Consider the following 57,671-nt stretch of genomic DNA (forward strand, 5'->3'; position numbering starts at 1 on the left):
AATTCAGGAAACCCACCGGAAGTCCGGCGTGATACCGATCCGGTGGGCTTGAGAGTCTCCATGAAAAATCTGGGCTAGGAATCTGGCCCGAACATTCCCGTCAGGAACGCGCTATTGTGCCGATGGCGCCGCATAAAGAATTGCGTCGAGTCGAGGCCAAGACTCCTCAGCCCGAGCCACTAACCCGTCTCTTCAATGCATAAATAAAAAATAATGTCCCGCCGAAGGCTTTGCCTTCGGCGGGACATTATCAAAAAGTACTACATTGCGGGGCTTTAGCCGCCGAGCCCACCGAGAAGGCCGAGAATGATCTCCAAAAGAGTATTGACCAGATCCATGATTCCTCCAGAAAGTGCGATGTGAATAAAAGTCCACGTTATCAACGGGTGCTGATGTAAATAAAACTAACAGTGGACGAGTTTCCTGCGGTGAATATTCTCAATTATTACGAGTTTTATTCTTTGAATATCTAACTAACCTCAGGTAAACATCATAAATCAAATAAATTTCACCGTGTCAATAATACTTAAGTAGGAGCCCAAAAGACTCAGCTTCTCCCTGATCGATTCATGGAAGTGACTCTTGCGAACGTTCTAGTTAAGCCAGTTGATCCATTGGGTTAACAATAACTTTCATGTTCTTGCTCAGCCGATGGAACCTGGAATTCCAGTGAAGTTAAGTACCCAAACCTGCTCCGGCTACAGTTTCGTCATGAACGGGTGGCCTTCGGTGAAATGATCATCGCTCGACTCCATAAACTCGTTCTGATGCTGTGCATCTCGCTCGTCATTGACCATCGCTACGAGAACCTCTTCGTACGTCAACAGCGCATCGTGCCGAGTTTTACGTACGTCATTCCCAGTTCTGTGCACAAAACTGGGAATGACCCCGCCCTCAGCTCAACCGCCATATTTCTCCGCTGGAGAACTACGCCCCGACGCCGGCCCGCAATCCCGCGAAAATTCCCACCTACGGAGATTCCGCTTTCACCAGCCTTTGATCCCCCGCCCAGGCCGGTTAAATGCTTCGATAACAGCGCATTCCCAGCTGCTGCGCCTGTTTATTCTCGACGTGGACGGCTAAGCCGTTGCGGCGACGCTCGTCTCTCTGGCCCAGAGATAGGCACCACTTAGGGGATGAGTTGATCCACGCGATAGCGGTCGAACAGCGCCACGAAAGCATCAAATGTTCGACGATACCCGGTAAAGCCAGCCACCCTGCTCTTCCCCATGTCTGCCACCACTTCTATGTTTCGCCCTAGGTCACCGTCGGTGTGCCACCACGAAGCCATGCGACCCAGCTTTTGTTCCGCCAACCCGTGCTTCAGCGCCAACTCGCTCCACTGCCTTTCCCGGCCGCTCATGGCCTGCTCGAGAGGCCGAGGCGCCTGTTGGTAGCCTTCCCATTCAACTCCAAAGTGCGCGGCGAGCTTCGGCCACATCCAGCGCCACCGAAAGACATCGCCATTGACGATATTAAAGGCCTCATTGGCGGCGCCAGGGGTCGTCGAAGCCCAGAGCATATGCTCTGCAAGCAGACCGGCGTCTGTCATGTCAGTCAGCCCGTTCCATTGCATTTCTGAGCCCGGGAAGACGAACGGTTCTCCCGTTTCCTTGCACAGCGTTGCTTGCGTGGCGAGCGTGAGCCCCATATTCATTGCGTTTCCCACAGCATGCCCAATGACGGTGTGCGCGCGGTGCACGGACCAGGTGAATCCCTGCTCGGCGGCCGCGGCGAACAACTCGTCTTCTTGCGCGTAGTAGAAGTTCCGAACGGGCAGCCGCGGTTCTTCTTCATGGAACGGAGTATCCGGCATCTCGCCGGCGGCGTAGGCTTCGAAAGGACCAAGATAGTGCTTTAGCCCCGTCATCAGAGCCACATGGGCAACCGGCTTGTCCCGCAGCGCGGCCAAGAGAACGTGCAACATGCCTGCGTTGACAGCGATGTTCTCTTCCTCAGAGTCCTGCCGCGACCAAGCGGTGAAGAAGACGTGCGTCGGATGTTCAGGAGCGAGAACGGCCGCCACTGATTCAGCCGAAGTCAGGTCCGCGGAAAGCCAGCGCACTCCGTCGCGATCAGCCCCCGGCCTGCGGGACAAGGCAATAACTGGCCATCCTGCGGTGGCGAGGGTCTCCACAAGTGCAGATCCTGCGATGCCCGTCGCTCCAACCACGAGCGCTGTGCGTTGTTCACTCTGTACCGATTTGTCATTGATTGCCATACTGGTGCCAAGCTACGATGCAGGCTAGATATTCCCGGCTGTCCGCCCGGTCGCCTGCTCGGAGCAATCCAAAAGATTATTCATCCGCGCGCGCCCACCCTGAGCGACTCGCTTCTGAAGCTACGCCACTCCCCACCTCGGCATCTCAGACTCGAAAAATTGGCCTCAAAAACAGCTGAATTTCACGGTTCCTAGCTCCATACACACCACGACTTCCGGGCCGACCCAGATTGTTCGCCCTAGACTTCCCCTCCTACGCAACCAACTACGTCCTGAACTACGCGTTCAGGAAGCGGACGGTTCGTGCGGAGAACAGGGGAGCCTCGCCGCGCCGTTACACAACAGTTCACCGGCCCATCGCGCATCGCGATCCAGGACCGAAGCAAGAATCTCTGCATGCTCCTGTTCAATATCGCGTTTCACGTCACGGGCATCTGGTCCTGCGCAACGCCCATGGAGCTGGATCCGGACCGAGGCGTTTGTGTCGGGTCCGTCTGCAGCGGCACACCACGGCCACTCGCCCAATTTGTTGTGAAAATCTTGGTGTGAAGGATTCAACTCAGGTGTGTAATCATTCGGGTCTTCTGCCGAACTACGCGGGGAGCCATGCGGACAGTGGCGAATATTACGAGGAGCCGGTGCGCGTGATCATGAATGCCGGATTGCTCAGCGCCGATCCGGCAAGCGCCCGAATAGGCGCCTACTTTAATGCAGGTAAGTGCGCGCCACCTGATATGCGGTGCGCCGGATGAGCTCCAAAGCCTGCGATGAAAGCTCATCGAGATCGGCCGGGCCCTGTGCTATCGAATAGGCTGCGAGAATTCCCGACTCGGCGAGCAGCTCCTCGGCAAGGTCTACGGATCCGGCGATCACGATAATGTCTGCATCTCTGCGCGCAGCCTGCAGCACCCCGCTGACCACCTTGCCCTGCAGGGATTGCGAATCCAGGCGCCCCTCACCGGTAAAGACCAGCTGCGCGTCGGCAAGAATCTGGTGCGCGTTCAAAGCCTGCGCTACCAGTTCCCACCCGGGCACGAGCTCAACCTCGCAGTAAGATCCAAGGCAGAGCGCCAAGCCGCCGGCGGCTCCCATGCCGGGCTGCTCGCGCAGCTTTCGACCGGACGCGGTTTCCAAGGTGTCAGCGAGCCGAGCCAGTCCCGCATTCAGTGCTTCCACTTCCTGGGGCGAGGCGCCCTTTTGCGGTCCGAAAACCGCGGCGGCCCCGTTTTCTCCCAGCAACGGATTGGTGACATCGCAGGCGATCTGCCATTTGACTCGAGAAGCTCGCGAATCCAGACCGGAGATATCGATGCTCGCCAGGTCGTTCAGCGCACCACCGCCCGCAGCCAATTCTTTGCCCTGAGCATCGAGGAACTTCGCACCCAGAGCTGCGAGCAATCCAGCTCCGCCATCGGTGGTGGCCGAGCCACCAAGACAAAGAATGATTCGCTGCACTCCAAGCTCCAAGGCTTGAATGACAAGTGGGCCCAGCCCAAAAGTGGTGGCTTGAAGTGGTTGCCGCGGTACGTCACTGACCTGGGGCAATCCCGCGGCTTCCGCTGCCTCGATCACGGCGGTCGTTCCATCTGCAGACAACCCGAAACGCGAGTTGACGGTCCTGCCCAGCGCATCGGTTGTTTCAACGACCTTCGCTTCGGTTCCCCAAGCGTCGATCAACGCATCGAGGGTTCCCTCGCCGCCATCGGCAAAGGGAACGGCGGTGATCGATACCGTACGGGCCACAGAGGTAGCAGCCGCATTCACCCCTGCGGCGATCGCGTCCGCGACTTCGCTGGCCCGGGCGCTGCCTTTGAAGGAGTCCGGAACGATTGCCACATTTAGTGGTTGGGCCGCGGCTGGCGTGCGCTGTGTCATGGACTCAACATTAGGTGCTCTTGAATCCCGGGAATATAGGCAGGCATACATACTTTTGAGCACCAGCGAGCTGATTTATATGCATTACGCACCCTTGACGCGTAGCCGACTATTTACCGCCCTGCTGTTCGCGGTAGTCCTCGATTGACGCGTTGAACTTATGCAGAAGTTCTGCGAATTTGTTGACTTCTTCGGCCGGCCAATCCGAGGTAATGCGGTCGATTGCGCTGACCGAATGCTCGCGAACCTCCGTGAGCCGCTGCTGCCCCAGTTCGGTCAAGGCAAACTTTCGCGCAACACTGCCCGCCGGATCGAGGATTCGTTCGAGATAGCCGTCCCGCACAGCGGTGGTGGTTTGACGTTGCAGGGTCGAGGCGTCGAGGAGAAAAACCGTGCTCATTTCACCGATCGACATCGGCCCCTGGACTTCGATGCGGCTCATCAGCAGATAGACGCTGCGATCCAAGCCATCACCGCTTCGGCGCTGCGCGATGGTGTAGCGGCTGAGCAGCGTTTGCTCATACTCGATATCTGCTGTGCGGCGTTTCATGTACCTAATTCTCCACTTCTACTCATTCGATCATACCCGAACATGTATTATGAACATTTTATGTATCTTACACATTCACTCTGAGAGGCTCTCGTGTCCAAACCCACCTCTGCCGGGATTCCCGGCTCAGGTCTAGCAGTCGCCGTTCTCGCCTCCGCGGGCATCGCTTCGTCGATCACCCAGACCATGGTCACGCCGCTGATCCCACAGCTGCCCGGCATTTTTGATACCTCAGCCTCAAACACCGCGTGGATCATCACCGCCACGCTACTTGCAGCCGCGGTGGCAGTACCAATTTCCGGGCGCTTGGGCGACCTCTTTGGCAAACGGCGCATGCTGCTCATCCTGGCGCTGCCACTGATCCTCGGTTCCATCGTGTGCGCCATGGCCCCCACGGTGGAGGTCATGATCGTCGGCCGCGCACTGCAAGGCCTAGGCTCGGGCATGGTGCCACTGGGCATCGCCATGCTGCGTGACCTTGTCCCGAAGGAACGCCTGTCTTCGGCCATTGCCACGGTCAGCGCCACGCTGGGCGTCGGTGGCGCCATCGGCATGCCGATTTCCGCCGCCGTCATTGATTTCGCCAACTGGCGCGCCCTGTTCTACGGCAGCGCGGTAGTCACGCTGCTGGTAGTTGTCGCCATCTGGAAACTCATTCCTGCCCTGCCGGCCGGCGCCGCCGGACAGCGCTTCGACTGGCTGGGCGCCATTGGGCTGGGCATTGGCCTGATCTCGCTCATGCTTGCCGTCTCCAAGGGCTCCTCTTGGGGCTGGGCGGCACCGCTGACGCTGGGCCTGTTCGGAATGGCCGCCCTCACGCTGTTGATCTGGGGCATTTGGGAAACACGGACCAAGGATCCGCTGGTTGACCTGCGCACCGCTGTTATTCCGCGCGTGCTGCTGACAAATATCGCCTCGATTTTCGTCGGCTTCGGAATGTACGCCAGCATGCTGGTCATGCCACAGATCCTGCAGCTGCCGTCGCAGACCGGCTATGGCTTGGGCCAGTCGATTCTCGCAGCCGGCCTCTGGATGGCTCCAGGCGGCCTGATGATGTTGGTGCTCTCCCCTGTCGGCGGGCGGCTTTCCGACGCACGAGGCCCGAAGTTCACGCTGGTACTTGGCGTTTCGGTCATCGCCGTCGGCTACTGCCTGACCCTGCTCGGCATGGGTAGCGCGTGGAGCCTGATGCTCACCAGCCTCGTCATCAACGGTGGTGTGGCTCTGGCCTACGGCGCCATGCCGGCGATCATCATGGGCGCAGTCCCCCGCAGCGAAACGGCTGCGGCCAATGGCTTTAACACGCTGATGCGTTCGCTGGGCACGACCACCGGCGCCGCGGTCATCGGCCTGGTGCTGGCCCAGATGACCACCGATTTCGGCGGAGCTTCACTACCGTCAGAATCCGGATTCCGCGTGGCGCTGATACTTGGAGCTGGCATTTCCGTGGTCGCGGCAATCTTGGCGGCCTGCATTCCCAGCGCCGCGAAGAAGACCGCGATCGAAGTCGACGCGTCGCAGGAACTCAGCCTGAACAAGTAGTCACCCCGGCTCTTCGGAATTGCCGAGTTTATGCTCAGCTTTGACATAGAAACCCCGGGTAATGTCGTAGACACCTCCTTGAAGGTGCGAGTGATGATCGTAAGGCTCCCGTTGGATATTGCCCAATGGGAGCCTTTCACTTTAAAGTTTCTCGTCTTCCTTGCAAGTCCACGTTGTCAGTCGTGATACCTTGTTTGAGACCACACGGGTGCCCTCGCAGGGGCTGAGATCGGGCTAACGCCGTCCGCGACCGTTGAACCTGTCCGGGTAATGCCGGCGAAGGAAGTGAGTTTCCCACAGTGGAACAATTTGAACAGCACTCTGCCCACACCCTTGCCTACCGTGAGTCTGAGGGAATTTCGGTTCCTGTCACGCAGATCCAGCTGGCAGATGCCCCCAACGGCGAGCCGAACGAACCGCTGCAGGTGTACCGCACCAGCGGCCCGGGGAGCGACCCGACCACGGGGCTGAAACCATTTCGAGAGTCGTGGATTCGTGAGCGTGGAGATGTCGAGACCTATGCCGGGCGTGAGCGCAACTTGCACGATGATGGCAGATCCGCGGTCCGCCGCGGCACGGCGAGCGCCGAATGGGCCGGGCGCTCGGCACCACCGTTGCGTTCGGCACCCGGGACTCGGGTCACCCAGATGCACTACGCACGGCAAGGGGTCATCACCCCGGAAATGCGCTATGTGGCCCTGCGCGAAGAATGCGATGTCGAGCTGGTGCGCAGCGAGCTAGCGGCCGGCCGGGCAATCCTTCCGGTGAACATCAACCATCCGGAATCCGAACCGATGATCATCGGCAAGGCCTTCTTGGTAAAAATCAACGCGAACATCGGCAACTCGGCGGTGACCAGCTCGATCGCCGAGGAAGTCTCCAAACTCCAGTGGGCTACCAAATGGGGTGCCGACACGGTGATGGACCTTTCCACCGGCGACGATATCCACACCACCCGTGAATGGATCATCCGCAACTCGCCGGTTCCCATCGGCACCGTCCCGATCTACCAAGCACTAGAAAAGGTCAACGGCGAAGCGAACGAACTGACCTGGGAGATCTTCCGCGACACGGTCATCGAACAGTGCGAGCAGGGCGTGGACTACATGACCATTCATGCAGGTGTGCTGCTGCGCTACATCCCGCTGACCGCCAACCGGGTCACCGGAATGGTCTCCCGCGGCGGGTCGATTATGGCCGGTTGGTGCCTTGCGCATCATCAGGAGAATTTCCTTTACACCCACTTTGACGAACTCTGCGAGATTTTCTCTCGTTACGATGTCGCATTCTCCCTGGGCGACGGGCTGCGTCCAGGCTCCATTGCGGACGCGAATGATGCGGCCCAGTTCGCCGAGCTGGATACCTTGGCGGAGTTGACCAAGCGTGCCTGGAAATATGATGTTCAGGTGATGGTCGAAGGCCCCGGGCATATCCCTTTCCATCTGGTGCGCGAGAATGTGGAACGCCAGCAGGAGCTTTGCGACGGGGCGCCGTTTTACACGCTCGGCCCGCTGGTCACCGATATCGCTCCGGGATATGACCACATCACCAGCGCAATCGGCGCGACCGAAATCGCCCGCTATGGCACCGCGATGCTCTGCTACGTCACGCCCAAAGAGCACCTGGGCCTGCCCAACCGGGATGATGTGAAGACCGGGGTGATCACCTATAAGATTGCGGCGCACGCGGCGGATCTCGCCAAGGGCCACCCGGGCGCCACGGCGCGGGATGATGCGCTGAGCAAGGCGCGCTTCGAATTCCGCTGGAATGACCAGTTCTCCCTTTCACTGGACCCCGTTACGGCGCAGGAGTTCCACGACGAGACGTTGCCGGCGGAACCAGCGAAGACCGCGCACTTCTGCTCAATGTGTGGCCCGAAATTCTGCTCCATGCGGATCTCCCAAGACATTCGGGATGAATATGGATCCGCCGAGGCACAGGCTGCATTGGCCGGGATGGCTGAGAAAAGCCGGCAGTTCCTTGAAAGCGGTGGCAAGGTATATGTCGGGGAAGAGATACCTGTTGGACCCGGCACGCTCTAGAACCGGGAAACCCGAAGCGCAGCCAAAGTGCCTGCACAGAAAGCGCGCTTAGAGTTACAAGTACCTCATTGAAGGTGCGAGTGATGATCGTAAGGCTCCCGTTGGATTGTATCCAACGGGAGCTTTTCAATTTTGGCCGTTCAACCCACTGTGCGGCACGAGCCCGGCGGTTCCCACCCAAGGCCAGGACTCTGTCGACGAAATGATCGGCAAACTTTTCCGGTCGCTCCGGTGTCGATTGCCGAGCGGGCCGACAAGACCTTAGACTCAAAATTCCGCGCTTGCCCGAGAAGCTCCAATAGCCAACACCCAGATCATTTACTCGGTAGTTCTTTTTCTTTCGCCTCCAGATGGATCCTAGGTCCCGGCGCCAGGTAGTTCGACTGCAAGCTACCCGTTGCTTGAATACCGAGCCAAACCAAAGCTCCAGCATAGAGTCGTATCTTAGAGTGGAATTACCTCATTGAAGGTGCGAGTGATGATCGGGAGCATCCCGCCGGGCAACCGGCGGGATGCTCTTGTTAATCGGCAAGATAATCCTCGTCAGCGGGCCGATAGTTGATTGTCGGGTTATCTCGCGGAATTACTCAGCTCAAGCACAGAGTCGACTCTTAGTCTGGAGTTACCTCATTGAAGGTGCGAGTGATGATCGTTAGAATTCCCGCCGGCTTAGCCGGCGGGAATTCTTGGTTAAGCCGGGCGCCCTCGAGCGGCGAGGCATTTCGTAAGAAAACGGTGGTGGCAATTGGGCTCCGACCATGTCCCTCACGCCCACACCACGGTGCACACGAGCTTCCCGGGTTGAAAATCCCACACCGATCGCCAACAGAAATAAAACGTTGTCCACAGAGGCAGCGTAGTTCGGGGCATCCATCGGGGCCCTAATCGAAGATTGCGTTTGGGGCTGCTCGCCTCGGACATGTAGTACGCATCATGCACGCGGCGCTGGCTGAGGCTTCGGCAAATGAGATAATTTTGTCAGGTCCCCTCCGCATTTTCGATTCGGGGATGTCTAACTGAATGGAGCCCTTATGGCGACCGTGGCCACCGACCTGTCCCCGCTAGAGCGCCAATCCGTATGGCGCACGCTGAAGTCTCCGAGGCTTCTGAAGACCGAGCTGCTCGCCGGGCTTGTGGTCTCCCTAGCTTTGATTCCGGAGGTAATCGCCTTCTCGATCATTGCCGGTGTGGATCCCCGAATCGGTATTTTCGCCTCGTTCACGATGTCGATCGTGATCGCTTTTACCGGTGGCCGTCCTGCAATGATCTCCGCGGCCGCCGGCGCGGTGGCCCTCGTGGTTGCTCCCCTGGTGCGAAGCCATGGGGTGGACCATCTGTTCGCCGCGGTCATTCTGGCCGGAATCTTTCAGGTCGTCCTCGCCCTGCTAGGTGTGGCGAAGCTGATGCGCTTCATCCCCAGACAGGTGATGCTCGGCTTCGTCAACGCCTTGGCCATTCTGATTTTTCTCTCACAGATGCCCGAGCTAACGGCAGTGCCGTGGGTCGTCTACCCGCTGGTGCTGCTCGGTCTCGGCATAGTCTATTTCTTCCCTAAGATCACCAAGGCGGTTCCCGCCCCGCTGGTCGCGATCGTGGTGCTGACCCTGATCACCGTGTTCGCCAAGGTCACCGTGCCTACGGTGGGAGACAAGGGAGAGCTGCCCGATTCGCTGCCTTTCTTCATCATCCCGCAGGTTCCCTACACCATGGAGACCTTGAAGGTAATCGCGCCCTATGCGTTGGCAGTCGCATTCGTTGGCCTGCTGGAATCGCTGCTGACGGCCAAACTCGTAGATGACATCACCGACACCCCGTCAAGCAAGACCCGAGAATCATGGGGCCAGGGGACCGCCAATATCGTGACCGGATTCTTTGGCGGAATCTGTGGCTGCGCCATGATCGGCCAAACCATGATCGGGGTGAAGGCCTCCGGCGGGCGTACCCGCATATCCACCATGTTCGCCGGCGTATTCATGCTCTTGCTTGCAGTGCTCTTCGGCGACATCGTGGCGCAGATACCGATGGCGGCGCTCGTCGCGATCATGATTTTCGTGTCGTTCACGACGTTCAATTGGCACAGCATCCGCCCGAGCACGCTGAAGATGATGCCCAAGAGCGAAACTGCGGTCATGGTTGTCACCGTGGTCTTCACCGTGGCCACCAACAACCTGGCCATCGGTGTGGGCCTGGGCGTTCTCACCGCGGTGGTGCTCTTCGCCAACCGGGTGGCGCATTTCGTGACGGTCAAACGCAGCGTCACCGGGGTGGAAGACGGCCAAGCGGCCATCTACACCGTCGACGGCGAATTGTTCTTCGCTTCCTCCAACGACCTCTACACCCAGTTCGACTACGCCGGGGATCCGCAACGGATCATCATCGATATGTCCGCCTCCCATCTGTGGGACGCCTCCACGATCGCAGCGCTGGATTCCGTGACGGATAAATACGAGAAGTACGGCAAGCAGGTTCAGGTACTGGGCCTCAACGAGGCAAGCCTGAGAATGCGTGAGCGTTTGGGCGGGAAACTCGGCGGCTAAGGCGCAGCAGCGCCCGATTCAGTCGAGCCGATGATGCATGAAGACGCTGTGCGGGTCCTCGGCATAGGAACCGAACGCTTCGCAAACGGTGAACCCGGCCGAAGCATATAACTTGCGGGCAGGAATGAAATGATCGTGTGTTCCAGTCTCCAAATAGAGCTCGCTGATGCCGGTCGCACGGGCCTGCCCGATCAGACGTTCCAGCATCGCGCGGCCTAATCCCCTGCCGCGGTGCGCCGCTGCGGTGCGCATGCTTTTCAACTCGGCTCTCGACTTGTCCAGGTTCCGCAACGCCCCCAAGGCTACGATCTGGCCTCCGAGGTAGCCGGCAAATATCTTCATGTCATTTTCCCCGAGCTGTGTGCTGTTCAGCGCGTGCCGGCTTTCCGGCGGCGCGGTCGGGCTCAGCTCACGCAAGTGCTCAGCGATCGATAAATCCACGGCCGGATCGGCGGCGCTGACTTGCCTGAAGATGATTTCCATATTCATAGCCTTGCAACATCCGATGACAACCTGATTTCCCGGATGTGACCTGCCGAATAATTATTTGCGCGAAGGCAAGTGAGCCAACAAGTTCTGTTGCTCCCTATCCGACCCGCTGACATTGTCGGTAGTTGTCAGTATTCTTTTCACTACTACACACTGGCGCACCATATGAACATGGGACCCTCCGATGACCGATGTACCTCCGGATCGTGAACTAGACTCGATCGCGCCGAACCCAGGGGTTCCACGCGACGGGCAGCGATCCTTCATGCATATCCTCGTCAACACCGCCGTAGCAAACCTCACCACGAGCTACTTGTGGTTTGCGCTGACGTTCTGGGTCTACCTCGAAACCGAAAACGTGATGGCCACCGGAATCATCGGCGGTACCTTCATGCTGCTGATCGCGCTGTTCTCCATGGTGTTCGGAACCATCGTGGATAACCACAAGAAGAAATCGGTGTTCGTGTTCTCTGCGGTGTTCACCGCTCTCATGTTCACTTTGGCAGCGTTGATCTACCTGTGGTTGCCCACCGAAGCCATCCTGAATATCGGCGGTTGGCAATTCTGGTTGTTCTGCGGCGTCATCCTCATCGGCGCCGTGGTTGAGCAGATGCGTGGCATCGCCTTGTCGACCACCGTAACCCTGCTGATTCCCGTGGAACGCCACGCCAACGCCAATGGGCTGGTCGGTACGGTGCAGGGCATCGCATTCATCGTCACCAGCGTGTTCAGCGGGCTGTCCATTGGCCTGCTGGGCATGGGGTGGACGCTCACCCTGGCGTTGGTTCTGGTCGTGGTGACGCTCGTACATTTGCTGACGGTATCGCTGCCCGAGGAAGCACCCGAGGTGGAACCGGGGCATACCAAGCGAACCGACCTCAAACTCGGATTCACCACCGTTCTGGCTATCCCGGGCCTGTTCGCCCTGATCATTTTCTCCATGTTCAATAACTTCATCGGCGGGGTCTACATGGCGCTGATGGATCCCTATGGGCTGACCATCATGAGCGTAGAAGCCTGGGGCATCGTCTTTGGCCTGGCTTCGACGGGGTTCATCATAGGCGGCCTGCTCATCGCCAAGTTCGGCTTGGGCAAGAACCCGATTCGAACCCTATTGCTGGCCGTGGTGGTGATGGGCATGCTCGGTGCGCTCTTCACCATCCGAGAATGGACCTGGCTCTACATCGTGGGGATCTGGTTGTACATGATCCTGATCCCGGCGGTTGAAGCTTCCGAGCAGACCGTGATCCAGAAAGTCGTGCCCTTCCGGCGGCAGGGACGGGTCTTCGGGTTTGCGCAGATGATGGAGGCCGCGGCAGCGCCCATCACCGCATTTATGATCGCCCCGGTGGCCCAGTACCTGATCATTCCGTTCATGAAGACCGAAGAGGGCGATGCAAGCTTCGGTTGGCTCGTTGGCCAGGGCGATGCACGAGGTATCGCGCTCATCTTCCTCGGCGCGGGACTAATCATGGTGGTTGTGGCCTTGCTGGCCATGAGCAGCAAGCAATACCGCAAGCTCTCTCGAATTTTCCAAGCGCCCGAACCGGTGACCACGTGAGCACCGCGAAAACCCGACCTACCAACGCAAGCGTGGAGGACTTCATCCAGTCGGCCACCCCGATAAAACGACGCGAAGACGGCCAACTGCTCAACAGCATCTTTCGCGAGGTCACAGGGGCTGAACCGGTTCTGTGGGGGCCATCGATTGTTGGCTACGGGCAGTACACCTACGTCTCACCATCAAACTCCAGGAACACCGGAATCTGGCTCAAGACCGGTTTCTCTCCCCGCAAGGCGCAACTGTCCATCTACGGGTTGAAAGATCAGGAAGCTGGCGCACAACTGCTCCCCCGGCTAGGAAAATACACCGAGGGAGCAGGCTGTGTTTACGTGAAAAAGCTGGAGGATATCGACATGGAGATTCTGCGTCAGCTCATCAAAATTGCTTTCGCCAGAGCGGAGGATTCCCCGGAGTAGCCGGCAAGCCTATTCCGATTCTTCGATCAGGCTCTCCGCTTCGCTCAGGCCTGCAGAAATGACCGGTAGCAGTCGCTCGTCAACACCGTACTCTTCGCCCTTGACCTGAAGCAGTCCAAACGCTGCTAGCGAGGCCAGTGCCTCACGAGCTTCGGGAAGAACCGCGTCGAAGTTCTTCGGACCGCAATTGCGGCGTAGCCCTTCGAAGTCAGCCTCACGGCCGGTGACGGCGGTGACCAGCAGATTCCGCAGCACCAGGAAGAATGCTTCGTCGCGTTCGGTGAAGGCATCGTTGGGGATCAGGTGGCTTTGCACGCAGCCGACGCCCATCTCGAAGAGCAGCTGCGCGCTCTCGGATTCTTCGCCTTCGACAAAGTGCGCGAAGGCCTCTTCGTCGCGAACGATCTTGCCGCCGGAAGGGTCAACAACTGAGAGTATGGCCGCGTTCCAGACGTGGGCGAACACATCCGGGGCTGGCTCGTCGACCTTCACCGTCGCCGCGTCCACACCGACCGCGTTCATCACGCGAACCCGTGCCTCATTGTCGGCTTCGCTGAACGCGCTGATGTCCACGCCGTCTCCCAGAGCTTCGGAGAAGGCCTTGACCTTGGCGTACAGTTCAGTGCCGCGCAGCAGTGCGCACAGCTCCGCGTCTTCCTCGGCGAAACCCTTCAGCGCGTCGTCGAGCAGTTCACGTAGTTCGGTGAGGTTCTCTTCCCCGCCTTCCCAGGTTCCACGGGAGGTCAGGAAGGAGAAGTAGTCCAGCCAGGCGGTGAAGATTGGCTCGGCTTCGAGGCCCTCAGGCAGGTTCACCAAGAATTCGGCGAATACCTGTCCGAAGAGCTCTGGGTCGATATCTCGCAGATTGGAGCTGCGCGCCAGTTCGGCATATTCGGCGCCGACCGAGCGCACCACGCCCAGCTGGATCTCAGCGATCTGAGCGGCTTCCGCGGCGCCGAAGGCCGGCACGGTTTCGGTGACCCACGCGGCGTAGTCCTCGCGCATCGCATCTACCGAAATTTCTGCCTGGACTTTGAAGACGCTGCGGCCGCGCTGTGCTGCTTTTGCGGGGTTTCCTGCGCCCGAGTTCTTCTTGCCCTGCTTCTTTTTGCTGGCCATGAAATGTCCTTGGTTCTTGTGCGGATTCGTTTTGTTAAAGCCTACGGGCTGAGCCCGGCTCGCACTCATTCGCTCCGCATCCACCGGGGTGCGAATTATCTCGAACTTTGGCTCTCCACGAGTGAATTTCATCGATTGCGATCCCACTTTTTGCGCGTGAGGCAAATTCGGATGCCAGCATCGCGGAATCACCTTAGGCTGAAGGCATTACTTTCAATGATCGCTAAGCGGGGACTCAATGCACGAACACCACCACACCACAGCACCGGACGCGGTGGCCTTCTGGGAGAGCCACTACGGACAGTCCGAACGGATCTGGTCCGGGAACGTCAACAAAATGCTTGCCGAGATCGTGGCAGATCTTCCCTCGGGCAGGTCTCTGGACTTCGGTTGCGGAGAGGGTGCAGACACCATCTGGCTGGCGAACAAGGGATGGCAAGCAACCGGTGTCGATATTTCTGCGACCGCGGTTGAACGGGCACGCTCCGCGGCAAAGGAGCAGGGACTCAGCGAGAAAGACGCCAGCTTCATCGCGGAGGATCTCACCACCTGGGACAGCGAAGAGCGATTTGACCTGGTGACCCTGAGCTTTTTCCAAGCCCCCTTCGAAATTCCGCGGGCAGAAATCATGCAGAAGGCCGCCTCGCTCGTAGCCCCGGGCGGGCATTTGCTGGCGGTTTCGCACGCCGCGGCCCCCTCCTGGGCCTCCAACGAACAAATGGCTCAGCATCGATTCCCCACCCCGGATTCCGAGCTGGAATCGCTGAGCCTGGACTCGAATGCGTGGACAATCCTGCGAGCCGAAATTGTCGAACGCGAGGTCACCGATCCCGACGGCAAACCGGCGACCTTGGAAGATACTGTCGTATTTGTGCAGCGCGGCAACTAGGCACGGTCAACACACTCGCCGAAGGCAGCCGCCGAATTTGCGGCTGCCTTCGTTTGCGCCAGTTTTGTCTCACGGCGCATTAAAGTACAAGACCTAGCAAATGAAGAAGATCTTCGTTCACTAGGTCTTGGCACTATTCATGGGCAATGAACAGCGCTGATACGAGATGCCCACACGGATCTCATACCAAGTTTTTTGCCAGCCTGGGTTGGTAGCTCACCCAATCAACAGATTTTCGTACCAGCTCACGCACTTCCCCCGTGGTCCAGGGACGCGATTCCATGGCACGCAATTGCACCAGCACATTGCCCAGGGCCGTGCATTCGACCGGTCCGGCGATGACCGGGATTCCCGCACGATCGGCGGTACGCTGGCAGAGCAAACTGCCTTGCGAACCACCACCCACAAGGTGAATCGCGTCAGGCACAAACCCGCCAAGTGCTGCGGCCCTGAACGCCTGGGTGGCGAAGCTCTCGGCGAGGGACTCGATCACGATTCGAATGATCTCAGCTCGGGATTCCGGCTTCTTGCCACCTGCTTCGATGACCGCGTCGCTGATCCGTTCGGGCATTGCCCCCGGAGCCAGGAAGCTATCGGCCTGCGGGTCGATGAGCGTGCCAGGGACCCCCAGCTGTTCGGCCTGCGCCAAGAGCTGCTCCAGCTTCACGCTGTCGCTGCCGTCGGTTTCGGCCTGCTCATTCCATTCTCGTATTGCCTCGCTGAGCAGAAAAGTTCCGGTCACATTCTTCAGGAATCTGACGGTTCCGTCGAGGCCCAGCTCGTTGGTGAAACCCGCTTCCTGCGCACGTGGCTCAAGCACCGGCGACTGGAGCTCAACCCCCACCAATCCCCAGGTGCCGCACGAAATATAGGCCGAATGCGCGCTCGCCAACGGGGTGGCCGCCACGGCGCTTGCCGTGTCGTGCGAGGCGACAGCGAGCACCCTGACCTCAGCGTGGGCTCCGAACTCGCGAGCCAGCGATCCACGCAAGTTTCCGACCACTTCACCTGGGCGAATCAAGGGAGCTAGCAAGCTAGCGACTTGCAAATGCTCGCTCAGTTCCGCGTCCCACGTCCCGGAGTTCAGGTTCAACAGCCCGGTGGTGGAGACATTGGTCCACTCGCTGCGCGCCATTCCCGTCAACAAATAGTTGATGTAGTCCGGGACCAAGAGCAGCGTATCGGCTTGGGCCAGCCGGGATTCTTGCCGTTCGGCTTCCAGCTGATACACCGTATTAAAAGGCAGGAACTGCAAGCCGTTGCGGGCAAACAACTCCTTGCGGTCAAAGCTGGCTTCCAGCGCCGGGACGGCGAGCTCATTGCGCGGATCCCGGTAGTGGCGTATCTGCCCCAGACGTTGCCCATTTTTCAGCAGCGCATAGTCCACCGCCCACGAGTCCACGCCGATGGAAGCGATGTCGGGATGCTGGGCGAAGGCCATCGCCAACCCGTGGCGAATTTCTTCCCACAGCTGGTCGATGTCCCAGGCCAGCGCCCCGGTGTCCGCCCCGTCTCCCAGCGTGGACAGCGCAACCGCGCCGTTGGCGAAGCGATGCACCAGGCTGAGTTCGACCTTGCCGTCCACCAGACGGCCGAGCATCACTCGGCCGCTGGTGGCGCCCAGGTCGATCGCCGCAACCGGCGCGGTGCCCAAATTCGAACTCATCGCAGGAAGGCCGCCGCAACGCCCGAGTCAACCGGGATGTGCAGGCCGGTGGTGCGGGTCAGTTCCGGACCGGTGAGCACGTAGACGGCGTCGGCCACGTTTTCCGGGACCACTTCGCGCTTGAGGATGGTGCGGTTCGCGTAGAACTGGCCGAGGTCTTCCTCATTCACTCCGTAGGTGGCGGCGCGGTTGGCGCCCCAGCCCGAGGCGAAGATGCCCGAGCCGCGCACCACTCCATCGGGGTTGATACCGTTCACGCGGACCCCGTGTTCGCCCAGTTCCACGGCCAGCAGGCGCACCTGATGGGCCTGGTCGGCCTTGGTGGCCGAGTAGGCGATGTTGTTCGGGCCGGCGAAGACGGAGTTCTTGGAGGAGATGTAGATGATGTCTCCGCCCATGCGCTGGTCGATCAGCGCCTTGGCCGCCGCCTTGGAGACCAGGAAAGAGCCCTTGGCCATCACATCGTGCTGCAGGTCCCAGTCCGCTTCGGTGGTTTCCAGCAGCTTCTTGGACAGCGACAATCCGGCGTTGTTCACCACCAGGTCGATACCGCCGAAGGCGAGCACCGCGGCGTCCATGGCCGCCTGGACGGCGGCGCCATCGGCCACATTCGCGGCGACACCGACGGCCACATCGGCGTTGCCCAATTCCGCGGCCGCGGCCTGCGCCTTGGCCAAATCCAAATCGGCAATGACTACGCAGGCCCCCTCGGCGGCCAGCCGGGCCGCGATCGCCTTGCCGATGCCGGACGCGGCGCCGGTCACCAGGGCGATGCGCCCGGCGTGGCTCTTCGGCTGAGGCATGCGGGCCAACTTGGCTTCTTCCAGCGCCCAGTACTCGATGCGGAACTTCTCCGCGTCGGAGATCGGGGTGTAGGTTGACAGGGCCTCGGCGCCACGCATCACATTGATGGCATTCAGGTAGAACTCGCCGGCCACGCGAGCGGTCTGCTTGTTGGCACCATAGGAGAACATGCCAACGCCGGGGATCAGCACGATCAGCGGATCTGCACCGCGGATGGCTGGGGAGCTTTCATCCTTGTGGGCCTCGTAGTAGGCCTGGTAAGCGGCACGGTATTCCACGTGCAGGTCGCTCAGGCGGGCCAACTGCTCCTGAAGGGTAGCGGTGGCCGGAAGATCCAGCACCATTGGCTTGATCTTGGTGCGCAGGAAGTGGTCCGGGCAGGAAGTGCCCAGTGCGGCAAGTTCGGCTAGTTTTTCGCTCGCCAGGAAATCAAGGACTCGCTCATCGTCGGTGAAGTGGCCAATCATCGGCTTGTCCGTCGAGGCCAGACCGCGCAGGGTCGGGGCCAGGGCGGCGGCGCGTGCCCGGCGTTCGGCTTCCGGCAGTGCTTCGAATCCGGGCAGCTGGGCACCGAATGGCTGGGCCTTGCCGTGTTCGCGGATATAGTCCGCCGCGGTGTCGATGATCCACAGCGAGTTGGCTTCGCATTCCTCGGACGTCTCGCCCCATGCGGTGATGCCATGTCCGCCGAGAATGCAGCCGACTGCGTTCGGGTTTTCATCCTTGATTGCGGCAATGTCCAGTCCCAGCTGGAAGCCCGGGCGGCGCCAATCAACCCAGAGCACCTTGTCACCGAAGATTTGCGCGGTCAGCTCCTTGCCATCCTTAGCGGTGGCGATGGCGATGCCGGAATCCGGGTGCAGATGATCCACATGGGGCGCATCCACCAGGCCGTGCATGGCGGTATCGATAGAGGGTGCGGCTCCGCCCTTGCCGTGCAGGCAGTAGTCAAAAGCCGCCACCATCTCATCTTCGCGGTCCACGCCCGGGTAGACCTTGGCCAACGAGCGCATCCGGTCCAGCCGCAGGGTCGACAGGCCCTTCTCGGTCAGTGTGCCCAGGTCTCCGCCGGATCCCTTGACCCAGAGCAGCTCAACCTGTTCTCCGGAGACCGGGTCGGACGCGAAGCCCTTGGCCGAGGTGTTGCCTCCGGCATAGTTGGTGTTCTTCTTGTCCGCACCGAGGCGGTTTGAACGGGTAATGAGCTGTTCTGCGGTGCTGATGGTCATGGTTTCTCTCGACATGTCTGTGTTCAATCCTTGAGTCGTATTAGGCGTTGATCTTGGTGCCGTAGCGCTGGGCTTCGATTTCTTCGAGGGACTTGCCGCGGGTTTCCGGCGCCCAGATGGTGCCGATCAGCAGGGCAACTACCAGCAGGCCGATGATCAGCAGGCCGAGCTTTTCCAGCCCGATGCCGGAAAGCAGGACCGGGAAAACCAGGGATAGCAAGCCGACCAGGACGCGGGCGAGCATGAACAGCACGCCCTGGGCGCTGGCGCGGTATTTGGTGGCGAAGAGTTCCGCGGTCCATAGGCCGTAGAAGGCTTGGGCTCCCAAACCGGCGGAAATGCCCCAGGCGCAGGCGAAGAACAGCAGCGAGAAGGCTCCCGGAGGGGCGAAGATCAGCACAACCCAGGCGGCAACGCCCAGGGCGGCTCCGCCAAAGTACAGCCAGCGGCGCGAGACGCGGTCCCCGTACTTCATGAAGCCGAAGTAGGTGGCGGCCGCGGTGAGCACCCAGACCAGAACCTGCAGCAGGTTCTGCTGCGTGGCCGATTCGACGCCGGCCGCCGCGTACACGCGTGGCTGGAAGATGCCGGCCTGGCCGGCCACGGTATTCCACAATCCATACACCCCGAGCAGGAAGAACAGCGCCGACCAGTTCTTGCGTTCGGCCAGCAACCCCTTGACGCCGGAAAAGAAGGAGATCTTGGCTCCGGAGGCGATTTCTTCGGCGCGCTGCTGCTTCCAACGGGTGGATTCGGGAAGCCCGCGGCGCACCCACCAGGTGATGGCGGCGACGATGAACAGGTGGAAGAAGATCAGCCGGGACCCATTCACTCCTAGTGGTGCAACCATGATGGCCAGGGCAAAGCCGACCGCCGGTCCGAAGGACCAGGCCAGCTGCGCGGTTCCCACGTGGGCTGCGCGCGACTCCTGCGGAGCCTCCTCGGCAATGTACGTCCAGGAAGCCGGAACTCCGGCGCCCACCGCGATGCCCATGAGGATCACACCGATAATCAGCAGCACGGTGCTGGCGGCGAAGGTAATCATCAGCGCGCCGATCATGAAGACGATCAGGTCGTAGGTGTAGATGAATTTGCGGCCCAGCCGGTCGCACAATGGGCCGCCGATCAGCGCACCTACCGCGGCACCGAAAGCGTTGGCGGAGATCGCCGCGATGACCCCGACCATGCCGTCATCAAATCCGAAGGCACCCTGCCAGAGGGTCAGGCTGGTGGCCAAGGCAATAATTGCCCCGGCTTCGATGTAATTGCTCATGGCCACGGCAATGGTGGCTTTCCAGCCGCTGATGCCGCGCTTTTTCGTCAGTGCCGTAGTCATCAGGCACCCCACCCGGCCTGCACGCCGCCGGCGCGTTCGGCTTCGATGCGGCTCTGGTAATCCGAGGCGCGGAAGGCCTCCATCGGGTCGCCCGGCAGGCCACGCGATTCACGCCAGCTGGCGAGTTCGCTGCGAATATCGGTGTAGAAGGAGTTCATGAAGATGTCGTTGGCGGCCAGCACATCGCCGGAGAGCTGCGCCTCGGTCAGCGCAACCCGGTCGATGAGCAACGCCCGAGCGGTCATTTCCTGCACATTCAGTACGCTGCGGATCTGGCCCAGGATCTTGTTTTCCACGTTGTGGCACTGATCGAGCATGAAGGTGATCGGGGTATCGACATCCAGCCCGCCGCCGCGGGCCACCTCGGCCATGATGCGGAAGAGCTGGTAGGGGTCGGCGGAGCCGACGATCAGGTCATCATCTGCGTAGAAGCGCGAGTTGAAGTCGAAGGAGCCGAGCTTGCCCAGGCGCAGCAGCTGCATCACGATGAACTCGATATTGGTGCCCGGGGCGTGGTGTCCGGTGTCCAGGCAGACCAACGCCCGCTCGCCGAGCGCGGCGACCTGGGCGTAGGAGGTGCCCCAGTCCGGAACATCGGTGTGATAGAAGGAGGGCTCGAAGAACTTGTACTCAAGCACCAGGCGCTGCTCGCCGGTCAGCCGCGCGTAGATTTCGGACAGCGAATCCGAAAGCCGGTCCTGGCGGCCGCGCATATCTGCCTGCCCCGGGTAGTTCGAGCCTTCGGCCAGCCAGATTTTCAGGTCTTGGGAGCCGGTGGCGTCCATGACGTCTACGCACTCGATATGGTGGTCGATGGCCTTGCGGCGGACTTTCGGATCTTCGTGGGTCAGCGCGCCGAACTTGTATTCGTCGTCCTGGAAGGTGTTGGAGTTGATGGTTCCCAGTTCCACCCCGAGCCCGTTCGCGTGGGCGCGTAGCGAGCCGAAGTCCGCCACCTTATCCCACGGAATGTGCAGGGCCACGGCCGGAGCCAGTCCGGTCAGGCGGTTGACCTGCGCGGCATCGGCGATCTTCTCATAGGCATCGCGTGGGGTGCCCGGGGTGCCGAACACTTTAAAGCGGGTGCCGGAGTTGCCGTAGGCCCAGGAAGGGACTTCGATGGCCAATCGTTCAAGGGTGGTCAGGATCTCGGGGGTCAGCTTAGCGCCCATGGATCTCTCCATTCTTCGGTGGTGGAATTGGTTTGCCGGTGTCGCCGTTTAGAGCTGGGCCAGCTGGTCTTCGAGGTTGAATACCTCGCTCAGGCGCGGCGCACCCTGATCGGGGCGTCCGTCGAGGGAGATGAAGAACTCGGACATTTGCGCTTCCCAGGCCGAGGTGCGTGGATCCGCATCCAGTGCGGCTTGGGCGGCTGCGTCGTCGGCGGTTTCGTAGTAGCCGATCAGCAAGCCATCGGCGCGGAGAAAGAGCGAGTAGTTGCGGCGTCCCGCGTCGTTGATTGCCCGCAGCATCTCTGGCCAGACGGCGGCGTGGCGTTCGGCGTATTCGGCCAGCCGGTCCGGCTTGACCTGCAGCTGAAAACAAACCCTGTTCATGCGTTGCCCTCTTCGTTGAATGCTTGTGACGCTGAGTCGCTGAGTCGCTGACGATCGTCCCAAAATGAATCGTTTCAATCACCGAACTTCACCGACTTTAGACCAGAACATGGCTCAATTTCAAGCAGAATCCAAAAATCTGCCGAAATTAATTGAATCCATTCAATCTCGCGCCCTGTGGCAAGCCGAGCGGGCGCCGCACGATATACTCGGGAGAAGACCATCGGGGCAAAGGCGGGAAACTACGTGTCGGTAAGCGTGAAGGAAGTCGCTCGCGAGGCAGGTGTTTCGGTCGGAACGGTCTCCAACGTACTCAACCGCCCAGAGGTCGTCGCACCGGCGACGGTTCGCAAGGTCACCGAGGCCATCGACAAGCTCGGATTTGTGCGCAATGACGCCGCCCGCCAGCTGCGGGCCGGGCACAGCCGCAGCTTCGGGCTGGTGATCCTCGATGCCCGAAATCCGTTCTTCATGGACGTCACCCAGGGAGCCCAGCACCGAGCCCTGGAAAACGGCTACACGGTGCTGATGGGCGCCAGCGATAGCTCGCTGACCACCGAACAGCAGCTGCTTGACCTATTTGACCAACAGCGCGTCGCGGGGGTGCTCATCTCCCCCATGCACAGCGATCTGAGCCGGCTTTGGCGCATCCGCGAATCCGGCACCCCGGTGGTCTTGGTGGACCGCGGAAGCGGCGACCGCAGCTTCTCCTCGGTCTCCGTCAACGACGTGGAGGGCGGCCGAATCGCCGTCCAGCACCTTGTCGAGCTGGGACGCAAGCGCATCGCCTTCGTCGGCGGGCCGCAGAGCATCGAACAGGTCCGGCATCGCCTGGAAGGCGCGCAGTCGGTCATCGCCGGCGCTTCGGATGCATCCCTCGAATATCTGCCAACCAAGCAGCTGAGCGTCATCGAAGGCCGCGCCGCCGGAGAACGCATCGTGGCCATGGCGCCCGAACAACGCCCGGACGGTGTTTTTGCCGCTAACGACCTACTGGCTCTAGGCATCCTGCAGGCATTTGTGATGTCCGGGAAGCTGAAGGTTCCAGAGGACATTGCGCTGGTCGGATACGACAACATAGCTTTCGCCGAGTCGGCGGTCGTCCCGATCACCACCGTGCGCCAGCCGGCCGAAGAAATCGGGCGCACCGCGGTCGATGTCCTGTTGCGCGAAGCCGAAGCGGGCGAAAATGCGGTCCGCGAGCAGTTTGTCTTCACCCCGAAGCTGGTCATCCGCGCCTCCACCACAGGCACCGCCAACGCTCCTGCGCCTTCCCCCAGATAATGCCGCAGGCAGGTGTTGGAGCTCGGTGGAGCCCCGGAGCATGCTAGCGTTTCCCTGCAATCACGCCAGATGCAGTCATAGTTCAAAGGGACCTCCGATTCATGGCCACTCACCTCAACTCCAGCAATATTTCCCTAGCTCAGATTGCGGCCGTTATCACCGTGGTGGACTATGGATCCTTCACCGCCGCGGCGGATATCCTCGGAATTTCCCAGCCTTCGCTGTCACGCAGAATTCGAGCGTTGGAGCAGACCCTGGGCATGCCGGTCTTCCGGGCCGCGGGACGGAACATGCTGCTCACCGAAGCCGGGAGGAGCATCATCCCGGCCGGGCGGCGAGCCTTGCGCGAGATCTCCTCGATCGACGCGCTGGCTTCCTCAACCCGGTCGCTGGATTCGGGCTCATTGCGCATCGCAGGCCTGCCCTCGCTCATTGCCGGAGTCCTTCCGGAATATCTCGGCCCGTTCCACCGCAATCACCCCGGGATCCAAATCGAAATAGTCAGCGTCGAGGATCACGAACAGCTGATCGACTCGGTACGTCTGGGACGCGCAGATCTCGCATTCGGCGTGGACGAGCGGATCCCCGCCGACCTTCAGACGCGCTTCGTGCGCAAGCAAAGGTTTACGGCGGTCCTTTCCACCGATTTGGCGCATACCGTGCGCACTGCGTTGGACTCCGAACTGCTGGGCGGGCTTACGCTGGTCACCTTGCCGCAGGGGACTTCCACCCGGCTGATCACCGATGAGGTCTACCGAAATCTCGGCGCCACCGCGCCACGCATCATCACCACCACGCAGCGCGACGCCCTGGTCCAGCTGAGCATCGCCGTTGGCGGAATCACCATGGTTCCCCAGGTGCTAGCCAGCACCGCCGAAGTCTTCGGCGGGCTGCAGGTTCCCTTGGCCGCCGATGCCGGACGGCCCATTGGTGCGATCTTCCGCAAGGACTCGTTCAAGAACCCCGCCCTGGAGGAGTTCCTGGATCACCTGTGAGACGCAGATCTCGCGGAATCTGCGCTCCCGCGGAAAGCCCGGGGTGGCGGGCAGATCCATAGGGAAAATACATGGGTCCGCGCACTTTGGCTATTGGCGCGGTCCGTGCCTTGCATGGTCGGCTGGTGTAGATATTCCCGCCTGACTTTCGCAGGAGACCTGAGCTATGACCCATCAGCGGCCCGCAACGCCCACCAGGAAAAATTCTCCGCGACGCAAGCGCAATTTTCGCATCATCGCCGCGGCGCTGGTCCTGGCACTGGTCGTCGGAGTCGGAGCCGCCTGGTTCCGGCTTCAGGGAAATATCTCCACCGCCGCGATGCGCGCCACGGAGCAGCGGGTACCCGATTCCAGCCGGGGCATGAACATCCTCCTGCTGGGGTCGGACAGCCGGACCTTCAGCTCAACGGAGTTCGGCAAGGACAACGGATCGGCGCGCAGCGATTCCATGGTGCTCGTTCACCTGGCTGCCGACAATGAGCGCATCGACGCGGTACAGATCCCGCGCGATACATTGCTCGAGATTCCCGCCTGCGAGGATACCGGCCACGGACATTACGCAGGCGGCCACGGAATGATCAATTCGGCACTGAACTACGGTCCCGCCTGCTCGGTCGCCGCCGTTGAATCCCTGACCGGCGTGGATCTCGACCACTTCATCGAGGTCAATTTCGAGGGCTTCATTTCCATCGTTGACGCGCTCGACGGCATCGACGTGTGCCTAGCCGATCAGATGCAGGACCCCAAGGCGAATCTGGACCTCCCGGCGGGCAACCAAACGGTCAAGGGAGAAGACGCACTGGCCTTGGCCCGCACCCGGCATGCGGTCGGGGACGGCAGCGATATCGCCCGCCTGGGCCATCAGCAGATGGTGATGTCGGCCGTCGTGCAACGGGCCACGAGTCGTGAAACGCTCACCCGGCCGGACCGGCTGTATTCCTTCCTGGATGCGGTCACCTCATCGATGACCGTTGATCCGGGACTCAGCTCGCTGGCCAATCTGGCCTCCTTGGCCACCCGCATCCAAGCGGTGCCCACCGGGGAAATCACCTTCATGACCATGCCTTGGCAGCCGGCTCCGCAGAACCGCAACCGCGTTGTCCCCGCCCCCGAGGCGTCCACGATCTTCGAGCGGTTGAGCGCAGACACCCCGGTAAATCTAGGCGATAAAGAGAGCTCGAAAGCAGAAGCGGCGCCAGCGGCCAGCTCGCGCGAGGCTGCCGTGCGAATCACCAACGGCGCGCGAGTGAATCAGCTGGCATCGCAGTTCGCTGCCAAAGCAACCGCGCAGGGCTTCTCGATCTCCGAAATTGATACCGCCGAAGCTCCCCAGGCGGCAACGCGGCTGCTGGCCGCCGACACCCAGGAAGCCCGGCAGACGGCCAAGGCCTTGGCCAAGGAACTAGACCTGGATCTTCGTCCGGTCAAGGCGCCCATAGACGGCGTCCAGTTGCTCCTCGGCCAGGACTACCTTGAGATCGAAGGAGCCGAAAAGGCTCCGGTCAAAACGACCAACCGCAAGGCAAGCCAAAGCTTGTGCGGCTGAGCGAGCCTGGGCTAGAACTCCTGGTCTAGCGCTTCGTTGATCTCCTGCATGCTGAAGGACGTCGGATCAATCTCGTCCAGGCCCATGCCTTCGAGCCATTCCATGACTTGCCCGTGCTCCGGATGGGCGGGGTCGCCGATGGCGGCGACTTTTTCCGCCCATCCCCAGGTGCCGCCGCTGTCTTCGAGCGGTGCCATACGCCGGCCTCCGGTGCAGCGCGGCAGCGCCCCGGCCTCGGATTCCAGTACCTTTTCCACCTCGATGCGGATCTCCCAGCCATCCCCGAAATCATAGGCGTAGTCCAGCCGGTCCTTTTCGGCTTTGAGCAGTTCGGAAATCAGGACGCCTGATTCGTCTTCGTCAAACTCCATCTGCTCGATATCGGGTCCGTAGCTGGTGCCGCCGTATCCGCCCGAGCGGAACTCGTGCAGATGCCCGTCGTACCAGTCGAAGCTTGCCTGGATGATGTCGTGCAGGTCGCCCAGGTGCAGGTCAGTTGGCACCAGCACCCGGCGCCAGATCGGCGGTTTGGCGTCTTTCAGACCCAGCTTCAGCTGCAGCACCTTGCCGGTAAATGGTTCGGCACGCTTGTCCCGTTTGGGCTCTTCCGAATCGAAGCCGAACAGCGCGTCCAGCTCTTCGTCTTGCAGATCTTCCTCATTGAGCTCATCATCATCCAGATCGGTGAGAGTCGCCGCGACGAGGCGTGGGAGCGTGTAGTGCTCACCTTCCTCGACCAAGCCGAGGATCCGCAATTCGCCCAGCCGCTGGTGGGCCTGTTCCCAGGCCGCCGGCGACCATTGCTCATCTCGCGGCTCGGCCACCCGATGCGCGGATCCTTCAATGGCCTCAAGCAACCAGAGATTAGACAGTCCCCAGGCTTCCAGGGTTTCTTCATCGGCGTCCTCGGGCGCTTCGAGGAAGAGATCGAGGAATGCCTGCAGGAAAACATAGTTCGCGGAAAACGCCTGCTGCCCCTCGGACTTCTGGAATGCCCCGGCGGCCGGACCGGCTTTCGGCGACGCGTGCGCTTCGAGGGTGATGACGCCGGCCACCGCGAGCGAAGCGATGGCCAGGGAAAGCACCAGCTCGGCTTGCGCCTCGTCCAGCCCCTTGGGAAGTTCGCCCTCCAAGGCCTTGGCAGCGGAAGCCAGGAATTGTTCTCCCGGGCCGGCGCCCCATTCGGCGGCGCCCTTCCCAATGCACCAGCGGGCCAGGCCATGGGCCAATTCCACGATGGGAAGCTGGCGCAGTTCGGCGAGCGCCTGCTCTTCGAGCTCACCAGGATTCCCGGGCGCAGAAAGAGCGTCTGCGCTGAACGGAGCCGCGGTCTCCAGATTGCCGCGCAGCCAACTCAGCTCGGCGAGGTCTTGGGTCCAGCGGCCGGTATCCTCGATAAAATCAAGGTAGTCTGCCCAGGCCATGTAGAGCACCATGCGCAGTTCCCCGGAGAGATCTTCCGGCTCTTCGGCTTCCTCGAACTCGATCATGGAGTTCAACACCCCGAACAGCTTGGGTGCGTTGAACTCGGTGACGGATTCCAGTCCTACGACTTCGGCGTACATGCCCAGCGTTTCGCGCACGGCCGCCAAGGCAAGCAAGGCGGTTTCCGAATCTTGCCGCCGCTCGCCATACCAACGCACGAATTCAGGCGACAGCGCATCCAGCCCGCGGTCGACTCTCACTCGCCCCATGGACACCACCGGTGCCTGAACACGTCCGGGGTGCCCCTGCTTTACTTGCTTTTTCTTCTTCTTGGCCACCGGGTCTCCCTCACGCGCTTGGACATCTTTGTTTCAAGGCTACGTGGGTTAGGCGCTTCCAGAGCGGAAATAGGGCATTCTCCGGCTAGCTGTCCTACGACAGCCCCACGGCGTTCCCTTTGCCGTCGACGTCCATGTGCATGGCTGACGGAACCTTGGGAAGGCCCGGCATGGTCATGATCGCCCCGGTGATGGCCACGATGAAGCCTGCGCCAGTCTTGGGGATCAGCTCGTGGACCTGCAAGGTGAACCCCTCCGGGGCGCCCAGGAGCTTGGGGTCGTCGGAGAAGGAATACTGGGTCTTGGCCATGCACACCGGCAGGTCGTCCCAGCCGTTGGCGTGGATCTGCTCGAGCATCCGCCGTGCGCCGGCGGAGTATTCGACATCCGCTCCCCCGTAGATCTCGCGCACCACGGTCAGGATCTTTTCCTCGATGGGCAGCTCCAGTTCGTACAGCGGAGCGAAATTGTTTGGCGCTTCGATGGCCCGCAAGACCGCGGAGGCCAGGTCGCCGGCCCCCGCGCCGCCATGGCCCCAGACGTCGGCAATCGCGCATTCCACGCCCTGCGCTTCGGCCCATCCGGTGACCACCGCCAGTTCGGCCTCGGTATCCGCGGTGAACCGGTTGATCCCGATCACCGGCTGGATGCCGAATTTCCTGATGTTCGAGGCATGCCGCGCGAGGTTGGATAAACCAGCGCGCACGGCCGCGACATCCTCCTTGCCCAACTCGCCCTTGGGAACTCCCCCGTGCATTTTCAGCGCGCGAATGGTGGCGACGATAACCACCGTGTCGGGGTCGCACCCGGCATAACGGGCCTTGATGTCCATGAACTTCTCGGCACCGAGGTCGGTACCGAAGCCTGCCTCGGTCACCACGACGTCGGCCAGCGCGCGTGCGGTGTTGGTGGCGATGGCCGAGTTGCAGCCGTGCGCAATGTTGGCGAACGGCCCGCCGTGGATGAAGGCGGGCGTGCCGCCCATGGACTGGACCAGGTTGGGCTTGATCGCGTCCTTGAGCAGCATCGCCATGGCGCCAGCGGCGCTCAGGTCATCAACGGTGACCGGAGCCTTGTCATAGGTGTATCCGATGGTCATACGGCCAAGCCGGGCGCGCAGGTCCTCTAGCCCGGTGGCCAGGCAGAAGACCGCCATGACCTCGGAGGCGACGGTAATCTCAAAACCGGTTTCCCGCGGGACTCCCTCGGTCGCTCCGCCAAGGCCGATGACCACGTGGCGCAGCGCGCGGTCGTTCATGTCCAAAACGCGCTTGAATGTGATGCGCCGCGGATCGATGCCCAAGGCATTGCCCTGGTGCAGGTGATTGTCGAGCAGCGCCATCAACAGGTTGTTGGCGCTGGTGATGGCGTGGAAATCCCCGGTGAAATGCATATTGATCTCATCCATGGGGAGCACCTGGGAGTAACCGCCACCGGTGGCCCCGCCCTTCATGCCGAAGTTCGGGCCCATGGACGGTTCGCGCAAGGCGATCATGGTTTTGGCCCCGGTGGCCGCCAGCGCATCGCCCAAACCCACCACCATGGTGGATTTCCCCTCCCCTGCGGGCGTCGGGGAAATTCCGCTGACCAGAACGACCTTTCCGGGGCGGACACCACGAGCAGTCAAAAGCGACGGGTCGACCTTGGCCTTGTACCTGCCATAGGACTCAACTGCGGCTTCAGGGATCCCCGCCGACTCGGCGATCTCGGAAATTGGCCTGAGCGCCGCCCGCGAGGCAATCCCAAGATTGCTCATGTCGGTTTCTGGCGTTGCTGTCATCGCATGCCCCTAATCTGGCGTCCCGTATTCCGGGAGATGAGGAAGACCAAGGTTTTTGGTATTCCTTGATTCCCTCCAAGCTACCACTGCAGCAATAACGGGCGCTGGCACGGCTTGGCCGAAGTAGAGCACGTGCCTTTTGCGGAGGGGCATTGGCCGAGCAAGGACACGACCATCGACTCTGCACAGCACCAGAGCAGCTTGGAAAATCCGGCTCTTGCGATTGCGAACGGCAAAGACCGGTCAGTTCGGCAACAGGCTCCAGGACATCAATCAGCAACACTCGGCACGGCGGCCTCACGCATCAACCGACGAGCTAGCGACTGAGGGCCGCTTTTCCGCTTCTATCCCCATCATTCGAGCGTTCAAAATATGTGAAACCTCAATCGTTGATAATTTCCGCCGCTCTCTCCCACGCGGCGACTCCGCCGAGATCAGCCAAAGTCTCGTCGGGGCGCTGAAGTACCCCGGATACAAAATCTATTGATATTCGATAGTTAAATGTTGATAATCAATCTATGAACAAGTTGCCGGTTGCCCTGCTTCGAGCATTCCTCATTCTGATCTTTCTCGGCGGACTCCTGTGGCAAGCGTGGGTCGTGCCTACGCTTGCGGCGCAGAATGCCGCACTCTTTCCCGAGGTCGCATTCCTGGCCACCCCCTATACGGTGGTGGTCATAGTCGCAATTGCCTGCCTGCAGGTCTCAATGGCTGCTATCTGGAAGTTGCTGACCATGGTGGAACGCCGGACCATCTTCACCCTGCGGGCCTTCGGCTGGGTCAACACCATCATCGCGTCGATCGCCGTGGCCACATTTCTGGCCCTATCTCTTGGCGTCCACTTACTCGGAGGGGTAGGTGCGGGTGGCCCCGGTGTTGCACTGGCGATCGCCGCCCTCACGGCTTGCGGAAGCGCGTTCGTTCTCCTGATGCTGGTCATGAAGGGGCTGCTGCGCCGGGCGACCAATCTTGCAGACGGGATGGCAGAGCTCGTTGAGAACCCATGACCACCGATAGGTGAACGCTGGATCTAAAAAGCCCAAGGTAAATTTCTCAAGCCGCCCCCAAAGACGGCCGCACTTTGACGATAAGGTTTTCGATTTCGTCTCTTGTTGCCGTTTCCTGGATTGCCAGTCCGGCGACTTCCTGCGCCGAGCCGCTGGAGACTCGGGGCAGCAAAATCGCTCTGCACCCAAGTGCCCGCTTACCAAGAGGAATCATCCAGCCCCATCCGAAGGTACTTAATAAGTTAGCTGGGAGCTTGCTCCAAACCGCTCGCGTACCGGCGCTTCTGGTGCTACATTGGCCGAGTAAGGATCGCTCGGCCCCTTAGTCCTTGGCCATTATTGGCAGGCAAGTGGCTGGTGGCGGAAGTTCGAGTAAAGGGAGAAGATATGAACGAAAACGTCCCAACGAATTCCACCGATATTTCGGATAAGACGCTGGAGGATCACATTTCGGATCCTGCGCTTTCCGATGAAGCGGGACATGACTGGACCGACGAAGGCGGGGCGACCCCCGATGGTCCGGCAACAGAAGTCAGTCCCGAAGAAACCCAGCGATAACCTACCTACAAGCGCATTTGCTCCCCAGCAGTGGCCAAGCCATTGCTGGGGAGTCTTACTTTTACCGGTCAACCTTGGTCCTTGAACCAAATCTCGACCGATTCCTTGATCGCCCTGGCACCACAGAACCCAGGCTCAACTGCATCGTAACCAGCACTCAAAACTTCGCGTTGGGTGCGCGAGGAAGCCCGATCACCTCGGCCAGCGCCATCTGCTCGAGTTCGCCCGCATCTAGCGTCTGCCCGATGCCGCAGCGGCGATTGAATCCGGCACCTCAAATTTTTCGCTCAGCCATTACATCTCCTCGGAGGCGTGTGCCCAAAGGCCCATGTCTCAAGACAAACCAGGCATTCGGCCTACAGCGGGGAAATTGCCGAGAAGACGTGTAAAGGTTTTTACATATCAGATAAACGTGTAAAAAATACGTACATTTTTTTACACGTTTCGTGATGGCTTAGATAGACTGTCCCTATGTGGAAAGCAGAACTACCGTTCAACGATCTAGCAGCTCCTCCCGCAAGTGAGCTTGAAACCCGGCCGGTACTCAAAGCGACAACTAAGGCCCGGGCTTCACTGGCCGCCATGAATCAAGCCGTCCTTCGTATACCTAATCCCGGTGTGCTCATAAGCTCGCTGCCGTTGCTCGAAGCACAAGCGAGTTCCGAGATTGAAAATATCGTAACGACTACCGACGACCTATTTCGTTTAGCAGCGGATTCAGAAGTTCATGCATCCTCCGACACCAAAGAAACTCTGCGTTACCGCGAGGCACTCTTCACAGGACTTCAAAGCATCGAAAGCCGTCCGTTGACGACTCGGACCGCGCTTGAAGTTTGCACAAATATCAAGGGCCGCGACATGGACGTTCGCGCTCTTCCGGGCACCTACATTGGAAATCCTGTGACTGGCAAAGCCCGGTACACACCACCCGAAGGCCCGGATCGGATCAAAGAAAAATTGGCCGAGTGGGAACGCTTCATTCACGAAAACCCAGACATTGATCCATTGGTCATTATGAGCGCCGCTCATTATCAATTCGAAGCGATCCATCCCTTCTCAGATGGAAACGGCCGCACCGGGCGTATTTTGAACATCCTCCTACTCGTTGAAGTCGAGCTGTTAAGGGAGCCGGTTCTCTACTTATCGCGATACATCATCCGCAACAAAGAGGAGTACTACACTAGGCTCCTAGCCGTCACCAAGGACAATGACTGGGAGGGCTGGCTGCTATACATGCTCAAGGGCATTCAAGTAACAGCCGACGAGACTCTGCAGCTAATTGACAGCATCCAAGAGTTGCAACTAGTCATGCGCGACGAGCTGCGAACTGAATCCTCAGCAGGACCGAATGCGGAACTGCTTGATCTTTTATTCGAAAAGCCTTATTGCCGAATCAATGACGTAGTCAGCCGCTGCGGAATCTCGCGCCCGACTGCGACAAAATGGCTGAATGAATTTAGCTCCAATCAGCGACTAAGACAGATCAAATTAGGCCGTGAGTGGCTATTTATCAATCATCGCTTCATCGAGCTACTGGCAGGCTAGAACCCAAGAAGACATGTAAAGGTTTTTTACATGTCGGGTAAACGCGTGAAAAATGCGCCCAATTTTTTACACGTTTACCTGAGGGGCTCAATGTGTCCGGTCAGCAGCTAGCGGGCATACTCAAACATTTCGTTGACGCGCTGCTTGTCGAAAAGCGAAGCATCGAACTGCTCACCGTCGCGCAGGAAGAGCCATTCTCGGTACTCCGCTTGATCCGGATGATCCGGGTCCTTCAGCGCTTCGATCACCATGGCCCACCCAAGCGGCCCTCCCGAGTCTTCCCGTGGAGCCATCCTGCGCCCGCCAATGCACCGCGGCAACGGGCCAGCGTCGACCGGTGGCAGTCCTTCCAGCTCGATACGGACTTCCCAGTAGTCACCGAAGTCATAGACGTAATCGAGCTTGCCCTGCCCATGACTTAGCAGTTCGTCGAGGCATACCGTGGACTCATCAACATCGGATCTAATCTCGGAACCAGCCGGACCGAAGCTCACCCCATTAACACCATTGAGCTCAAACTGGTGCGGGTGCGCGTCGTACCAACCGAAACTGTACTGAATCACCTGATGCAATTGGTCCAGCCGCATCGAACCTGGAACCAAAACCCTGCGCCAGATCGGCGGACTGGTACGTCTGATTCTGAATTTCAATTGCAATACCGAAGCGTATGAACTCATCAGCCCCTACTCCTGAAACTTCGACTTCTTATACTCAAATCCAGCTGCAGCGCTAGGCTCCAAGCACTGAAACTTCTGACGGGTACGGCGATACTCGTTCGATATAGATCGGTTTTCCGAGTCATTTTCAAACCACCCATTGGTAGGGTGACAGCATGATCAACACCGCCCGATTGCATTCAGACCTCTCCCGACTCAACCGTGAAACCTCGATGATGATGGCCACGATTGACACCCTGTCCGCCGATGAGCTGGCCGCCGATTCTCTCTGCGAGGGCTGGAGCCGAGCGCATGTCATCGCCCACCTCGCATCCAACGGCCGCACCCTGGTCAAGCTCATCGATTGGGCCATTACCGGCGAACCGCAGCAGCTTTATGCCTCCACCGAGGCGCGCAACGCAGAAATCGCCGAGCTTGCCGCCTTGCCCCGCGAAGAACTGCTCGCGGGTTTCCGCGACGCGGCAACGTTCTTTGCCGAGCAGTCCGAGCGTCTCACCGGCGAGCTAGCGGTCGAAGAGGTGGATCTGCACGGCAAGATCATCCCGGCGACCTCCATCGTGGCGCTTCGGATCGCGGAGATCGTCATCCACCACCACGATCTGGACACCGCCTGGACCATCGAGGAGGCGGACCCGGATTCACAAGAAAACGCCGTGGAGGCCGCGGTACGCACCATGCGCGTGAAGAACGCCCCGGGCATGACGCTGGTCACCGAAGAAGGCGACGAATGGGTTATCGGCGACGGCGCGCTGAAGGTCCGCTCGGACCGCGAAGGCCTCATCGAATGGCTCGCCCGCGGCCAGTCGCGGCACATTGAGGCAGATGGTCCGATCCCGGCCCTGCCTGCTTGGTAGCAAGCCCCACGCGCACCCGGGACTTCTCTCCGGCACGCCCAAGGCTCACGCTGGCTGCGGAACTCAACGAGTTCCGCAGCCAGCGTTCTTTAATGCCCTACAACGCGACCTGGCGGTTCTGATCCTTGTACAGCAGGTAACGGAAGTTGCTCGGCCCTCCGGCGTAGCAAGCCTGCGGGCAGAAGGCGCGCAGTGACATGTAGTCCCCGGCTTCAACCTCGACCCAGTCCCCGTTCAAGCGGTAGACGCCCTTTCCTTCCAGGACATACAGGCCATGTTCCATCACGTGGGTTTCGGCGAAGGGAATCGAGGCTCCCGGCTCGAAGGTCACGATATTCACCCCGAAGTCGAAGGCGATGTCATTCGGGTCGAGCATCCGGGTGGTGCGCCATTTGCCGTCGGTGCCCGGCATCTCGCCCGGTTCCACGTCGCGTTCGTTGCCCACTACCGGCCCCGGTGCCGCCACGCCGGCCACCGGCTCGTAGCGCTTGCGGATCCAGTGGAAATTCGCCACCTCGGCGCCGTCGTTGCGTGCGGACCAGCTGGCTCCGGCCGGCAGGTAGGCGTAGCCGCCATCGGCGAGCACATGCTCTTGGCCCTCGATCACCAGGGTCAATTCGCCGCCCAGCACAAAGATGAAGCCCGACACCTCGGCCTGAGGTTCCGGCTTGGCCGCTCCTCCGCCGGGAGAGACTTCGAGAATCGACTGGGCGAAGGTGGTGGCGCCCCCGGCCACCGGGCGGTTCAGCACCCAGGCGCGGGTGCTGGACCATTCGGGGAACACGCTGGTGACGATATCGCGCAGCACCCCCTTGGGAATGACCGTGTAGGCCTCGGTGACGATCGCGCGATCGGTCAACAGGTCGGTTTGCGGCGGGTGGCCGCCGAAGTTGGTGTAGTACGCGGCTTTTTGTGCGGCTGCTGCGGTCATGATGTTCCTCCTAGGCATGTGAACGGTTTAGCGCGATTGCTTCGAGTTCGGCGGTTGTGATTTGGGCTAGTTCCTGGACTTCTTCTTCGCCCACCGCACCGCAGCTCACGCCGCGGTGGATATAGCGGGCCAGGGCTCGCGCGGTGGCCGGTTCGTCCATGATGGCCGAGTCGATCCGGTGGACGTAGTTGCGCAGCCGCGTCGCTGCGGCCTGCAATCCTTCGCGGAAGAAGGCGAAGGTGGCCAGGTAGCGGGTGGGCAGCTGATTCGCGTGCATATCCCAGCCCTGGTAGATCCCGCGTTCCAGGTGGCGGCGCACCAGTCGGGCATGCAGAGCCCAGGCCGCCGCAATATTCTCCGGGTCTCCGGCCGGAATGATGTTGGTGGAGCCGTCCGATAGCTCCACCCCGGTGCCCGCGACCGCCACCTGCATGACGTCCTTGGCGAAGTCGGCGACCGGGTGCTCCATCGATTGGTAGGCGGCTGCGATGCCAAGGGAGGCCGAGTAGTCGTAGGTGCCGTAGTGCAGGGAGGAAATTCTGCCTTGGCCGGCGTGGATCAGCTGCGCCACCGGGTGGCTGCCGTCGGCCGCGATGATCACCTGCGGCGTCTCTACCTGCACCTCGAAGCGGATCTCTCCGGCTTCGAGCCCATGATTCTGCTCCAGCTTCTCGGCGAGGAATACCATCGCCTCGACCTGAGCTACGGTACTGACCTTGGGCAGAGTCAGCCGCAGCCCGGCGGGCAGCGGACCGTTTTCAAGCAGCCGGGAGATGAATAGATCCAGGGTGCGGATGCCGCGTGCCCGGGTAGGGGCCTCGAAGCATTTGAAGCGGATGCCCAGGCAGGCCGGTGCCTGCCCTGCGGCTACGGCGGCGGATACCGAGTCGGCGGCGGCTAGTGCGTGCGCGTCCTCCTCGGCGTCCGGCCGGTTGCCGTAGCCATCCTCGAAGTCGAGGCGCAGATCTTCGATGGGTTCAACCTCTAGCTTGGCCGCCACCAAGGCACCGAGCCGCTCGGGCTCGGCGAGTCCCAGCGTGGCCGCCAGCTCGCCGAGTCCCGCGGCACCGCCGGCGACCGCGAGGGCTGCGGCGCCCCACTGCGCGGCAAGCTCGCCGGTGAACCGGTCCCCGGGAACATACACGGTGTGCACCGGCTGGCGCGCTCCGCTCTCCCCCGGGTAGCCGTGGGCGAGGAGCCTGTCGGTGTCGGCCAGCCGCGCTTCCACGGCCGCTAGGGTTGACTCATCGAAGAGATTGCTCATGGCTTGGTCACGAATTCCTTATCCAATAGTTCGTACGCTGGGGTGGTCAAGAAGTCAGCGAAGTCCTCATCCTTGCCGCTGGTCAGCTTCGCGATCAGCTCGGCTGCCGGCTGGTAGAAGGCGGCGAACTGCTCCTCGTTGTTCACTTCGGAACGCAGACGCTCAACCTCTTCGGCGAGGATCGTGGAGACCAACTGCGTGGTGATGGTGTTGCCGGTGTCGGAGGCCACGACCTCGTTGCGGATCTGCTGCCAGATCTGCGAGCGGGAGATCTCCGCGGTCGCGGCATCTTCCATCAGGTTGTGGATGGCTACCGCGCCATTGCCCGAAAGCCACACGGCCACGTAGTTCACCGCGACGTACAGGTTGGCGCGGACGCCAGCCTCGGTGACCTCGCCCGGGGCGCTGGCTACGTCGAGCAGCTGCGCGGCGGTGACCTCAACCTCTGGACGCTGGCGGTCGATCTGGTTTGGCTTATCACCCAATGCGCCGTCGAAGATTTCCTTGCAGATTTCCACCAGGTCCGGGTGGGCAACCCAGGAGCCGTCGAAGCCGTCCGTGGCTTCGCGGTTCTTGTCTTCGCGGACCTTGGCGAAGGCCGCGGCGGTGACCTCTGGTTCGCGGCGGTTCGGGATGAAGGCGGCCATGCCTCCCATGGCGAAGGCCCCGCGCTTGTGGCAGGTCTTCACCAGCAGCTCGGTGTAGGCGCGCATCATCGGCGCGGTCATGGCCACGGCCGAGCGGTCCGGCATGATGAACGCGTCTCCCGCCTCGCGGAAGGTCTTGATGATGGAGAACAGGTAATCCCAGCGTCCGGCGTTCAGGCCCGAGACGTGGTCGCGCAGTTCGTAGAGGAACTCTTCCATCTGGAAGGCCGCGGGAATCGTTTCGATGAGCATCGTGGCGCGCACGGTGCCGTAGTCGATGCCGAGCTCGGCCTGTGCGAAGGTGAACACCTCGTTCCAGAGGCGCACCTCCAGGTAGTGCTCCATCTTCGGCAGGTAGTAGAACGGACCCTGGCCCGATTCTGCCAGCACCTTGGCGTTATGGAAGAAGTGCAGACCGAAGTCGACCAGCGCGCCGATCGCCGGCTTGCCGTTGATCAGCACATTGTTCTCCGGCAGGTGCCAGCCGCGGGGGCGGACCACAACAACCGCGCGTGGCGCGTCGGTGCGCAACGCGTAGGTCTTGCCCTCCGGCGAGGTGAAGGACAGCTCCCCGCGGGCCGCCGCGTTCAGGTTGGCGATCGCGTCGATGACATTGGACCAGCTCGGCGTCGAGGCGTCCTCCAGGTCCGCAAGCCAGACCTTGGCCCCTGAGTTCAGCGCGTTGATGGCCATTTTGGCCGGGCTTGCCGGGCCGGTGATCTCCACGCGGCGGTCGCGCAGGGCTGCAGGGGCCTCGGCGACCTTCCAGTCCCCGGTGCGCACAGCCTCGGTTTCCGGGTCGAAGTCGATGGCGCGTGCCTTGGAGAACTGCTGGCGGCGCTCACCGCGTGCTTCCAGCAGCTCGTTGCGCGTGCCGGCGAACTTTTCGTGCAGCTTTTCAATGAATGCCAGCGCCTCGGCGCTGAGGATCGCTTCCGCGCCGCTTACCTCTGGGATTCGTGTAATTGAGATGGTCATGGTGCTCCTTAACCTGTCAGTGTCGTGTTCCAGCGACAATATTTACGTGTGGGTTTTACTGCTTTCCGGCTGCTTGGACCACCGCTGCCGCCACGTTCCCGGCTACCAGCGGGTCAAAGACCGAAGGGACAATAAACCCGGGATTCAGCTCTTCCGGCGCAACCCGGGCGGCGATGGCATCTGCCGCGGCTAAGAGCATGGCGTCGGTTATATCGGCAACGCCAGCGTCGAGCAATCCGCGGAAGAATCCGGGGAAGGCCAGCACGTTGTTGATCTGGTTCGGGAAGTCGCTGCGTCCGGTGGCGACCACCATCGCGTGGCGACCGGCAACCGCAGGATCCACTTCGGGATCCGGGTTGGCCATGGCGAAGACGATCGCGCGTTCGTTCATCGCGGCGATATCTTCTTCGTCCAGGACATTCGGTGCCGAAACCCCGATGAACACATCGGCATTGACTACGGCCTGCTTCAGCGTTCCGGTGAAGTTCTCCGGGTTGGTGTTCTCGGCCAACCAGGTCCGGTGCGCATCGGTGTACTGTTCGTTGCGGTTGATCGCTCCGTTGCGCCCGCAGGCGACGATATTGCTTGCACCGCGCGCCTTGAGCAGCTGGATGATGGCGTTGCCGGCGGCGCCGACACCGGAAACCACGATGCGCAGGTCCGCAAGCTTCTTGTCCACTACCTTCACCGCATTGACCAGGGCGGCCAGCGTCACGATGGCGGTTCCGTGCTGATCGTCGTGGAAGACCGGGATGTCCAGCTCCTCGCGCAGGCGGGCCTCGATCTCGAAGCAGCGCGGGGCGGCGATGTCTTCGAGATTAACCCCGCCGTAGACGGGGGCTAGTGCCTTGACGATGTTGACGATCTCGTCGGTGTCCTGGGTGTCGAGGCAGACCGGCCAGGCATCGACGTCGGCGAACTGCTTGAACAGCGCGGCCTTGCCTTCCATCACCGGCAAAGCGGCGGCCGGGCCGATATTGCCCAGCCCCAGAACGGCCGAACCGTCGGTGACCACGGCGATGGTATTGCGCTTGATCGTGAGGTTTCGGGCATCTGCCGGATTCTCTGCGATTGCCATGCAGACGCGGGCAACACCCGGGGTATAGGCCCGGGAGAGGTCATCGCGGTTGCGCAGCGCCACCTTGGGCGTCACCGAGAGCTTTCCGCCAAGGTGCATCAAGAAGGTGCGGTCCGACACGTTGCGGACATTCACCCCGTCAAGATTGTTCAGGGCATCGCGAACCGTGTCGCCGTGGGCGACGTCGGTGGTGTTGCAGGAAACGTCGACCACCATGTGGGTATGGTGCGATTCGGTGACGTCCAAGGCCGTGATGTGCGCACCGGCCGAGCCTACTGCCGCAGCCAGTTCACTGGTCGCGGTTATCGATGCTGGGGTCTCCACGCGAAGCGTCAATGAATATCCCGGGCTTGGTGCTGCCATCAGATCCTCCTGTAAAAGTTTTCCGTATAGTGGATACTATTATCCTCAAAATGAAAATGCAAGAGGTTTTTGTGTGCTGAAGCACGATTTTTTATCCACTAATTTTCGGATCGTGGAAGAAAATGGGATTTTCGGGGTATTCTTGGGGCTAGGATTTCGCATCGTAGAACTAAAACGTAAGCTACTTCCAAAATCAGTACCCTAGAAGGAGCAGCAGATGACGCAGACCGCCAGCAAGTCCACTACCGGTGGAGTTCAGTCCGTTGAACGAGCCTTTGAACTTCTGGAAGTCATCGCCCGCGCCGGAGGCGAGGCGGCGCTCAGCGAGCTGGCCGCGGACACTCCCCTGCCGCTGCCCACCATCCATCGCCTGCTGCGCACCTTGGTCGGCGTCGGCTATGTCCGCCAGCTGCCCAACCGCCGCTACTCGCTGGGCCCGCGGCTGATCCGCCTGGGCGAAGTGGCCAATCGCCAACTTGGCGCCTTGGCCTCCCCGGTACTCAAGGAGCTGGTAGGCAAGCTGGGCGAATCAGCCAATATTGCGGTACTCGACGGCGACATGGTCACCTATATTGCCCAGGCGCAGTCCCCCCACTCAATGCGGATGATCACCGAGGTAGGCCGGCGCGCCATGCTCCACAATTCGGGAGTCGGCAAGGCGGTGCTTTCGGTACTGGATGATGAGCGCGTACAGCGCTTGGTCGCCCAGGCCGGAATGCCGCCAAAAACGGCCAATACCATTACTACCTTGGGCAAGTTGTTTACCGATGTTGAAGCCACCCGCGAGCGCGGGTACGCCATCGATGAAGAAGAACAGGAACTCGGCGTCCGATGCATCGCCGTGCCGGTCCCGGGGGCACCGACTCCGATGGCCATCTCGGTCTCCGGGCCAGTCACCCGTGTAGACGAAGCCTTTATCAAATCAGCCGTGCCGGAGTTGCAGGAAGCCGCCCGCGAGCTGGGCCGGCAGCTGGTCGCCGTTGCGGAATAATCCGTACTCCTTCGGGGGCAGCCTCTTCTTCAGTCGGCAAGCACCCGAACCCGGGTTCGCAGCAGCTGCCGGTTTGGGCGAGCGATTCGCCACGCATACGGCACCCAAAAACCCTGACATCTTCCCTGATCAGGTCGGCTCGCCTGAACGGAAGGTCGACAGCCGGGGCCGATTTACCGGGTACGACTGGTACGCCAGAAGGCATCATCCCGGGCTCATAGTTCGAGGCGATGGCCCCAGTCCCACGGTGTTCATGTCCGCCAGCTAGAATTGGGACTATCGACCGAGGACTCGTGAGGGGAGCTGTTGATGTCCAATCTCCCATTGCCCAAGAATCTCCACGTGCGGCCACGCGGCACCGACCTCCCGGACATAGAAGAGCCATCGATGCTTGGGGCAGCACGGCTATATTTCCACAAGCAATTCGCGGAACTCTGCATCCAATAACCCATAGCGCATTCTGGAGACCCCGAGGCAGTTCACGACATGCGAACCGCAACGCGGCGTCTGCGCTCGGGCCTAGAAATCTACGGGAACCTTTTCGAAACGGGCCCCTGCCAAGTTCTGAGTCAGGAATTGAAATGGCTTTCCGGCATTCTGGGCCACGCCCTGGATGCTGAAGTCACCCTCAATCGGCTTCGCACGCGCATTAACGAACTGCCAGCCGAATGGCAAACTACGAAAATTACCGAAGCACTCGAACATGGTTTTCACACGACCTACACCACCGGGCACGAGCGGACACGGAACCAGTTGAGTTCCAAACGCTACCGCCGTATCCTGAAGAATCTCGAACATTTTCGAGATCATCCCCCGGCTGCCGGCCCGGTTGTCCGGCCAGCCCGCGTCAGGATCGCAACTTTAGTCAACAACCAGGCCCAGCATGCGGATCCCTCGTTCCGACCCACGCTGCGAGGCAAATCCGGACGCGGGCGCGAGGAAACATTGCACCGGCTGTGCAAGGACGCTAAACGACTGCTGCACGCCACTCCACTCCACTCCAAACATGCGATCGCGTTGGGCCACAGGGTCCGCAAACTGCAACGCATCCTAGGCAACTATCAGGACAGCGTCATGACCCGCGCGTATCTTGAGAAAGTCGTCCCGGATCCCGATCTTCCTCCGGAAACTGGGCAGGCCAGCGAACGCATAATCAGCGTGGAACGACGCATTGCGGAAGCAGCGGAGAGACAGTACCTCCAAGTCCGGAGGAATTTCCCGGATCTGTGATTTCGCCGCTGACTCCGATGCGTTTCGGATCCACCTCAGGCAGCGTTCACATGCATCACTGACGTGCGCCCCTTTTTCAAGGCAACCGACAGCGCAACCATTCAGACTCGACTCATCGCGGGGCGGCAAAGTTCATAAGCTGTCCCGGCGATGACTCGTCTGGCTGATTATGACAAGGTCTTCTTCGGCAGCACCTTGAGGTAATTCTCCAATACGTAGTCGGCAATGGACATGGCCGAGGTCGCGGCTGGCGACGGCGCGTTGCGTAGCAGCGTCACCGCTCCGACCTGATCCACCGCGAAGTCGTCAAGCAGCGACCCGTCCTTGTCCCAGGCCTGGGCGCGCACGCCCGCGGCGGATTTCGCCGTCAGGTCACGTGATTTCAGCTCCGGCACGAACTGGCGGGCCTGCTGGTAGTACAGCGGTTTGAGCAGTGAAGAGGAGATCTCGCGCACGCCCATCAGCCAGTGCTGCTTGGCGAGCGCCGGAGCGCCGGGCCAGGATGCCGATTCGAAGGTGTCCTTCAGCGAGATCTGACCCCAGGTATAGCCCTCGCGGGCCAGCGCTGGCACCGCGTTAGGGCCCACGTGCACCTCGTCGTAGACGCCGCGGGTGAAATGGACGCCCAGGAATGGGAAGCGCGGATCCGGTACCGGATAGATCATGCCTTTAACCAGATCGCGCTTGTCGGTAGCCATCATCCAGTACTCGCCGCGGAAGGGCAGGATCTTGGGCGACGGCGAGGCGCCAACCATCTTGGCAACCACGTCGGACTGCAGCCCGGCGCAGACGATCAGCCGGTCGAAGGTATGGGCCCCCGCAGTCGTCGAAACGTTCACGGTTCCGCAGGCGTTGTTCACCGCGATTACCTCTTGGCCCAGCAGGATCCTGCCTCCGGCGCGACGCACGTCTTCGGCCATGGCCTCGGTGATCGCTGAGTAGTCCACCACCGCCGTTTCCGGGGAGTGGACCGCGGCGACGCCGGCCACGTGCGGCTCGATCTCACGCATTTCTTTGGCGTCTAGTCGCTTGATGCCCGGAACTTTGTTCTCCCGCGCGCGACGCTCGATGTCATCAAGCTTGCCCAGTTCGTCCTCGGTCACCGCGACGACCAGCTTGCCCAGTTCCCGGTAGGGAAGGTTGCGTTCCTGGCAGAAATCTCGGGTCAGCTCGCGCCCCTGGGCGCAGAGTGTGGCTTTGAGCGAGCCGGGCTGGTAGTACAAGCCGGCATGCACCACGCCGGAGTTATGCCCCGTCTGGTGCGCGGCCACCCGGCTTTCCTTCTCCAACACGGTGACCTCGAAGTCACCGGAGTTCATGAGGGCGCGCGCGATCGCTACACCAAGGATGCCGCCGCCAACGATGCCAATTCGTTCAGACATTTCTATTCTCTTCCTTTATCGGTGCGCTCTCGCCGGGCAGCGAGCTGCCCGGTTGTGCGCCGTCAATTCTCTTTACATTTGGGATCCCCGGCTGCGCTTCCGGGTCCGCGGAGAGCGTGGGAAGCACCACCGCCTTGATGATCTCGGCACGTTCGGTGCGGCACATGGCGTCCACCACCTGGTCCAGGGCAAAGACCTCGAACATTTCACCTAGCGCCTCACGATGCTCGGCGACCAATTTGCTGGCCGCGGCGTAGTCTTCGCGGATGTAGCCGTAGGATCCGTGTAGCGACAGCCCCTTGCGCACGATCTGGTTCATGTCCACCTCCGGCAGCCGCCCGAACATGGCAGGCACCACGATCTTCCCGCGCATGCCCAGCGCGGCGATTGCCCCTGCTAGCGCGCCGCCGGACCCGGAAGCCTCGACCCAATGATCTGCGGCTTCGCGGGCGCCCTCCGGATCGCCAATCCGTAGCCCTAGTGTGCGGGCATAATCCAACCGGGTCTCCGCACCGGATTCCGGACCGTAGATCACCACATCCGCGCCGCGGCGCACGCATTCCAGTCCGCACAGCAGCCCAATGGCTCCCGGGCCGGAGATCCCAATCCGCACACCGTTCAGATCCGCGTCCAGCACGCGCAGTGCCTGGAGGGCGATGGACGCAGGTTCGATCAACACCGCCAACGCGGGTTCCAGACCCTGGCCAACCGGCCAGAGCCGGGTGGCTTCGACAACAAAGTATTCGGCAAGTCCGCCGTCGTTATGTAGGCCGAAGCAGGTGCGCTTGGCGCAATAGTTTCCGCGGCCAGCCAGGCATTGGGCGCATTGCCCGCAACCGTCGATCGCGATAACTACCACCTGGGAACCCACGAGCGACTCCCCGGCTGCATCCGCAGCGGAGAGCACCGTGCCGCAGACCTCGTGGCCCAGGGTCACCGGGGTCGGCACCCATTCGTAGCCCGTATCGGCGCGCATCGCGTGGACATCCGAGCCGCACAGTCCCACTGCCTCGGAGCGCACCAGCACCTGTCCGGGGCCGGGTACCGGAACTGGAACTCGTTCCAAGCCGACGTCCCTAGGCGTTCCGCTTCGCTTGCGCAGCGCCACCATGGTTCCGGCATTAGTGCCCAAGGTAGGACTCCCGCACCACGTCACTTTCGCGCAGTTCGGCCGCGGTTCCGGTGGCGCGAGTAATGCCGCCGTCGATGATGGTGCCGAAGTCGGCCACCTCCAGCGCGTTCTTCACATGCTGCTCCACCAGCAGGACGGACATGCCGGTGGCTGCGATGCCCTTGACGATCGCGAACATCTGCTTGACGATCACGGGTGCGAGTCCCAGAGACATTTCGTCGATCATCAGAACTTTGGGCCCGGCCATCATCCCGCGTCCCACGGCGCACATCTGCTGCTCGCCGCCGGACATCAGCCCGGCTTCTTGTTTGCGTCGCTCGGCCAGCTTCGGGAAGTGGTCGTAGATCTCGTCCAGCCGCGCGGCGGTCTTGCGATCCTTGCGCTTCGTGTAGCCGCCGAGGATCAGGTTGTCCTCCACCGTCATAGTGTTGAAGAGCCGCCGACCCTCGGGAACGTGCACGATGCCCATCGCCACACGCTCCTGCGGCGATGTGCCGGTGATGTCCCGTCCCTCGAATTCGATGGTTCCGGTCGCTGCCGGAATAAGCCCGCTGACCACACGCAGCGTGGTGGATTTGCCGGCTGCGTTGGGACCGAGGAAGGCCGTGACGCCGTGCGCCGGAAGGCTCAGGGTGACGTCTTCCAGTGCCTGCGCGTCGCCGTAGTAGGCGGAGATGTTCATTACCTCAAGCATGGTCTTGCCTCACTCTTCCTCATCGGAACCGAGGTATGCCTCGATGACTTTGGGATCCTTGATCACGGTTTGCGGGTCGCCCACGGCAAGCACCTTCCCGTGATCCAGAACCATCATGCGGTCGGATACTTCCATCACGGCCGAGACGATGTGCTCGATCATCAGGATGCTCACGCCGCGGTCCCGCACGGTGGTGACGAACGGGAGCACATCGATGACCTCGCGGCTGTTCAGCCCGGCGAGCACCTCGTCCAGCAACAGCAGCTTCGGTTCCGTGGCCAGCGCCCGGGCCACTTCGACACGTTTGCGCTGGGCGAGGGTCAATGCTTCCGTCGGGGTGTCGGCGAGCTGCGCGATGCCCAGGTCGCCGAGCAATTCCATGGCCTTGCGGTGCGCCTTGGAAACCCCCGGGTCGTTGACCAGCAGCGGCACCATTACGTTTTCCGCGACGGACATGCCCTTGAAAGGCCTGACTACCTGGAAGGTGCGACCTACACCCATGCGGGCCCGGGTCGCCGGATCGGTGCCGGTGATGTCCTTGCCGTCGAAGGTGACTTTGCCGGTGTCCGGGATGAACATCCCGGAGAGCAGGTTGAAGAAGGAGGTTTTGCCGGCCCCGTTGGGTCCGATGATCCCGATGATTTCCTGATGGCCCAGTTCCAGCGAGACGCCGCCGACCGCCTGGATGCCACCGAATCGCTTGGTGACATTCTCTACGCTAAGCAGTGAGTTGCCCATGGCCTTTACTCTCCTTCCTTGGTGGTCTTCGCATCGGCCGAGCGTTTTCCGCCGCGTCCTTTGCCGCCGCGGCGGGTCTTGCGGGCAATGGCCCTGAAGCCCTCAACTAAACCGCCTGGCATCAGGCGGACGATGATGATCAGCACCGCGCCGTAGATCATGAAGTTCACGCCTTGGCTGGCACCGGAGAAGGTCACGCGCAGCCACTCGCCTAGCGGTGTCATGATGATCGCGCCGACGATCGGGCCGGCGATGGTTCCCATGCCGCCGATGATGCCGTTCAGTGCCGGTTGGATGGAATACAGCGTGGCGGAGAATTGCGTGTCCGGCTCGATGACGAAGAAGTACAGGGCCGCGAAAGCTCCAAAAGCTCCGGTCATGCCGGCGCTGATCAGCAGCGACCCCAGCTTGACCCGGTTGGTGCGCACACCCAAGGCGCGCACGGCGTCCTCGTCGGTAGCCACTGCCCGCAGGTGGTAGCCCAGTTTCGAGCGGTAGATCCAGATGGAGATCGCAATCGCGGCCAACGTGAAGGCCAGCGCGATGTAGTAGTACGGCTGGCGAGACTCGAAGGAGATGTAGGCCAGGCCCTGGGTGGGCGGGGTGGTGATGCCCACCGAGCCGTTGGTCACGGGCACGGCCCAGATGGCCAGCAGGCGCAGCACCTCTACATAGGCCAGCGTGGCCAGGGTGAAGAATGGCCCGCGCAGCCGCAGCAGCGGGATGGCCAGCACCAGCGAGCCGACGGCGGCAAAGATGATGGCGGCCAGGATGCCCAGCCACGGGTTGACCCCGTAATCCACGTAGAGGATGCTCACGGTGTAGGCGCCGATGCCGAAGAAGGCCGCGTGGCCCAGGGACAGCACGCCACCGAAGGACATGATGTTCCAAGCGACGGTGACCCCGGTGTAGATCAGGATCAGCACGCTGATGTGCAGGAAGTACTGGTCCCGCAGGAATAGTGGCAAGAGCAGGGCCACTGTCGTGGGGATGATGATCCAGGGAAGGCTGAGCTTTTTCACTTCAATCCAACTTCCGCGTTCCGGGCCGAGCCGCCGAAGATCCCTTGCGGGCGGACGATCAGCACGATGATGAAGACGACGAAGACCGCCACCTGCTGGAGAGCCGGGTCGATGTAGGTCCCGGCGAGGGTTTCAACGATTCCAAGGATCAACCCGCCGAGCAGCGAGCCAGCCATGTTGCCCAGTCCGCCGAGCACCACGACCACGAAGGCGAGCAGGGTGAAGTGCGCGCCGACCAGCGGGTAGGCGGCCTGGAAGGGGATGATCAGGGTGCCGGCGATGCCGGCCAGGGAAATTCCGATGCCCATGGCCGCCAGGTAGTACTTCTTCACCGGGATGCCGATCAGGCCCGCGGTCTCGCGGTCCTCGACCAGCGCGTTGAGCACCTTGCCCACGAGCGTGCGCTTCATCAGGTAGAAAAGCGCCAGCACCAGAGCCAGCGCCACGATGAACGCGGTGAGCCGGCCGTAGGTCACGTTGATGCCCAGCAGGCTCAGGTTTTGCTCGGCCCAGGGGAAGTTCACCGCGCGGAACTGGCCGCCGAACATCCAGAGGGCCAGATTCTGCAAGAACACCGACAACCCCAAGGTCACGAAGATCTTCATGGTCGGGGAGGAATTCTGCATCGGGCTCAGGATGAACTTCTGGATCGCGATGCCGGCCAAGAACATCACCGGGGTGACGATGACCAGCGACACGTAGGGGTTCATATTCCAAGCACTCCACAGCCACCAGGTCAGGTACATGCCCGCCATGACGAGCTCGCCATGCGCGAAGTTGATGATCTTCACGACGCCGAAAATGAGGTTCAGTCCGACCGCCACGAGGGCGTACACGCCTCCGAGCATTAGCCCGGCGACCATTGTTTGCGAGAGATAATCCATCAGAGGCTCCTATCGGTCACAAACCGAATGGTGTGATGAGTTTCGGCGCGCGGACGGCGGCCTCGGGCGGGTAGACGGTCTCCAGCTTGGAGCCGGACCATTGCATGACGTACATGCTTCCCTGTTGGTTCTGGTTCTGCGCGTCGAGCTCGTAGCCCCACCCGGCGGCCGAAGTCCCGGCCTCTCGGTGGTACTTTCGCGCCGCGGCGGCGAACACCTCCGGATCGTCGTTTCCCCCGGTGGTCTCCAGGATGTCGAAGAGCATCTGGGCGCCGGTGAAATTGCTCAGCGAATGTCCGGAGGCCGGTTCCGCGTTCCAGCGTTTGTGGTATTCGGAGATGAAGTCCTCGATGCCCGGCGTGAAGTCGCGGTTGACGTGGATCTGTGTGAAGTCGACGTCGAACACCCCGTCCGCCGCATCGCCGAGCGCTTTCTGGAAGCTGGCCAGGCTGTGGCCGCCACCGGTGCCCACGAAGACGCCGAGCTTGACATTGTTGTCGCGGATTTGGCGGCCGAGCAGGACCGCGTCCGCGGCATAGGACACGGCCAGGACGATGTCGGGCTCCTGCGACTTCATGCGCAGCACGGTGGATGACAGATCGGTGGACTTGGCGCTGTAGGGTTCCGCTTCGAAATGCTGCAGGCCGATTTTGTCAGCCGCTGCCTTGGCCAGCGAAACGATGGACTGCCCGTAGGAGGAGTCCTCGTGGAGCATCATCACGCGTAAATCCTTCACTGGCTTGCCCAGCGCTCCGGCCAGGTAGTTCTGGATGAAGTCCATATGCAGTCCGGTCATGTCCGCGGCCGTGGGGTTCAGTCGGAAGACCTTGTCATAGCCTCGGGTGGTCACTGCCTCGGAGACCGCGCCGAGCTCCACGTAGGCGTTTCCGGTGCGGGCAAAGACTTCGGTCGCCGCCAGAGCCAGCGACGAGCTGTAGGTGCCGAAGCCGAGCTTGATGTTCTTGTTGAACACCAGGCGCCGGGCCTCCGAGGCCGCGGTGTTCACATCCGGAACGTCGGCGAACACCATTTCGATCTGCTTGCCAGCGACACCTCCACCTGCGTTGCGCAGGTCGGTGGCGATCTGCACTCCGCGCCATGATTCCTCGCCGAGCAGAGCGTTAGTGCCCGATACAGGGTACATGGCCCCCAGTCGCAGGGTGGTTGCGTCCGTGCCGCGGGAGGCGCAACTGGCCAGTGCGGGAGCCGCAGCCAAGGCAAGCAGACCCGCTCCGGAGTACCGGAGAAATGACCTCCGGTTAAATCCACGCTCGGTGGGTGACATCTTTGTCTCCGATGTTCGGTGTGAGTGATGGGTGGTCGAATGGCTGGCGCCTAGGAGGCGGTCCAGCCGCCGTCGACCATCAGCAGCTGGCCGGTGAGGTAGCTGGCAGCATCCGAAGCGAGGAATACCGCGGTGCCGGCCAATTCCTCCGGATTGCCGAAGCGGCCCATGGGAATTCGGTCCAGCATCTTCTGGTAGCGCGCCTCGTCGGCGAAGACCTTCTCGGTCAGCGCGGTGCGGAAGTACCCGGGCCCGATCCCATTGACCCGGATGCCGCGCGAGGACCATTCGGTGCTGAGGTTGCGTACCAGCCCATAGACTCCGGACTTGCTAGCCGTATAGGCGGCCACATCCGGAACCGAGATCAGGCTGGTGAGCGATCCGACGAAGATGTGGCTGCCGCCCCGCTCCCCCGCGAGTTGGCGTCGGCCGATTTCCTGGCTGAGCGCGAAGGGAGCGGTGAGGTTGACTCGCAACACGTGATCCCAAGCCTCGGCGTCGAATTCCTCGGCCGGCTGGCGGTGCTGGACCCCGGCCGCGTGGACCACGATATCTATGGCCCCGCCAGCTGCTTTTTCCATGGCGTCAACCATCTGCCCGGCCGCGCCGCTGGCTACATCGAGGGAGAGCGGATGAACATTGGCGCCCAGTTCCGCAGCAGCTGATTCGACGTCCGCGGCGGTCCGGGAGACCACCACCACGGTGGCGCCCGCGGAGGCCAGACCGGCCGCAATGGCCTTGCCCAACCCGCGACCGCCGCCGGTGACGACGGCGCGTCGGCCGGTCAAGGAAAAGAGTTCGTTGTTCATGGTGCGTTTCCTCTCGAAGTTTCTGCCCTAGTGCGTGCGGATTGCCGCGGCCTTGATGCGGGTGTAGAACGCCAGCGCGTCCCGACCCTGCTCCTTGTACCCGGAGCCGGAATCCTTGAATCCGCCGAAGGAGTGGTGGATGTCCCAGCCGGTGGTGGGCTGATTGATCGAGATCTGGCCGGTGTCAGCCTCTTCAAGGAAGCGGAAGGCGTTGGCCAGATCGCGGGTGAAGATTGCGCTGGACAGCCCGTACGCGGAGTCGTTGACCGCGGCGATTGCCTCGTCCAGCGAATCCACCTCGACCATGCCCAGCACCGGCCCGAAGACCTCTTCCTTCCAGATGTCATGCTCGGTGGTGATGCCCAGGAAGGTAGGCTCCACGAAGGCGCCCGCGGTGGCGGCCTCGCCTTCGAGCTCGCGGCGGGCAATCACCTCGGCACCCTGCGTGATGGCTCTCTCGACGTGGCCGCGGATCGTGCTCTGCGCGCCCTCGTCCACTACCGGTCCGAGGTCAACCTGCTCACCAGAGCCGGCCGCGACGCGCAGCTTCGCCACGGCATCGGCAATGCGGGTGCGCACATCGAGGGCAATCCCCTTCTGGACGATCAGTCGGCTGGTGGCCGTGCAACGCTGTCCAGCCTGCGCGAAGGCCCCCGCGACAATGGTCGGAATGGCCAGGTCAAGGTCGGCGTCGTCTAGGACGACCGCCGCGTTCTTTCCGCCCATTTCTGTCTGCACGCGGATGCCGCCGCCGGCCAGTTTCGCCTGGATGCCCTTGCCCACCGCGGTGGAACCGGTGAAGGACACCGCGCGAAGTCCGGCGTAGTCGAAGAGTGCGTCGCCCAGCTCGGAACCGCGGCCGGTAACCGTGCCCAGCACGCCGGCGGGCAGACCAGCCTCGTGCAGGATTTCGGCCAGGCGCAGGGTGATCAGCGGGGTTACCGTGGCGGGCTTGATGACCACCGCGTTGCCGGAGATCAGCGCCGGACCCAGTTTGCGGGCCGGGGTCAGGAAGGGGTCATTCCACGGGGTGATGAGCAGGACTACGCCGAGCGGCTCGACGATGCGCGCGGCAAAGGTTCCGGGGCGGGCGTCGGCGAGGAAGTCGCCGTAGCTGTCGCGGCCCATGCCACCGTAGTATTCGAAGAATTCGGCGGTCTTGCCGACCTCTCCGGTAGCCTCGGCCTTTGTCTTACCCATTTCGGTGACGATCAGCGAGGCCAGCTCATCGCTGCGTTCACGGATCAACGCCGCGGCGTTGAGCAGGACACGTCCGCGCTGAAGCTGGTTGGTCTTCTTCCAGGTCTTCGCCCCGGCTTCGGCGGCGGCGAAGACCCGGGCGACCTCATCGCTGCTCATGGCCGGCACCGAGCCGACTTTTTCCCCGGCGGTTGCGGGGTTGTAGACATCAATCTGGGCTCCGGAATCGGAGGCCACGAATTCCCCGTTGACGAGGTTCTTCAGTAGTCCGTAAGTCATGGTTAAAGTCTTTCCTTCTGAGGATGTGTCAGCGGGCGGTGGCGGCGAAGGCGAGATCCAAATCGCCGGACTCCATGGAGCGGAAAAGATCCGCAAGGAGCTGCTCGTCGAAGGGCTCCGGGTTAGTGGGACGTGGATAGTCGGTCGCGCACAATCTCGCCATTTCCGGGACGGAGTCGGGGTTGATGCGCGCTTCGGCAAGCGTCCGCGGAAGTCCCATGCGACCAGAGAGCTCCGAAACCTCCGTAGCGGCGACTCGCAGGTCCTCGCTTTGCCCGCCGGTCAGCGCCGAGGCGATGAGCTTGGCCAATCCAGGTTCCAGGTTCTGGTTGTAGGCAATGCAGTAAGGCAGGGCGATCGCACAGGACACCCCGTGAGGCATGGGCTGCTCGTGCGCGAGGCAGTAGGCCAGCGAGTGGCCGAGCACTACGCCCGCGTTCAGTGACTGGCCCGCGATATGCGAGGCCCACAGGACATTGGCCAACGCATCCTTGTCCCCGTTGTATGCCTTTTCCAGGTTGCCGACCAGCAGCTCGATGGCGCGCAGGGAGTGGTGGGAGGAGAGCACGGAGGCGCTGGTCGACATGAGCGCTTCGATGGCGTGGGCCAGAGCGTCCATCCCGGTAGCCGCGATCACGGATTTAGGCAGCGAAGACACCAATTCGGGGTCTATCACCGCGACGCGCGGGACATACAGGGCGCAACTGGAAGCACGCTTGCTACCCTCCACCGTGACCATAGCGATGCGAGTGGCTTCCGAGCCGGTGCCGCAGGTGGTGGGAACAAGTACCAGTGGTGCCACCCCATTTTCGGGGGCCACCACTCCGGTCCAGTCCCCCGAACCGCCTTCGTTGCGCAACAGCAGGGCGACGATCTTGGACGAATCCAAAACCGAACCGCCACCGATGCCAACGACCGCGGAAATACCAGCCGCCCGAGCTTCGGCGGCCACTGCATCAACGATCTCTGCCGAAGGTTCGGCACCGAATCCTCCGCGGGTGTGGACTTCGTAGCCCGCCTCGCGCAGTGCGTCCTCGACGGGAGTGATGAGCCCGGCGGCTGCCACGGCGTCATCCACGGCCAGCAAAATGGATCCAGTCTTGATTGCGAGCTGGGTGGAAAGAATCTCCGAGAGATTGCGCACCGCTCCGGCTCCGCCGATCACGGCTGCCGGGGAGAGGAACACCGAATCAGCAGAAGCCGAAGGCCACCATGGGTTTGACATCGTCGTCTTGCCTTTCATAAGTACGTATTTTTGGGGCTCTCCGACGCCGGAGCGTTCGGTAACCCGGAGATCCAAGATTCAAGATTGGATCCAATAGGTTCCAGATAAACACAGGCATGTGACTCAGGTCAAGTAAATTGTATCCAATCGTGAGAAAACACTTCATCAAACTACCAGCGTCTACAGCATCGGACATTACGATGCAAGAATAGATTTCCCAAAAAATACAGTAAACACGGGGAAAATAACAACGCCGCTACCTGCGTTGGTAGCGGCGTGAGGGTAATTAATATTTACACTAAACTCAGATTTGGATCCAATTACACGAATGTGTCATCTGTAGGGTCAACCAAGGTATTCCTGGTCCGTCGAATATGCAGGTGAACCATGGCGGCGGCAGATTCCGGATCCCGGCGTCGGATTCCATCGAGAATCAGCGCGTGGTCCAGATTCGTTGCGACGACATCCTCCACCGACTGACGGTGTACAAGCAGGCGACGATAGTGCTGCGTAGTGTTCCACTGCCGCAGAACTAAATCGAGAAGCGGTTGGTGGCGCACACCTGCGTACGTGAGCAAATGAAATTCCCGATCCAAGCGAAGGAATCCCTCTACGTCGCGATGCGGTCCTGCAGTCGCGTCAATTTCCTCGACCAACTCGCCGAGCCGGTCGATTTGAGCATCTGAGAGGTTGGGGATGCTCTCGCGGACAGCTAGTGGTTCGACAACCTCGCGCATCTTGTACGTTTGATCAAATTCGAAGGCATCCAGCTTAGCCACCCAGGTGCCGCTATGCGGGACGATCGAGACTAACCCCTCGGCCTCAAGTTGGCGCAAGGCCTCGCGAACCGGCATTCGGCTCGCATTGAACCGATCGGCCAACATTTCCTGCCCTAAACGCTGCCCCGGCTTGAATTCGCCTTCGAGGATCAGTCTCCGCAATTCGTCGGCGACTCGCTGCCCACTGATGGCTGATGGTAATTCCCCTAGCACCTTGGGTCCTCCTTGTCTGTCGAAAGTACACTCCGTCGCCTCTGGGCTTCCTGCTGCGCAGTCTAGCCTTTAGGGTGGTGTGTCGATTCGAGAATTTTTCCGCCGAGTGGCGGCCAACCCCCCTGCCTCTCGCGGGGATAGATTTAAAACAATCATCGCACGAACATGGATCCAATCCCTAGCTTGCCACCGATAGAGAGTGGCCAGGAGTCGCTGTTTTTCGTTTTCCGGATCCAATTCCTCGCTCACGTGAATCCGCAGACGATTCTGCTGGCTCGATGACCAATATGCGAGTGTCCCGCGGTCCAGGCATTGTTCATACCCGGGTCGCGGATTCCTCGCCCCTTTTTCTGGAAGATGAGCCACGTGTCCAGTATGCAGATCACCTCATAAATTCGCGCACATTCCATGAATCTGCACCATCCGGTACGGGCGTGTACGTGTGGCAGTAGGCCTGCGATGCCTTCACTCTCACGGCAGATTGACTGTGCCGAGATTCGAAGTTCGCGGAAAATTAGTCTGTCTACGAGTTCCTACGGACAAAGAAACCGAGACCGTGCACCGACGACATCCAGAATATCTACTTTAGATTTCACCGCCCATTGCGACGGCTGTGCGCATTGCTGCGGTTTCACTCAGCCTGCGCCTCAGGCACTCGAGGTCAGAATCAAGGCATGGGCTTTAGTAAGAAACTTTATGCGCTCTTTCTTTCGTAGTTTATGAATCAGCTGATGACCGGGCGAAGGATCGTTCCGGTTCCAATCAAAAGGGGGAATTCGCCCTGGCTCCGGTCGCTTAACGTTGCTTAACGTAAATCTCAGGTCTGTAATGGTCATCACACGCCAAGGAATAACACGCTTTAGAAGCGACACCGCAAAAGGAGGCAAAGATGCCGAGCACGACCGAAACCCCACCAGTCCGTCCGGCCCGCGTATCAGCCGCCGCGGTAGCCCGTGCATCGGGCGTTTCCACGGCCACTGTCAGCTACATCATGAATGGGCGCCCCGGAGCCTCTTTGGAGACTCGGCGGCACGTCGTAAAGATTGCCAATGAAATGGGATTCCGCCCGTCAAGGAACATCGCGGGTCGAGATCCGCTGCTGACTCGGGTCGTGGGATTAATTCTTCCGAACATCGTCAATCAGATGTACACGGGTTGGGCGCAGCACATTATTAATGCCACGGCCGCTGAGGGTTTCGAGGTCTTCGTAGCTACCACCCAGGACGAGCCCGAATCGCTCGCCCAGGTCGCCGGAACTCTAGCTGCTAGGAACGTGGATGGCGTCATCTCCGCCGCCGCGCTACGCGAAGACTCCAGGGCGTTGCGAACGCTGCGCCAAAAGCGCATCCCCTATGTATGCCTCTCCCGTCGCTCGGACCACCTTCCCGGCGACTTCGTAGGCATCGACGACGATGCCGCCGCCACCGATCTCATGAACCACATCTTGGGCCACGGCTACACGGACATAGCCACAGTCATCGGGCCACGTTTTTCAACCGCGTCGCTGGCCCGTGAACATGCCTTCGTGCGCACGGCCGCAGCCGTCGGCGTGCTCATCACCGGGGAGCGAAAGATCAGTACCAGGCTGAATTCAGACGGCGGCCGTGTAGCCGCCGAAAAACTCCTCGGCTCACCGAATCCTCCACGAGCAATTGTCTGCGGCTCCGATGAGATCGCCATTGGCGTTATGGAACATGCGCTATCTCTCGGACTGCGCATCCCAGATGACGTGGCGGTGGTCGGAAGCGACGGGTTGCCGCACAGCCGTTCCGGATTAATCGGGCTGACCACAATCGTCCAACCCGTCAAAGAAATGGCTGAGCGCTCCTTCGAACTCCTCCTTGACCAGATCACCCGTCCGCGAAGCACCTACAAACATTCGGTATGCGGTCACCGACTGCATACCGGTCGCACCTGCGGCTGCCAAGCCGACCTTGGCGCCCAATAAACCATTCTCTCTAAAATCTTGATCCCCTGACGCTCGCCCCGCCTTCTTCCACCATGCCCGATCCAGAAAGTCATTGACATGTCTAAACAAGCAAAGACGACCACAAAACGGTCCCCCGAAGTCGTCAACAAGATCATTTTCCGGCGCATCATGCCGCTGCTGATTGCCGCGTACGTCATGGCATTCATCGACCGGACCAACATCGGCATGGCCAAAGACCGGATGGAAATCGACCTCGGAATCTCCGCCACAGCCTACGGCATCGGCGCCGGGCTGTTCTTTCTGACCTATGCCCTCTCTGAGATCCCCTCGAACTTGATCATGCACAAGGTCGGTGCCCGCTTTTGGATCATGCGCATCATGATCACCTGGGGAATCCTCTCTGCCTGCATGGCTTTCGTACAAGGCGAATGGTCCTTCTACATCCTGCGCATGCTGCTGGGCATCGCCGAGGCTGGGCTGTTCCCCGGCGTCATCTACTTCATCACCCAGTGGTTCGTGGTCAAGGACCGCGCCAAGGCCAACGGCATGTTCCTGCTCGGAGTTTCCATCGCCAACATCGTCGGAGCCCCGCTGGGCGGCGTACTGCTAACCCTTGACGGACTCGGCGGCCTGCACGGCTGGCAGTGGATGTTCATCATCGAGGGCATCCCCGCCTGCATCCTTGCCTTCGTCGTCTGGAAGTGCCTGCCCAATAAGCCCACCGAATCCAAATTCCTCACTCGGGAGGAAGCCGAGGACCTCGAGGCAAGCATCCTGGCAGAGGAGACCGCAGGGGCCAAGGCCTCCGGAAACTCGAAGCTGCGCCACGTGCTAAAGGACAAACAGATCCTGCTGGTCGTGGCCATCTACTTCACGCACCAGATTGCCGTCTACGCTTTGAGTTTCTTCCTGCCCTCGATCATCGGCACCTACGGCGCTTTGAACACTATCCAGATCGGCCTGCTGACCTCCATTCCATGGATTTTCTCCGCCGCCGGCGCCCTGCTGTTGCCGCGACTGGCCACCAACGCATCCCGCTCCCGATTGATCGCCACCTCCACAATGGTCGGTATCGTCGCCGGTTTCACACTCGGGGCCATCGGAGGCCCGATCCTGGGCATGATCGGCTTCTGCCTGGCCGCCTTCAACTTCTTCGCCCTGCAGCCGATCCTCTTCACGTACCCGGCAACGCGCCTCTCCGGTGCAGCGCTGGCAGGCGGCATCGCCTTCGTGAACACCATCGGCCTCTTCGGCGGGTTCCTCGGCCCCTACGTCATGGGCTTCATGGAGGAAGCCACCGGCAGCAAGATCTCAGGCCTCTGGTTCATTGTCGCCATGTGCACCATCGGCGCTCTTTTGACCCGCAAGCTCAAGCGCGGTACCGAAGACCCTGCAAAGTCCTCCGTCGCCGCACACTAGATTTCCCACGAACCAAGAAAGAAAAACACCACCATGGAGAACAAACTGGATTTTACCCAGCGCAGGGTGCTGGTCACGGCGGGAGCCGCCGGTATTGGCTTGGCCATCGCCACCGCATTCAAGGACCTCGGGGCGTCCGTGTTCGTCACGGATATAAATCCGGCGGCCGTCGAGGCGGCCCGCAAGGCAGGATTCGCTGCGGCAGTAAGCGACGTGTCTGATGAATCCCAGGTCATTGAACTCGCCGCCACGGTCAGCAAAGAGCTGGGCGGACTGGACGTGCTGGTCAACAACGCCGGAATCGCCGGGCCCACCGGACCGGTCGAGACTCTCGATGCCGAAGCTTGGAAGGCCACCTTCGACGTCAACGTGCACGGGCAGTTCTATTGCATCAAGCACCTGCTACCACTGCTGCGCAAGGGGTCTGAGGCCTCGATCGTCAATCTCTCTTCGGCCGCGGGACGACTGGGCATGGCCGGGCGAAGCCCCTACTCGGCTTCCAAATGGGCAGTGATCGGGCTGACAAAAACACTGTCCATCGAGCTGGGTGACGAGCGCATTCGCGTCAACGCCATCTGCCCAGGTGCCGTGAACGGACCGCGCATCGAAGCCGTCATCAAGGCCAAGGCAGACATGCTCGATCGCCCGCTTGAGGAAGTCTCCAATCTCTACCACCGCCAGTCCTCGCTGAACCAGCTTGCCGAACCCGGCGACATCGCCGACATGGCAGTGTTCCTGTCCAGTTCCCTTGCCCGCAGCGTCAATGGCCAGGCCATGGCAGTTGACGGCAACACCGAAAAGCTCTACTAAGGAAATCGACACCATCATGGCAACATCACGCAAGGTCATCATTACCTCCGCCGTTACCGGCGCCATCCACACCCCCACCATGTCCCCTTATCTGCCGGTCACAGCCGATGAGATCGCCGATGCCGCAATCGGTGCCGCCGAGGCCGGGGCCTCGATCGTGCACATGCATGCACGGGACCCGAAGGATGGGCGCCCTTCGCAGGAACCCGCCCACTTCGAGCCCATTCTGGCCAGGCTCAAGGCCAACACCGACGCCATCATCAACATCACTACCGGTGGATCACCGCATATGAGCGTGGAAGAGCGGATGCGCCCGGTAATCGAGTTCAAACCGGAGCTCGCCTCGCTGAACATGGGATCGATGAACTTCGGGCTTTACCCCATGCTTGATCGCTTCAAGGAATTTGGCCACGAGTGGGAACGTGAAGGTCTGGAGAACTCCCGGGATCTCGTCTTTAAAAACACCTTCGCCGACATCCAAAAGATCTTGGAGATCGGGAATACGAACGACACCCGCTTCGAGTTCGAGTGCTACGACATATCG

At 61.1% G+C, this 57,671-nt stretch carries 48 protein-coding genes and 1 riboswitch (1 of these 49 running past the window's edge); of the genes, 19 read left to right on the forward strand and 29 right to left on the reverse strand.

Annotated elements, in window-relative coordinates; translation table 11 throughout:
* Nucleotides 1-698: 698 nt before the first annotated feature.
* The 4 genes from CQ017_RS18410 to CQ017_RS12185 all read right to left on the reverse strand — a co-directional run bounded on the left by CQ017_RS18410 (nt 699) and on the right by CQ017_RS12185 (nt 4,646).
* Nucleotides 699-824 (reverse strand): hypothetical protein, encoded by a 126-nt coding sequence (locus CQ017_RS18410; RefSeq protein ID WP_255248283.1) that lies wholly within the window; start codon nt 822-824, stop codon nt 699-701.
* Nucleotides 825-1,129: 305 nt separating this feature from the next.
* The gene (locus CQ017_RS12175; RefSeq protein ID WP_105553940.1) at nt 1,130-2,221 is read right to left on the reverse strand and encodes an SDR family oxidoreductase; all 1,092 of its coding nucleotides are present in this window, start codon (nt 2,219-2,221) and stop codon (nt 1,130-1,132) included.
* 705 nt (nt 2,222-2,926) lie between these two features.
* Nucleotides 2,927-4,096: a glycerate kinase gene (locus CQ017_RS12180; RefSeq protein ID WP_105553941.1), complete on the reverse strand. Its 1,170-nt coding sequence runs from the start codon at nt 4,094-4,096 to the stop codon at nt 2,927-2,929.
* 109 nt (nt 4,097-4,205) lie between these two features.
* Nucleotides 4,206-4,646, reverse strand: a complete 441-nt coding sequence (locus CQ017_RS12185; protein ID WP_096257478.1) for a MarR family winged helix-turn-helix transcriptional regulator — start codon at nt 4,644-4,646, stop codon at nt 4,206-4,208.
* Between the two features lie 93 nt (nt 4,647-4,739).
* Between CQ017_RS12185 and CQ017_RS12190 the strand changes: the two genes are divergently transcribed.
* From CQ017_RS12190 to CQ017_RS12200, 3 genes are all read left to right on the forward strand, one after another.
* Entirely contained in the window at nt 4,740-6,188 is a 1,449-nt protein-coding gene (locus CQ017_RS12190) for an MFS transporter (protein WP_105553942.1), read from the forward strand.
* A 194-nt stretch (nt 6,189-6,382) separates the two neighbouring features.
* Nucleotides 6,383-6,490: riboswitch (TPP riboswitch) on the forward strand.
* Complete coding sequence (thiC, locus tag CQ017_RS12195; protein ID WP_105553943.1) at nt 6,488-8,230, forward strand: phosphomethylpyrimidine synthase ThiC; 1,743 nt, start codon at nt 6,488-6,490, stop codon at nt 8,228-8,230. Its footprint overlaps the riboswitch before it by 3 nt.
* A 1,031-nt stretch (nt 8,231-9,261) precedes the next feature.
* Nucleotides 9,262-10,767 carry a SulP family inorganic anion transporter gene (locus tag CQ017_RS12200; RefSeq protein WP_105553944.1) on the forward strand — a complete coding sequence of 502 codons (1,506 nt, stop codon included), beginning with the start codon at nt 9,262-9,264 and terminating at the stop codon, nt 10,765-10,767.
* A gap of 18 nt (nt 10,768-10,785) precedes the next feature.
* Here the strand turns inward: CQ017_RS12200 and CQ017_RS12205 are convergent, their stop codons facing one another.
* Nucleotides 10,786-11,250, reverse strand: coding sequence for a GNAT family N-acetyltransferase (locus CQ017_RS12205; RefSeq protein ID WP_105553945.1), 465 nt, complete (start codon nt 11,248-11,250; stop codon nt 10,786-10,788).
* A 190-nt stretch (nt 11,251-11,440) separates the two neighbouring features.
* Here CQ017_RS12205 and CQ017_RS12210 point away from each other — a divergent pair, with 190 nt between their 5' ends.
* Both CQ017_RS12210 and CQ017_RS12215 read left to right on the forward strand, forming a co-directional pair.
* On the forward strand, nt 11,441-12,817 hold the full coding sequence (locus CQ017_RS12210; protein WP_105553946.1) for an MFS transporter: 1,377 nt from the start codon (nt 11,441-11,443) through the stop codon (nt 12,815-12,817).
* The gene (locus tag CQ017_RS12215) at nt 12,814-13,236 is read left to right on the forward strand and encodes a DUF1801 domain-containing protein (protein WP_105553947.1); all 423 of its coding nucleotides are present in this window, start codon (nt 12,814-12,816) and stop codon (nt 13,234-13,236) included. The genes CQ017_RS12210 and CQ017_RS12215 overlap by 4 nt, the downstream gene beginning before the upstream one ends.
* Before the next feature lie 9 nt (nt 13,237-13,245).
* Here CQ017_RS12215 and CQ017_RS12220 read toward each other — a convergent pair whose 3' ends face one another.
* Nucleotides 13,246-14,355 carry a hypothetical protein gene (locus CQ017_RS12220; RefSeq protein WP_096282686.1) on the reverse strand — a complete coding sequence of 370 codons (1,110 nt, stop codon included), beginning with the start codon at nt 14,353-14,355 and terminating at the stop codon, nt 13,246-13,248.
* Between the two features lie 238 nt (nt 14,356-14,593).
* Between CQ017_RS12220 and CQ017_RS12225 the strand changes: the two genes are divergently transcribed.
* On the forward strand, nt 14,594-15,244 hold the full coding sequence (locus CQ017_RS12225; protein ID WP_105553948.1) for a bifunctional 2-polyprenyl-6-hydroxyphenol methylase/3-demethylubiquinol 3-O-methyltransferase UbiG: 651 nt from the start codon (nt 14,594-14,596) through the stop codon (nt 15,242-15,244).
* 181 nt (nt 15,245-15,425) lie between these two features.
* Here the strand turns inward: CQ017_RS12225 and CQ017_RS12230 are convergent, their stop codons facing one another.
* The 5 genes from CQ017_RS12230 to CQ017_RS12250 are packed head-to-tail and all read right to left on the reverse strand — an operon-like array spanning nt 15,426 to nt 21,835.
* Complete coding sequence (locus CQ017_RS12230) at nt 15,426-16,910, reverse strand: rhamnulokinase family protein (RefSeq protein WP_105553949.1); 1,485 nt, start codon at nt 16,908-16,910, stop codon at nt 15,426-15,428.
* Complete coding sequence (locus tag CQ017_RS12235) at nt 16,907-18,943, reverse strand: bifunctional aldolase/short-chain dehydrogenase (protein WP_105553950.1); 2,037 nt, start codon at nt 18,941-18,943, stop codon at nt 16,907-16,909. Before CQ017_RS12235 ends, CQ017_RS12230 begins: the two co-directional genes overlap by 4 nt.
* A 40-nt stretch (nt 18,944-18,983) precedes the next feature.
* Nucleotides 18,984-20,279, reverse strand: coding sequence for an MFS transporter (locus CQ017_RS12240; protein ID WP_181150389.1), 1,296 nt, complete (start codon nt 20,277-20,279; stop codon nt 18,984-18,986).
* Nucleotides 20,279-21,451 carry an L-rhamnose isomerase gene (gene rhaI / locus CQ017_RS12245; RefSeq protein ID WP_105553951.1) on the reverse strand — a complete coding sequence of 391 codons (1,173 nt, stop codon included), beginning with the start codon at nt 21,449-21,451 and terminating at the stop codon, nt 20,279-20,281. The genes CQ017_RS12240 and rhaI overlap by 1 nt, the downstream gene beginning before the upstream one ends.
* Before the next feature lie 48 nt (nt 21,452-21,499).
* Nucleotides 21,500-21,835, reverse strand: a complete 336-nt coding sequence (locus CQ017_RS12250; protein WP_105553952.1) for an L-rhamnose mutarotase — start codon at nt 21,833-21,835, stop codon at nt 21,500-21,502.
* Between the two features lie 246 nt (nt 21,836-22,081).
* Here CQ017_RS12250 and CQ017_RS12255 point away from each other — a divergent pair, with 246 nt between their 5' ends.
* From CQ017_RS12255 to CQ017_RS12265, 3 genes are all read left to right on the forward strand, one after another.
* Nucleotides 22,082-23,119 (forward strand): LacI family DNA-binding transcriptional regulator, encoded by a 1,038-nt coding sequence (locus CQ017_RS12255; RefSeq protein WP_105554122.1) that lies wholly within the window; start codon nt 22,082-22,084, stop codon nt 23,117-23,119.
* A gap of 101 nt (nt 23,120-23,220) precedes the next feature.
* On the forward strand, nt 23,221-24,114 hold the full coding sequence (locus CQ017_RS12260; RefSeq protein ID WP_105553953.1) for a LysR family transcriptional regulator: 894 nt from the start codon (nt 23,221-23,223) through the stop codon (nt 24,112-24,114).
* Nucleotides 24,115-24,280: 166 nt separating this feature from the next.
* Entirely contained in the window at nt 24,281-25,660 is a 1,380-nt protein-coding gene (locus tag CQ017_RS12265; RefSeq protein ID WP_181150549.1) for an LCP family protein, read from the forward strand.
* Between the two features lie 11 nt (nt 25,661-25,671).
* Here the strand turns inward: CQ017_RS12265 and CQ017_RS12270 are convergent, their stop codons facing one another.
* Together CQ017_RS12270 and CQ017_RS12275 are read right to left on the reverse strand one after the other, a co-directional pair.
* Entirely contained in the window at nt 25,672-27,423 is a 1,752-nt protein-coding gene (locus CQ017_RS12270; RefSeq protein WP_105553954.1) for a plasmid pRiA4b ORF-3 family protein, read from the reverse strand.
* Between the two features lie 94 nt (nt 27,424-27,517).
* On the reverse strand, nt 27,518-29,203 hold the full coding sequence (locus CQ017_RS12275) for a formate--tetrahydrofolate ligase (RefSeq protein WP_105553955.1): 1,686 nt from the start codon (nt 29,201-29,203) through the stop codon (nt 27,518-27,520).
* 518 nt (nt 29,204-29,721) lie between these two features.
* Here CQ017_RS12275 and CQ017_RS12285 point away from each other — a divergent pair.
* The 3 genes from CQ017_RS12285 to CQ017_RS12295 all read left to right on the forward strand — a co-directional run bounded on the left by CQ017_RS12285 (nt 29,722) and on the right by CQ017_RS12295 (nt 32,313).
* The gene (locus CQ017_RS12285) at nt 29,722-30,210 is read left to right on the forward strand and encodes a DUF2975 domain-containing protein (protein ID WP_105553957.1); all 489 of its coding nucleotides are present in this window, start codon (nt 29,722-29,724) and stop codon (nt 30,208-30,210) included.
* A 387-nt stretch (nt 30,211-30,597) separates the two neighbouring features.
* Entirely contained in the window at nt 30,598-30,768 is a 171-nt protein-coding gene (locus CQ017_RS18145; protein ID WP_170947924.1) for a hypothetical protein, read from the forward strand.
* A gap of 471 nt (nt 30,769-31,239) precedes the next feature.
* Nucleotides 31,240-32,313, forward strand: a complete 1,074-nt coding sequence (locus CQ017_RS12295; RefSeq protein ID WP_105553958.1) for a Fic family protein — start codon at nt 31,240-31,242, stop codon at nt 32,311-32,313.
* A gap of 107 nt (nt 32,314-32,420) precedes the next feature.
* Here the strand turns inward: CQ017_RS12295 and CQ017_RS12300 are convergent, their stop codons facing one another.
* A complete protein-coding gene (locus tag CQ017_RS12300; RefSeq protein WP_105553959.1) occupies nt 32,421-32,990 on the reverse strand; it encodes a plasmid pRiA4b ORF-3 family protein in 570 nt (189 codons plus the stop codon).
* A gap of 155 nt (nt 32,991-33,145) precedes the next feature.
* Here CQ017_RS12300 and CQ017_RS12305 point away from each other — a divergent pair, with 155 nt between their 5' ends.
* The gene (locus CQ017_RS12305; RefSeq protein WP_096282702.1) at nt 33,146-33,844 is read left to right on the forward strand and encodes a maleylpyruvate isomerase family mycothiol-dependent enzyme; all 699 of its coding nucleotides are present in this window, start codon (nt 33,146-33,148) and stop codon (nt 33,842-33,844) included.
* 97 nt (nt 33,845-33,941) lie between these two features.
* Here CQ017_RS12305 and CQ017_RS12310 read toward each other — a convergent pair whose 3' ends face one another.
* The 4 genes from CQ017_RS12310 to CQ017_RS12325 are packed head-to-tail and all read right to left on the reverse strand — an operon-like array spanning nt 33,942 to nt 39,105.
* Nucleotides 33,942-34,775, reverse strand: coding sequence for a bifunctional allantoicase/(S)-ureidoglycine aminohydrolase (locus tag CQ017_RS12310; RefSeq protein WP_105553960.1), 834 nt, complete (start codon nt 34,773-34,775; stop codon nt 33,942-33,944).
* A 10-nt stretch (nt 34,776-34,785) separates the two neighbouring features.
* The gene (locus CQ017_RS12315) at nt 34,786-36,039 is read right to left on the reverse strand and encodes a DUF6986 family protein (protein WP_105553961.1); all 1,254 of its coding nucleotides are present in this window, start codon (nt 36,037-36,039) and stop codon (nt 34,786-34,788) included.
* Entirely contained in the window at nt 36,036-37,664 is a 1,629-nt protein-coding gene (gene aceB, locus CQ017_RS12320) for a malate synthase A (protein ID WP_105553962.1), read from the reverse strand. The genes CQ017_RS12315 and aceB overlap by 4 nt, the downstream gene beginning before the upstream one ends.
* Before the next feature lie 55 nt (nt 37,665-37,719).
* Complete coding sequence (locus CQ017_RS12325) at nt 37,720-39,105, reverse strand: NAD-dependent malic enzyme (RefSeq protein ID WP_105553963.1); 1,386 nt, start codon at nt 39,103-39,105, stop codon at nt 37,720-37,722.
* Nucleotides 39,106-39,322: 217 nt separating this feature from the next.
* Between CQ017_RS12325 and CQ017_RS12330 the strand changes: the two genes are divergently transcribed.
* Both CQ017_RS12330 and CQ017_RS12335 read left to right on the forward strand, forming a co-directional pair.
* A complete protein-coding gene (locus CQ017_RS12330; RefSeq protein WP_105553964.1) occupies nt 39,323-40,096 on the forward strand; it encodes an IclR family transcriptional regulator in 774 nt (257 codons plus the stop codon).
* 450 nt (nt 40,097-40,546) lie between these two features.
* Nucleotides 40,547-41,326: a CHAD domain-containing protein gene (locus CQ017_RS12335; RefSeq protein ID WP_258133645.1), complete on the forward strand. Its 780-nt coding sequence runs from the start codon at nt 40,547-40,549 to the stop codon at nt 41,324-41,326.
* A 167-nt stretch (nt 41,327-41,493) separates the two neighbouring features.
* On the opposite strand, the gene lhgO is transcribed toward CQ017_RS12335, so the two are convergent.
* From lhgO to CQ017_RS12390, 11 genes are all read right to left on the reverse strand, one after another.
* The gene (gene lhgO / locus CQ017_RS12340) at nt 41,494-42,708 is read right to left on the reverse strand and encodes an L-2-hydroxyglutarate oxidase (protein WP_105553966.1); all 1,215 of its coding nucleotides are present in this window, start codon (nt 42,706-42,708) and stop codon (nt 41,494-41,496) included.
* Nucleotides 42,701-43,840, reverse strand: a complete 1,140-nt coding sequence (locus tag CQ017_RS12345; protein ID WP_105569363.1) for a zinc-binding dehydrogenase — start codon at nt 43,838-43,840, stop codon at nt 42,701-42,703. The genes lhgO and CQ017_RS12345 overlap by 8 nt, the downstream gene beginning before the upstream one ends.
* On the reverse strand, nt 43,830-44,522 hold the full coding sequence (locus tag CQ017_RS12350; RefSeq protein WP_258133616.1) for an ABC transporter ATP-binding protein: 693 nt from the start codon (nt 44,520-44,522) through the stop codon (nt 43,830-43,832). Before CQ017_RS12350 ends, CQ017_RS12345 begins: the two co-directional genes overlap by 11 nt.
* A gap of 21 nt (nt 44,523-44,543) precedes the next feature.
* Nucleotides 44,544-45,272 carry an ABC transporter ATP-binding protein gene (locus CQ017_RS12355; RefSeq protein WP_219843939.1) on the reverse strand — a complete coding sequence of 243 codons (729 nt, stop codon included), beginning with the start codon at nt 45,270-45,272 and terminating at the stop codon, nt 44,544-44,546.
* Nucleotides 45,273-45,277: 5 nt separating this feature from the next.
* Complete coding sequence (locus tag CQ017_RS12360; RefSeq protein WP_105553969.1) at nt 45,278-46,294, reverse strand: branched-chain amino acid ABC transporter permease; 1,017 nt, start codon at nt 46,292-46,294, stop codon at nt 45,278-45,280.
* Nucleotides 46,291-47,178 carry a branched-chain amino acid ABC transporter permease gene (locus CQ017_RS12365; protein WP_105553970.1) on the reverse strand — a complete coding sequence of 296 codons (888 nt, stop codon included), beginning with the start codon at nt 47,176-47,178 and terminating at the stop codon, nt 46,291-46,293. Before CQ017_RS12365 ends, CQ017_RS12360 begins: the two co-directional genes overlap by 4 nt.
* Nucleotides 47,179-47,194: 16 nt before the next feature.
* Nucleotides 47,195-48,463 (reverse strand): ABC transporter substrate-binding protein, encoded by a 1,269-nt coding sequence (locus CQ017_RS12370; RefSeq protein ID WP_105553971.1) that lies wholly within the window; start codon nt 48,461-48,463, stop codon nt 47,195-47,197.
* Nucleotides 48,464-48,513: 50 nt separating this feature from the next.
* On the reverse strand, nt 48,514-49,272 hold the full coding sequence (locus tag CQ017_RS12375) for an SDR family oxidoreductase (protein ID WP_105553972.1): 759 nt from the start codon (nt 49,270-49,272) through the stop codon (nt 48,514-48,516).
* A gap of 27 nt (nt 49,273-49,299) precedes the next feature.
* A complete protein-coding gene (locus tag CQ017_RS12380; RefSeq protein ID WP_105553973.1) occupies nt 49,300-50,751 on the reverse strand; it encodes an aldehyde dehydrogenase in 1,452 nt (483 codons plus the stop codon).
* A 28-nt stretch (nt 50,752-50,779) separates the two neighbouring features.
* Entirely contained in the window at nt 50,780-51,976 is a 1,197-nt protein-coding gene (locus tag CQ017_RS12385) for an iron-containing alcohol dehydrogenase (RefSeq protein ID WP_181148327.1), read from the reverse strand.
* Between the two features lie 320 nt (nt 51,977-52,296).
* On the reverse strand, nt 52,297-52,968 hold the full coding sequence (locus tag CQ017_RS12390; protein WP_219843940.1) for a GntR family transcriptional regulator: 672 nt from the start codon (nt 52,966-52,968) through the stop codon (nt 52,297-52,299).
* An 889-nt stretch (nt 52,969-53,857) separates the two neighbouring features.
* On the opposite strand from CQ017_RS12390, the gene CQ017_RS12395 reads away from it, so the two are divergent.
* From CQ017_RS12395 to CQ017_RS12410, 4 genes are all read left to right on the forward strand, one after another.
* The gene (locus CQ017_RS12395; RefSeq protein ID WP_105553975.1) at nt 53,858-54,916 is read left to right on the forward strand and encodes a LacI family DNA-binding transcriptional regulator; all 1,059 of its coding nucleotides are present in this window, start codon (nt 53,858-53,860) and stop codon (nt 54,914-54,916) included.
* Nucleotides 54,917-54,994: 78 nt separating this feature from the next.
* Nucleotides 54,995-56,317 (forward strand): MFS transporter, encoded by a 1,323-nt coding sequence (locus CQ017_RS12400; RefSeq protein WP_105553976.1) that lies wholly within the window; start codon nt 54,995-54,997, stop codon nt 56,315-56,317.
* Between the two features lie 33 nt (nt 56,318-56,350).
* Entirely contained in the window at nt 56,351-57,127 is a 777-nt protein-coding gene (locus tag CQ017_RS12405) for an SDR family oxidoreductase (RefSeq protein ID WP_105553977.1), read from the forward strand.
* Between the two features lie 16 nt (nt 57,128-57,143).
* Nucleotides 57,144-57,671: the 5' portion of a 3-keto-5-aminohexanoate cleavage protein gene (locus CQ017_RS12410; protein ID WP_105553978.1), read on the forward strand. It continues 405 nt past the right edge of the window; the window shows 528 of its 933 coding nt (coding positions 1-528); it begins with the start codon at nt 57,144-57,146; the stop codon falls past the right edge of the window.

The sequence above is a fragment of the Arthrobacter sp. MYb224 genome, from assembly GCF_002975455.1.
Taxonomy (GTDB): Bacteria; Actinomycetota; Actinomycetes; order Actinomycetales; family Micrococcaceae; genus Glutamicibacter.

Bases quoted from the DNA above. Each gene is read 5' to 3' on its own strand.
- CQ017_RS12175 (WP_105553940.1), bottom strand. From the start codon at position 2,221: ATGGCAATCAATGACAAATCGGTACAGAGTGAACAACGCACAGCGCTC.
- CQ017_RS12180 (WP_105553941.1), bottom strand. From the start codon at position 4,096: ATGACACAGCGCACGCCAGCCGCGGCCCAACCACTAAATGTGGCAATC.
- CQ017_RS12185 (WP_096257478.1), bottom strand. From the start codon at position 4,646: ATGAAACGCCGCACAGCAGATATCGAGTATGAGCAAACGCTGCTCAGC.
- CQ017_RS12200 (WP_105553944.1), top strand. From the start codon at position 9,262: ATGGCGACCGTGGCCACCGACCTGTCCCCGCTAGAGCGCCAATCCGTA.
- CQ017_RS12205 (WP_105553945.1), bottom strand. From the start codon at position 11,250: ATGGAAATCATCTTCAGGCAAGTCAGCGCCGCCGATCCGGCCGTGGAT.
- CQ017_RS12210 (WP_105553946.1), top strand. From the start codon at position 11,441: ATGACCGATGTACCTCCGGATCGTGAACTAGACTCGATCGCGCCGAAC.
- CQ017_RS12220 (WP_096282686.1), bottom strand. From the start codon at position 14,355: ATGGCCAGCAAAAAGAAGCAGGGCAAGAAGAACTCGGGCGCAGGAAAC.
- CQ017_RS12225 (WP_105553948.1), top strand. From the start codon at position 14,594: ATGCACGAACACCACCACACCACAGCACCGGACGCGGTGGCCTTCTGG.
- CQ017_RS12230 (WP_105553949.1), bottom strand. From the start codon at position 16,910: ATGAGTTCGAATTTGGGCACCGCGCCGGTTGCGGCGATCGACCTGGGC.
- CQ017_RS12235 (WP_105553950.1), bottom strand. From the start codon at position 18,943: ATGACCATCAGCACCGCAGAACAGCTCATTACCCGTTCAAACCGCCTC.
- CQ017_RS12240 (WP_181150389.1), bottom strand. From the start codon at position 20,279: ATGACTACGGCACTGACGAAAAAGCGCGGCATCAGCGGCTGGAAAGCC.
- rhaI (WP_105553951.1), bottom strand. From the start codon at position 21,451: ATGGGCGCTAAGCTGACCCCCGAGATCCTGACCACCCTTGAACGATTG.
- CQ017_RS12250 (WP_105553952.1), bottom strand. From the start codon at position 21,835: ATGAACAGGGTTTGTTTTCAGCTGCAGGTCAAGCCGGACCGGCTGGCC.
- CQ017_RS12260 (WP_105553953.1), top strand. From the start codon at position 23,221: ATGGCCACTCACCTCAACTCCAGCAATATTTCCCTAGCTCAGATTGCG.
- CQ017_RS12265 (WP_181150549.1), top strand. From the start codon at position 24,281: ATGACCCATCAGCGGCCCGCAACGCCCACCAGGAAAAATTCTCCGCGA.
- CQ017_RS12275 (WP_105553955.1), bottom strand. From the start codon at position 29,203: ATGACAGCAACGCCAGAAACCGACATGAGCAATCTTGGGATTGCCTCG.
- CQ017_RS12285 (WP_105553957.1), top strand. From the start codon at position 29,722: ATGAACAAGTTGCCGGTTGCCCTGCTTCGAGCATTCCTCATTCTGATC.
- CQ017_RS18145 (WP_170947924.1), top strand. From the start codon at position 30,598: ATGAACGAAAACGTCCCAACGAATTCCACCGATATTTCGGATAAGACG.
- CQ017_RS12295 (WP_105553958.1), top strand. From the start codon at position 31,240: ATGTGGAAAGCAGAACTACCGTTCAACGATCTAGCAGCTCCTCCCGCA.
- CQ017_RS12300 (WP_105553959.1), bottom strand. From the start codon at position 32,990: ATGAGTTCATACGCTTCGGTATTGCAATTGAAATTCAGAATCAGACGT.
- CQ017_RS12305 (WP_096282702.1), top strand. From the start codon at position 33,146: ATGATCAACACCGCCCGATTGCATTCAGACCTCTCCCGACTCAACCGT.
- CQ017_RS12310 (WP_105553960.1), bottom strand. From the start codon at position 34,775: ATGACCGCAGCAGCCGCACAAAAAGCCGCGTACTACACCAACTTCGGC.
- CQ017_RS12315 (WP_105553961.1), bottom strand. From the start codon at position 36,039: ATGAGCAATCTCTTCGATGAGTCAACCCTAGCGGCCGTGGAAGCGCGG.
- aceB (WP_105553962.1), bottom strand. From the start codon at position 37,664: ATGACCATCTCAATTACACGAATCCCAGAGGTAAGCGGCGCGGAAGCG.
- CQ017_RS12325 (WP_105553963.1), bottom strand. From the start codon at position 39,105: ATGGCAGCACCAAGCCCGGGATATTCATTGACGCTTCGCGTGGAGACC.
- CQ017_RS12330 (WP_105553964.1), top strand. From the start codon at position 39,323: ATGACGCAGACCGCCAGCAAGTCCACTACCGGTGGAGTTCAGTCCGTT.
- lhgO (WP_105553966.1), bottom strand. From the start codon at position 42,708: ATGTCTGAACGAATTGGCATCGTTGGCGGCGGCATCCTTGGTGTAGCG.
- CQ017_RS12350 (WP_258133616.1), bottom strand. From the start codon at position 44,522: ATGAACATCTCCGCCTACTACGGCGACGCGCAGGCACTGGAAGACGTC.
- CQ017_RS12355 (WP_219843939.1), bottom strand. From the start codon at position 45,272: ATGGGCAACTCACTGCTTAGCGTAGAGAATGTCACCAAGCGATTCGGT.
- CQ017_RS12365 (WP_105553970.1), bottom strand. From the start codon at position 47,178: ATGGATTATCTCTCGCAAACAATGGTCGCCGGGCTAATGCTCGGAGGC.
- CQ017_RS12370 (WP_105553971.1), bottom strand. From the start codon at position 48,463: ATGTCACCCACCGAGCGTGGATTTAACCGGAGGTCATTTCTCCGGTAC.
- CQ017_RS12375 (WP_105553972.1), bottom strand. From the start codon at position 49,272: ATGAACAACGAACTCTTTTCCTTGACCGGCCGACGCGCCGTCGTCACC.
- CQ017_RS12380 (WP_105553973.1), bottom strand. From the start codon at position 50,751: ATGACTTACGGACTACTGAAGAACCTCGTCAACGGGGAATTCGTGGCC.
- CQ017_RS12385 (WP_181148327.1), bottom strand. From the start codon at position 51,976: ATGTCAAACCCATGGTGGCCTTCGGCTTCTGCTGATTCGGTGTTCCTC.
- CQ017_RS12395 (WP_105553975.1), top strand. From the start codon at position 53,858: ATGCCGAGCACGACCGAAACCCCACCAGTCCGTCCGGCCCGCGTATCA.
- CQ017_RS12400 (WP_105553976.1), top strand. From the start codon at position 54,995: ATGTCTAAACAAGCAAAGACGACCACAAAACGGTCCCCCGAAGTCGTC.
- CQ017_RS12405 (WP_105553977.1), top strand. From the start codon at position 56,351: ATGGAGAACAAACTGGATTTTACCCAGCGCAGGGTGCTGGTCACGGCG.